The organism is Streptomyces sp. NPDC024555 (assembly GCF_055559335.1).
This window is the reverse complement of sequence record NZ_JBVHKV010000020.1, coordinates 111736-154993: the sequence shown is the minus strand read 5'-3', so window position 1 is coordinate 154993 and position 43258 is coordinate 111736. Positions and strand designations below refer to the sequence as shown.

The following is a 43258-nucleotide window of genomic DNA, read 5'->3' as shown; positions in this document are numbered from 1 at the left end:
CCCGCGGAGCGGGATATGCAGCGGCAAGCCGCTGCATAGAGACAGAATTGCGCAAGCGCAATTCAACATTCCCCCGCAAGCGGGGGAATGGAATTCCGCAAGCGGAATTCTAGGGGTGTGACAATTCGCGCAAGCGCGAATTGTGGGTGTCCGCGCAAGCGCGGACACCTCGGCGGGCTGTTGGGAGGGTGCGTCAGGTGCGGGTCTGTGTGGTGTCTGGGGTTTTCTGCCACTGTCTATGAGGGGTGTGATGGGTTGTCCGTGTCTGTTGTGGGCCGGCCCACAGGTAGTGAGGGGTTCCGCTGCGCTCCACCCGAACCCCTCCCCTGCCGCTGGACTCTCCCGGTGTCACGTCGGCTGATGCCTCGTCAACCGGGGTGTGTGTGATGTCGGGATGAAGGGTCGGTTGCGTGCCGGTCTCCAAGGGTGCATCGCGGATATTTGGCTGTGTAGAATCTGGGTATCGATGCCATACTCATGACCCGGCACATACCGCTTCGGATTCTCCTCATCGGTTGCGTACAGCATTTTGCTAAAGGGAGATCACGGGATGTCCGTGAAACTGCGTGAACATCAGATCGAGGCTGTCGCCGCTGTCGTGCGTGGTCTCGATGTCCCGCCGGGAGGGATTCCGGTCAGTGGTCTGCGTGGACAGGTGCACGCCGCGTGCGGGACGGGAAAGACCGTCATCGCGGCGGCATCGGCCAGACGGATCGTTCCCAAGGGACGGGTCCTCGTCCTGGTACCGACACTGGACCTCCTGACCCAGACAGTGCAGGCATGGCGAGAAGTAGGACACTCCGGGCCGGCGGTTGCGGTGTGCTCGCTCCGGGACGATCCGGAGCTGTGGAGCCTGAAGGTGCGGTCGACCACGAACCCCGTGCAGCTGGCGCTGTGGCACGGGACGGGGCAGGTGACCATGTTCGGTACGTACGCCTCGCTGGGGGTCCTGGCCGAGGCCTTCGAGGGCGCCTACGGACAGCAGCTCGATCCCCTGGACTTGATGGTGGTCGACGAGGCGCACCGGACGTCCGGGTCGATGGGCAAGGCCTGGGCGGATGTTCACGACCAGGGGGTCATTCCGTCGTCCCGGCGGTTGTACCTGACGGCGACGCCGCGGATCTGGGAGGAGCGGCCGAGCCGCGAGGTGGCCGAAGGGGTTCGTGATCCGTTGCCGCGGGAGATGGCGGCGAGCATGGATGACGAGACGGTGTTCGGTCCTGTGCTCTACAGACTCAGTCTGGCGTCGGCGGTGTCGCGGAAGCTGCTGGCGCGGTATCAGATCATCGTTCTGGAGCTTCAGGACCCGGTCGTGACCCCGGAGCGGCTCATGGGTGAGGAGCGGCACTCGGAGGAGGTCCGTGGGCAGAGGCTCGGGGGGCTGCAGGCTGCGCTCCTGCACGCCATGGCGCAGCACGGGTTGTCGTCGTGCATTACGTTCCATCGCCGGACGATGGAGGCGCAGGCCTTCGCGGAGGGTCTGCAGCGTGTCGGGGAGAGGCTTCATGCGGACCGGCCCGATACCTATCCTGCTCGGATCTGGGCCGGCTGGCTGTGTGGCGAGCATGCTCCCGGGCACCGGCGGGAGGTGCTGGGCGGCTTCGGGTCTGCGAGCCGGCGGGCAGTGCTTTCGAATTGTCGTGTTCTTGGTGAGGGTGTCGATATCCGGGCGGTGGACTCGGTGGCCCTGCTCGATCCGAAGGGGGCGCCGCACGACATCGTCCAGGCTGTCGGGCGGGCGCTGCGGCAGAAGCCCGGGGAGGGGAAGCTTGCCTCGTTGATCGTGCCGGTGTTCCTTCAGCCCGGAGAACAGCCTGAGGATATGTTCACGTCGGGTTCGTATCGGCCTTTGGTGAAGGTATTGGAAGGGCTGCGGGCTCATGATGAGGAGGCGGTGGAATTGCTTGCGATTCCTCAGGAGCCGCAGAAGAACGTTGCTCAGCCGTCTCTTTTCATCGGTTCCGTTCCGGAGGAAGGCGAAGAGGAATCCCGGTTGTTGCTGCGGTTTGCTGTTCCGCGGGATCCGGTGATGGTCGCGGAGTGGGTGTCGTTCAACGTGATCGACACCGAGCGGCAGGACTGGGCGCGGGGCTGGGCGAAGCTGAAGGAGTACAGGGAGCGGGTCGGGGACGCTCGGGTGCCCTACGAGTACCGGGAGGGTGCGTTCCCGCTGGGGCAGTGGGTCGCGGAGCAGCGGCGGGCGTACGGGGCCGGGCAGATGAGTGGGCGTCGTGCGGTGCGGTTGGAGAGGCTGGGGATGGTCTGGTCGGCTGCGGATGAGCGGTTCCAGGAGAACCTCGCCGCGGCTCGGGTGTACTACCGGGAACACTGGACGCTGTGTGCGCCGCGGTCCGCGGCCGCGCTCGGAAAGCCGGTCGGGCAGTGGCTGTCGAACCTGCGCCGGCCGGGCGTACTGGACGGGCACCCGGAATGGGAGGCGGCCCTCCGGGCGGTGGATGCGGACTGGAACCCGTCCTGGGCGCCGGTCTGGCAGCGGCACTACGCCGTCGTGCGCGAGATGCTCGCCGAGGAGACCATCCTCGGCTATATCGAACCCGGGGTCACCGTCCACGGGATGGACATCGGGAAATGGCTGGCCCGGCAGCGCCGGCCCGAGGTCTGGACGGCCCTGTCCGACGAGCAGCGCGAGCGCCTGGAAGCCGTGGGAGTCGTACCCGTGGAAATGGAGCTGGAGACCTTCACAGAAGCGCCGAAACGGGCCCCGAGCGGCTTCGAAAAGGGCATTGCGGCCCTGGGACAGTACAAGAACCGCACCGGATCGGTGACCGTACCCAGGGCCCACGTAGAGGTACTGCCCGACGGGGCGGAGGTCAAGCTCGGGGTATTCCTGTCCAACAGCAAAAGCCGCCGGAACAAGCTCACCCCGGACAAACTCACCACACTCGCCAACCACGGACTCGAATGGGCAACCACGGAAGCGGAAGGGGTGGCGTGATGGGTGCGAACGTCCCAGAAGCCAGGAAAAGAACAACAGGCACAGAACATACTGCCCAGCAGACACAGCCAGTCGGACACCGGCCTGGGTCCCGGTGACCGCTCCGGCCATGGCGGCAGCGGCCAGGTCATCACATCGGTCACGCCCGACCAGGGCACCCCCACAAGATCCTGTTACAAGCTCTTCGGACCCGTGCTGCAAAAGCCGTTCACACAGGGCCCGCAGAGCGGGCCACAGTTCTGGCGCGGCGGTTGATGGGGGTGGGCGGTGGGAGGGTTAGTCGGGGAGGACGCCGCCGATGAAGGTGCGTTCCTGGGGGGAGGCGAGGAGTTCTACTACGGTGCTGGGGCGGAGGTCGTGGCCGAGCACGCTGGTTACCGCGTCGGTGAGTGCGGTGCCAAGGCGTGTGGTGATGTGGGTGGCGTCGGGGCGGTCGAAGAGGCCGGCGCGGACGTTCAGGGTTACTGAGGCGGTGGTGGTGACGGGTTTTCCGGCGTGTGCGAAGCGGCCTGTGGGGACTCCGGAGAGGCGGATGGTGACGAGTGCTCGGGCCCAGTCGCCGTAGACGTCGGTGATGGCGTCCGTCAGGGCGGTGATCAAGGGGGCTTCGTTGCCGGCGAGCCTGCTCTCGGGGATGTGCGCGGTCAGGTGGGGCATAGTTGATCCCGTTCTCTTTGAAACCAAAGCCTTTGTTCTCAAAGGTATATGGGAGAGGTTCTGATGTCCACGGAATCGGGTGGCCCGTCCGTCGGTGAGGCCGTTCGCACCCTGTTGCTGCTCATGCCGCGGCTCGTCGGCCGGGCCAAGCGCCTGCCCGTCCCGCTCGCGCTCCAGGGCCTGGACCTGGCGCCGCGTCATCTCTCGCTGCTGGCCCATCTGGAATACGACGGCCCCATCACCGTCAACGACCTGGCCGCGCGGCTGGAGGTGGCGCCGACCACCGTCAGCCTCATGGTCAGCGAGCTGACCCGGCTGGGCGTTCTGCAGCGCACGGCTGATCCCGGTGACCGCCGCCGCCGTATCGTCGCCATCGCCCCCGCCTACGCCGAACCCATCGGCCAATGGCTTTCCGGGAGCGCCTCCGCGTGGGAAAGCGTCATGCGCGGTCTCACCCCCGCCGACCGCGCCACGGTCGTCGACGCACTGCACGCCTACGAGACCGCCCTGGAGCACACCGGCGAACAGCGCCGTGGCTCACCGCGCTGAGGCTGTGTACTGCCTGGCGGGCGCGTACTGACGTTCCTGTCCGTGGTTGCCCCGTCAGCCCGAGGGAGCGGGCGTGAGGGCTGGGTCAGTGCTGGAAGGTCACCTCCGGGTTGGCGGCTGTGGGGGTGGCGAGGAGGGGCTGGGGCAGGTTTTTGAGGTGGAGGTCGAAGAAGGCGGCGAGGTAGTCGCGGGTGATGCGGCTCGAGCGGTCGGCGGAGAGGGGTGCGGAGGGGTCGGGGAGGCCCAGTTCTTCGCCGAGGAGGGGCATGTCGGTGAAGGTGAAGTGGCCCGCTCCGGTGACGGTGAGCCATCGTTTCCAGCCGTCGAGGTGCGGCCAGGTACGGGCCCAGGTGGTGTCCGTGGTGCTGTGGGGGGTGTGCTGGACTTCGGTGCCGAGCATCATGAAGGGGCGGCCGTGGAGTCCGGTGGTGGGCACCGGGGCGTAGAAGGCGCCGTCCATGTTCGCACCCGCGCGCACGCGCCGGTCGACGGCCATGGTGGATGCGGCGGCGTTGCCGCCGATGGAGTGTCCGGCCATGCCGATGTGCCGCCGGTCGATCATCGGGGCGTGGCGCCAGGCCGGGTGACTGCCGGTCAGTCGGTCCAGCAGGAACGAGATGTCCTCGGCCCGGCCCCGGGCGACCTCTGCCATGCCCGCGTCGCCGGTGCGCTCCACGTAGTCGCAGGCCGCGCAGGGCAGCACGCGTCCGCCAGGGAACACCGTGGTGACCGACTCGTGGGCGTGGTCCACCGACGCGACCACGTAGCCCCGGGAGGCCAGGTCCGTCGCGAGGGACGTCAGGGTGTGGCGGGCCTGTCCGAACCCCGGTGACAGTACGACCAGCGGGAACCGTCCGGCCGCGGGCACCGCGCCGCCGCGGGCGTGGGTCCGGGTGGCCGCGACCGCTGCGGGCTCGACGAGGCCGCCCAGGCCCCGGGACTCCAGGAGCAGTTCCGCTTCCTGGGCGCTCATGTACGGGGCGGGTGTGCCGGTCCCGGCACGTGCCGGGTAGAACACGGAGGCCAGCAGCTCGCGTGCGCCGGCCCCGGGCACGTACGGATCGGCGCGGTCGGTGTCGCGCAGGTGCAGGGTGCTCTCGCCGACCGCGTACGGGCCGCTCGGCGCGGGGAGCCGCAGCCGCGGGGCGGTGGCGGTGAGCGCAGGCTCTGCACTGCCGGGCCGGAGGGATGGAGCGGCGGCGGCCGGAGCCCCCAGAGCGAGGACGAGGAGTACGGCAGCGGCCGTGGCGCGGTGAGGAAGTCTCATGATCCGTACGCTAGGCGCGCGACGGGGTACGCGGCGTCCGCCCACGGACCCCGGTTCGCTACCTCCCACGTCCCATGCCCGGAGCGGGCGTCGTACCCCGGGCCTACCCGCAGCCGCCCCGGGATGGCCGGCGGTGCAGCGCGGAGGGCGACCCCCTTCGGTGTTCGAGTCGTGCGCCCGGGGACGGGTGCGGGGCAGTGGTCCTGCACATGGGCGTCAGACGGAGCCGGTGGTACGGAGTTGCTCGGCGGCGGCCTGGTAGGCGTCGGTGGCGCGGGTGAAGTAGTCGAAGAGCACGGCGAGTTGCTCGGGGGTGTAGGTGGCGAGGAGTTCGCCGATGCGTTGGCGGGCGGGGGCCATCGCCTCGTCCAGGCCTGCGGGTTTGCCGACGGGTTCGACGATCACCTTGCGCCGGTCGTCGGGGGACGGGGCGCGGCGGACGTAGCCGGCTGCTTCGAGCCGGTCGATCAGGCGGGTGGTGGGGCCGGTGGTCAGGCCGGTGCGGGTGCCGAGTTCGCCGGGGGTCATCGGGCCGGTGAGTTCGAGGATGTTGAGGGCGTAGAGGTCGGTGGCGCCGAGGTCGCATGCTTTGGCGCCGGCGTGGCCGTGGAGCATGACGGCGCTCAGGTAGCGGCGGTAGGTCTCTCCGGCTCCGGACGGCATGGCTGGCGTTGACATGGGCTCCTCCACTCCATAATCTCTTCCTTAACGAAGAGACATCTTCCAGGAAGAAGATGCTCTACGGCATCTTCTATGTCTGTGAAGTTACCATGGAGGGGAACCATGCACACGAACACCACCACCGAGCCCACCGTGGCCGCCGAGCCCGCCGCATCGGCTGCACCGGCCACCGGGCCCTCGTCCCGCCGCAGCACCGTGAAGCGGGTTCTCCTCGCCGGTGGCCTCGCCACCGTCCTGGCCGCCGCCGGCACCTACTTCTGGCTCGACGCCACCTCCGACCCCAAGGTCCTCGGCCAGGCGGAATGCACCGCCGTCACCCCCTCCCTCATCACCACCGCGTCCGGCACCGCGAACGCCGGCGACCGGAGCGCCGTCTGCGCCACCCTGCGGGCCCTCACCGACGCCTGGGACCGCGCGGACGCGAACGGATACGGCGAACAGTTCACCGCGGACGCCACGTACACCACCTACGTCGGAACCCACTACCAGGGCCGCCGGGACATCACCGACGCCCACCGCGCCCTGTTCGGCGGGTTCGTCAAGGGAACCGGCCTCGCCGACTCCTTCCTCGGCATCCGCTTCTACGGCCCCGACACCGCCGTGGTCACCAGCCGCGGCGACACCTACAAGGGGGACCGGCCCGGTGCCGCGGACCTGACCAAGACCCAGACCTACACGCTCGTGCGCGAAGGCGACGGCCACTGGCGCATCGCCGCGTTCCACAACACCCAGCGCAAGAACGTCATGGAACGCCTCTCCTTCCTCTGGGACCCGGCCACCGCCCCCGACGCCGAGAAGTGACCACCCCGCCCCATCCTTCCCGCCACTCCGGCCATTCCAGAAAGGACACCGCCATGACCACCGAGGACACCGCCGCCGTCCACGCCCTGCTGCACCGCAGCGCCGCCGCCTGGGCCGCCGGCGACGGAACCGCGTACGGGGACTGCTTCACCGAGGACGCCACCGACGTCACGTACGTGGGCACCGTCTACCGCGGCGGCACCGAGATCGGCCGTGCCCACCAGGCCCTGTTCGACAGCTTCCTCAAGAACACCCGCCTCGACATCGACGTCCGCACCCTGACCTTCCACGGCCCGGACACCGCCGTCGCCCTCACCCACGGAGCCGTACGCAAGCACGGCGCGAAAGCCGGACGGCCCGACAAGACCGCCACGTACACACTCGTACGCCGCGCCGACGGCTCCTGGCGCATCGCAGCCGTACAGAAGACCGCGCACCGCCGCCTGATGGAAGCGTTCTCCTTCCGCATGCAGCCCGCGACCCGCCCCGAGACGGGCCGGCCATGACACCGCGCACCGACGACCGCCCCACCGCACTGGTCACCGGAGCCGGCGCCGGCATCGGGCGCGCCTTCGCACAACGCCTGGCGGCGGACGGCTACCGCGTGACCGCCGTCGCCCGCGACCCCGGCCGCCTCCAAGCCCTCACCGCACAACTCGGCCCCGGCCACGACTGGCTCTCCGCCGACCTCGCCACCGACGACGGCCTGCACCGCACCTGCGAGCTGATCACCCGCAACCCCGTCCACCTGCTGATCAACAACGCCGGAACCGCCACCACCGGACCGTTCGCAAACACCCCGCTGGACCGCGCCCTGGACATGCTCGACCTGAACTGCCGGGCCCTCACCGCCCTCGCGCACACCTTCCTGTCCCGTGCCCGCCCCGGCGACGCACTCCTCAACGTCTCCTCGACCCTCGGCCGGACCCCGAAGGCGGGCCTCGCCGTCTACAGCGCCACCAAGGCCTACACCACCGCCCTCACCGAAGCACTCTGGACCGAACACCGCGGGACCGACATCCGCATCCTGGCCCTCTGCCCCGGAATGACAGCCACCGAATCCCAGCAGCACGAGGACGCACCCGCCGCCCTCGTCCAAACCCCCGCACAAGTCGTCACCACCGCCCTCCACGCCCTGCGCAAAAACAACGGCCCCACCACCGTCCCCGGCACAGCCAACCGACTCCTCGGCCTCACCACCCGCCTCCTCCCCCGCCGCACAGCCCTCGCCCTGCTCGCCGACAGCAACCCACCCGGCTGAGCCCCCACATGGCAGAACGCCGGTCCGTGACCAATCCGGCGGAACCTGGCGGCATCCGCGAAGGACTGCGGGTGCCTGCTTCCAGCCCGCTCAAGAACAGCGGGCGCCCAGAACCTGCTCGACTTCCGATTCGGTACTGCTCGACCACCGCTGGCGTCGACGGGTAGGCGACTGCGGCCCGATAGATTCCGCCCATGGTCGACGACTGGCAAACAGACCGGATCGGACATGCCCTGCGAGGCACCAACCCCACGGTTCTGCGGCGCCTGAACGCAGGCTTCGCAGTGATCGGAGACGTACAATTCCTGCCGGGCTACTCGGTGCTCCTGGTCGACGATCCCGCAGTGGAACGGCTGTCGGACCTGCCCCGGCACAAACGGCTGGCCTTCCTCTCCGACATGGACCGGCTCGGAGAGGCCGTCGAGCGGGTGTCCCGGCGCACGGATCCGGCATTCCGGCGGGTCAACCTGGAGATCCTGGGCAACACCGACGGATTTCTGCACGCGCATGTATGGCCCCGGTTCGCATGGGAACCGTCCGAATCGGTACGAAGGCCCGTGTGGCTCTACCCCCGGGACTGGTGGACCGACAGCCAGTACGCACTCGGGCCGCACCACGACCCGCTGCGTGAGGCGATCGGCGAGGAACTGGACCGTCTTCACCCGGCGGACGGGCAGTGAGCCGACTCTGAAGCGGCGGACCTGAGAGGCCGGGGACCCCGTGCGGGGCGCCGCCCCGCACGGGATCCGTATCACTCCCGTGGGTGATATCGGTGCTGGTCGGCGGCTGGTTGGGTCGGGATCATGACCAAGCAGCTCAGGCTTTTCAGGGGCCTTGCCGTGGCCGTTTCCGCCGTTGCCGTGATGGGGGCGGGACCGCTCGCCGGTACCTCGGCCGCCGCACCGGTTCCTCGACTCGCAGGCGCCGGGGCGACCATCCGTGCCGAGAGCGCCGCAGCGGCCCAGGTGGACGCGTTCTTCGGTGCGTACCGTCGTGCGTCGCTCGGGGGCGGTGAGGAGACACCCGAGGAGGTACGCCGTCTGTACCTGGACCCGGCGCTCGACGCCCAGTTGACGGACTGGGCCGCCGAGCACGACGCCGACCCCGTGTTCCGCGCCCAGAACATTCCGGACTCCTGGACGGTGGCGACACGCACGACGGACGAGGAGACAGAGACGGTGGCCCTCACCGAGCGCTGGGAGGACGGCACGGCCACCACCCTCTGGTACACCGTCAGGCTCACCGACCTCCTCATCGTGGGAATCACCGACCCACCCCGGTGAGGTGCGTCGCCGCCGTTCCGCGGCGGTGAGATGGTCAGGATCAAGACCGCCGACATCCGGGTGCGCATCACCCGGTGCGTGGATGCGTCCGGGCCGCCTGTACGCATGTGCCTTCGCGCGCGGGTGGACGGATCAGGAGGCCTACTGCTTGAGGAGGTGCGCGCCTTCTCCGACGAGGTAGGCCTCCTCGATCCAGCCGGCGACGGTCTCGTCGAGCTGGTCGAGGGTGCTGAGGCTGACGTGGTGGACGTAGAGGCGTTTGGTGTAGGGGACGGCGCGGGTGATGCGGGGGTCCTCGACGGCGCGCTGGAGGTCGAGGTAGGCACGCAGACCGGTGGGGACGGGGTGGCAGCCGGCGAAGCCGCGGCGCACGCCCTTGAAGGTGACGGTGCTCTTGGAGACGGAGTAGACGAAGGGGCCGCACCGTTCCACGAGTTCGACGAACCGCCAGAACATGGCGACGGAGGAGTCCGGCTTACCGGCGAGGTGGTCCTCGACCGTCCATTCCGTGGGTGTCATCCGGCGACCATATAAGCGGGGCGGGCGGGGCAGCGAGGCCTTGGCCGCTTGCTGCCACGACGACGGCCGCATCGTGCCGCGGCGCGTCCGCGGGCGGGCGTCGCGTGGCGCGGCCACCGCCGATGACGACGGTTCACCGGCGAACCCGCTGGGCGGCTCGCCGAAGCCCACCGGAGGACTAAGGGAACTCCCAGATCCGCACGCAATTCTGTTACGGATCTTTCGCGACAACTAACTTCGGATATAAGGCAGTTGAGGAACACACCCTGCCACTGGGGCGGCTCGCCGGAAATCCCGGGCGTACCACCCGGCACTCATCCTCCGAACGACTGGGACCGCGAAGAAGCAGTCAGTGGGAGAACGCATGTTGCGGCGGCTCGGACTCGACCAGACCACGGAGGCCGTCTACCGGCTGATGCTGCGGAACCCGCGGCTGGGGGTGGTGGATCTGGCCGGTGAGCTGGGGGTCGGTGAGGATGTCGTACGGGCCGGCCTGGACCGTCTGGCGGATCTGTCCCTGCTGCGGCCGACCGATGCTCCGGCGGGGGTCACACCGGTCAGTCCGCATGTCGGGCTGGAGACGCTGATCGCGGGCAAGCAGGCCGAGCTGGCCCGGATGCAGCAGGTGGTGGAGGAGAGCCGGGAGGCGGTGACCCGGTTCGTCGCGGAGTTCAGCTCGGCCATGGGCACCCGGGAGCTGAGCACGCTGGAGCGGCTGATCGGGGTGGACTCGGTGCGGCTGTGTCTGGAGGAGCTGTCGGCGGAGGCCACCTCGCAGACGTGTTCCCTGGCGCCCGGCGGACCGCAGACCAGGTCCAACCGGGATGCGAGCCATCCGATCACGTCGGGGCTGCTGGCCCGGGGGGTGCGGGTGCGGACGGTCTATCTGGACAGTGTGCGCAACGATCAGGCGAGCCTCCAGCACGCGTTGTGGCTGCACGAGATGGGCGGCGAGGTCCGCACGGCGCCGACGCTTCCGCTGCGGCTCCAGATCATCGACGCGAAGGCGGCCCTGCTGCCGCTGGACCCGCTGAACACGGCCGCGGGCGCGGTCCTCGTACGGGAGCCGGGGGTCGTCCACATGGTGGCGGCGCTGTTCGAGCAGATCTGGGACCTCGCCAAACCGACGGAGAGCCCGCCGGAATCCGTACCCGTGCTCAGCGCACGCGAGCAGGAGGTACTGAAGATGCTGTCCCGGGGGATGACGGACCAGGCGATCGCCCGGCACCTCGCGGTGTCGCTGCGCACCGAGCGGCGGATCATCTCCGATCTGATGGAGCGGCTGGACGCCCAGACCCGTTTCCAGCTGGGCCAGCAGGCCGTGCGGCACGGCCATCTCTGATCGAGCGGGAGCATGACGGTTCTCCGGACCAAGGTCCTTCGGCGCCGAGAGCGATCACGGTCGGCCGGCGCACCGTCCGGAGGTTCCGCCGGGGTTCACCGCCTCCGCTCCGGTGGCCGGCACTCTTCGGGCTCAGGTCGCGGGCGGGAGGCCGTGGCGCAGGCCGTCGAGGAGGAGGTCGGTGATCTGGCGGGCTTCGTCGAGCCAGCCGTCGCCCACGCGCATGGCGCAGATACCGCCCAGGGCCCGCAGCAGGGTGGGGCCGCTGACGTCGCCGCGGACGGTGCCGGCCGCGGCGCCGGCGTCGAGGAGTCGGGTGAGGGCGTCGCCCATGCGGGTGCGGGCGTCGTCGAAGACCGGTGAGTTGCTCGCCATGATGCTTTCCAGCGCGACGGACATCCCCTTGCCCACAGCTGCGTGGTCGACCAGCAGGTGCAGGAAACGGCGCAGGGCCTCCTGAGGGGCGTGGTGGTCGAGCAGCTGCTCGGGGGCGGCGCACAGGTCGTCGACTTCCTTGCGGTAGACCTCCTCGATCAGTGCCTCGCGGGTCTCGAAGTGCCGGTAGAGGGTTCCGACGGCGACTCCGGCACTGCGGGCGATCTCTTCCACATGAGCGTCGGTGTCACCGGCGAGGAATGCTTCGCGGGCCGCGGACAGCAGGGCTTCACGGTTGCGGCGCGCGTCGGCGCGCAGCGGGCGTGGTGACGACAAGAGGCCTCCGTAAGGTGAGTCCGGTTCCGTTTATGTGTATCGTTTCCGGAGTCAGGTTCATCTTACGGAAGGACTCTCCGATGCCGACCATCGATGAGGGGCTGGAGGGCCTGCGGGTCCTGGTCACCGGCGGTAGCCGGGGCCTGGGGGCGGCGACCGTGCGCCGGTTCGTCGCCGCGGGCGCGACCGTGTTGACGGCCTCCCGCAGCCGGCCCGCCGAGAACAGCGGCGCCACCTTCGTACCGGCGGACCTCTCCACGCCCGAGGGGGTCGCCGCCCTCGGGCGCCGCGTCATCGACCAGGTGGGCGGCGTGGACGTCCTCGTGAACAACGCCGGGGCTGCGAGCCCCCCGGCACCGACCCTGAGCCGGTCGGACGAGTCCTGGCAGGCGGACCTGGGCATGAACCTGCTCAGTGCCGTGCGCCTGGACCGGGCCCTGGTGCCGGGCATGGTCGAGCGGGGCTCCGGCGTCGTCGTGCACGTCTCCTCGATCGCCAGCCGGCTGCCCCAGCGCACGGAAGCCTCCTACGCCGCGGCCAAGGCCGCGCTGAACACCTACAGCCGTGAACTGGCCACCGAGGTCGGCGAACGCGGGGTACGCGTGGTCTGCGTTCTTCCCGGCTTCGTCGTCACCGACGGCGCCACCGCCCACCTGCGGCACATGGCCGAGCAGCAGGGTGTGACCACGGACGAGATCACCCGCCGGATCGTGGACCACCTGAACGTCCCCATGGGCCGCCCCGGAGACCCCGAGGACGTCGCCGAGATGATCGCCTTCCTCGCCTCCGGCCGCGCGAAGTGGCTCACCGGAGCGCAGTTCCGCGTCGACGGCGGCATCCTCCCCACCGTCTGAACACCGACCGGCACCAAGAACGGGAACAGGACCACCACCATGCCCCTCACCCTGACCTCCGTGATCATCGACGCCGCCGACATCGAGACGGAGGGCGCCTTCTGGCACCGCCTGCTCGGCGGTTCGACCACCACCACCCCCACCCACCACTTCATCCAGGCACCCGGCCTGCCCGTGATCGTCGTCCAGTCCGCCCCCGGCCACACCGCCCCGGGCTGGCCGGACGGCGCCCCCCAGCAGATGCACCTCGACTTCGCCGTCGACGACCTCGCGACCGCCGACCGCGCCGCCACCGACGCCGGCGCCACCCGCCTGCGCCCCACACAGGAGCCCGGCACCGGCACCGGCAGCCGCGTGTACGCCAGCCCCGCCGGGCATCCTTTTTGCCTCCGCGCGGCCTGAGACTGCACCGGCCCGCCGTCGGCCGGAGGTCACCGGGTGCGCAGCGCGTCCGCGATCGCGACGGAGGGCGGAGCGAGTCGGGTCGCACCGTCGTCGATGTCCCAGAGCGAGTTCTGCAGCAGCCGTCCCAGGGTCCAGCCGGTCGCGCGTGCGCGGTCCAGGCCGAGGGCATCGGTGAGCAGGTCGAAGCGGCGCCGCACGATGCGCGGGGTGTCGCCCTTCGCCACGACGTCGTCCCATCTGCTGTCCAGGGCGGGCCACAGATCGAATCCCGGGTCCCCGGCGAGTGGCTCCGGATCGATGGCGATCCACGGCTCGCGCCGCGCGGCGAGCACGTTGTCGTAGTGCAGATCCCAGTGCAGCATCCGGTCCCCGGGTTCACCGGACAGTTCGGCCACGGCCGATGCCCAACCGCGCAGGAGCCGGCGGTCGGCCGGGTCGGCCAGCCTCGTGACCGCCTGGGGGATCTGGTCCAGCATCTCGGAGGCGATGTCGCCGAGACCGCGCAGTCCCGGCGGCGCGGGGACCGCGACCAGCCGTGCGTGAAGTTCGGCGAGGGTGCGCATCGCCACGTCGTCATCGGTGATCGAGGCCAGCGTGCGGGCGCTGTTCAGGCGCTCCAGGAGCATGCTGCTGCTCAGGGGGTCGTGGTCGAGCAGGCGCACCATTCCGTTGCCGTTCCAGGTGCGCAGGCCGATCAGTGCGGCGGTGGTCTCCTGCCGGGGCATCTGGAGTCTCAGGACCGCCGGCGTACGGTCGGGGCGCAGCACCGGCAGTACCAGTGAGGCTTCTCCGGCTCCTGCGGTGCCGTCCCGTTCCAGACCCCAGCGTTCCAGCATGTCCGTCGCGAGAGCCGGCAGTCCGGCGATCCAGGCTCTCCCCTCCTCGCCGAAGGCCGTGGCGTACGACGCCGCCAGGTGATGCGGGACCTCGGCCGCTTCCAGCGTATTCACATCGCATCTCCTTCGCCGGACACCGGGTTCGCGCCGCAACCTACCGGAGGCCGACGGCCGGCCCTGTCATCGCGGCGCACGCGCCCTCACACCACGACCGCGGTGAAGATCAGGCCGTTCCGTACGCACCAGCGGCCGTTCATCGCCGTGAGGGGTGTCCCACCGACCGGCGGTCCGGTGCGCTGCAGGGCCACGGTGAACGTGCCGTCCGGTGCGAGCCGGACGGTGGCGTCCTCGTGGTCCAGCCAGCGGCGGGCCAGCGGGAACCATGCCTTGTAGACGGACTCCTTGGCGCTGAAGAGGAGCCGGTCCCAGCAGATGTCGGGACGGTCCGCGGCCCAGGCGGCGAGGGCCAGGCGTTCCTCGGGGCGGGCCACTCTGGTGAGGATGCGGTCCGGGACGGGCTCGTGCGGTTCGGCGTCGATGCCCAGTGAGGCGACCGTGCCCTCCCTGGTCAGTGCGGCGACCCGGTAGCCGTCGCAGTGGGTCATGCTGCCGAGGATGCCGGGGGGCCACAGCGGCTCGCGGTGGCGGCCGTTGGGGATGGCGACGGGGGGATGGCCCAGCCGGGCCAGGGCCTCGCGGGCGCAGTGGCGGACGGTGGCGTACTCCAGACGGCGCTGTTCGACGGCCCCGGCGAGAGCGGCCGCCTCCTGCGGGAACAGGGTCGCCTCCGGAACGTCCCCGAAGGCCTCGACCACCGCGGTGCCCGGCGGGAGCAGCCGCTCCATCGCGGGTCCCCGAAGCCGATCGCCCTGCGGCATCCGTGCCCTCGCCTTCTGGCCACCGCGCTCGGCGGATGTGATCGGCGGACGTGAACGGCGTTCCGTGGCACCGGTGTTGACGTGGGTGCCGGGCGGCGCCGGGGACACTACATCGCGGTGGCCGCCGGGTGTGCAAGGAGGCCTCCGCGCCCCGTGATGCCGTGCGACGCGACCCGTGTCCCCCGCCCGTATCCCCCCGGCCCCGTACCCCGTACCCCGTATCCGTACGGAACAGAGTGAGATTTGACGGAGTGCGGGGTTTGAGAATCGCTGGAGTGCGACTCGGGTTCCGCTCGAACCGGCACAGAGGTGCCATGCGTACTTCGTGTCACCGCTCAGCCCTTTCACGCGGTTCCCCGTTCCGGCGAGCATCTGACTCGGCGCCCCGGGGCTCTCCCCAGGTCACAGGCTCTGGGGTGCCCGGGTATGCCGCCCACCCGGCCGCGAGGCCGGGCCCCCCGACACGGGAGCTGTTCCTGATGAGGAGTCTGACCAGCGTGTTTCCGATGGCGTCGTCCACGTCCCCGAAGCACACCGGCGCCCGCTGCGCGCCGGGCCGCACCGCCCCGGCCCTCGCCGGCGGCGGCCGCCGTTCCGACGACGACATGGGCTGGCAGTAGCCGCGGCGCACCTGCTCCCTCGTCCGGTCCGAAGCTGTCCGCCGGGCGCATTCCACGTCCCGCGAACGCGCCACAGAGAACGGGGAAAATGCGGTGAACACCACCTCGGCCACCATGCGACGCCCTGAATTCCAGCGCGTCGAGGCCCTCTTCGCCCAGCAGGTCCTTCGCACACCGGACCGCGTCGCCCTCGTCGACGGGGACCGGAACCTCACCTATGCCCAGGTGGACGAGAGGTCCCGCCGCATCGCCGGGCTCCTCGCCGGGAACGGCGTGGTCACCGGCGATCCGGTGGGCGTCGACGTGGACCGGACCGCCGATCTGCCGATCGCCCTGCTGGGCGTGTTGCGGGCGGGCGGCGGTTACGTACCGCTGGACCGTTCGTATCCGGCGGAACGGCTCGGCCGGACGGCCCGTGCGGCCCGTCTGCGGCTGGTCCTGTCCGACGGCGGCGAGCCGCCGGAGTGGGTCCCCGAGGGGGTCCGCGTCCTGCCGCTGCGTCCGGACGACGATCTGGAACGGTTCGACGGACGGGCCCGGCCCGTCGACCCGGGGACCGACTCCATCGCGTACGTCCTGTTCACCTCTGGCTCGACCGGCCGGCCGAAGGGGGTGGCCATGCCGCACCGGGGGCTGGCGAACCTGCTTCCCGGGCAGGGCGGGCCGAGCGGGCTGGACGGGCCCGCGCGCACCCTTCAGTTCGCGCCGGCCGGGTTCGACGTGGCGTCCCAGGAGATCTTCCCGACCTGGCTGTCCGGGGGGACGCTGGTGATGCTGCCGGCCTCCACGCGGCTCGGTCCGTTCGCCCTGCTCGACCATCTGGTGCGCCACCGGGTGGAGCGCATGATCCTGCCGGTGGTCGCGCTGGACATGCTCTGCCGGGCCATCTGCCGCCGGAAGCCCGATCTGTCCGCGCTGAAGGACGTCGCCGTCGCCGGGGAGCAGTTGCGGATCACGGCGGCGATGCGGGCCGCGTTCGGTACGCATCTGCGGGCGCGGCTGCACAACCAGTACGGCCCCACCGAGACCCATATGGCGACCGCCCACACCCTGTCCGGGGATCCGGCCGCGTGGCCGCTGCTGCCGCCGATCGGCCCGGCCGTGCCGGGGATGTCCGTGCTGGTGGCGGGCCCCGACCGCACGCCGCTGCCGCCGGGCGAGGCGGGTGAACTCCTGATCGGCGGGAAGCAGGTGGCGCTGGGCTATCTGCACCAGCCCGAGCTGACCGCGGAGCGGTTCGTCGTCGTGGAGGGGCACGGGCGGATGTACCGCAGCGGGGATCTGGTGCGTCAGGAGGAGGACGGCACCGTGCACTTCCTGGGCCGGCTCGACGACCAGGTGAAGATCCGCGGGTTCCGGGTGGAGCTCGGGGAGGTGGAGGCGGTGGCCGAGGAGGTGCCGGGGGTGGGCGCGGCCTCGGCGGTGGCCCGCGTGGACAGTACGGGTCGTTCGTCGCTGGTCCTGTTCGTCACCGGGGACCTTCCCGACGAGGACACCGCGGAGCGTGTCGTACGGGCCCGTCTCGCGGCCGCCCTGCCCGACTACATGCTGCCCGCCCGGATCCGGCTGGTGGACCGGCTGCCGCTGACCGGCAACGGCAAGGTCGACCGCAAGGGGCTGCTGGCCTCCCTGACGGCGGCGGCCGTATGAGGACGCTGAAGATCGGGCTGGTCCCGGACGGGTCGCGGGAGGCCGCGGTCCCGTCGCCGGACGGCCTGGCCGCCGGTCTGTCGAAGGTGCTCACCGGCCTCGGTGTCGAGCATGTGCACGTGGTGCGCGGTGCGGGCCGGCTGGACGCCATCCTCTACTTCCTGGCGGAGGACCCGCTCGGCGCGGAACGGGAGATATGCGCCGCGCTCCGGCGGTCGGTGGGGAGCGGTGAGCTGCGCGGCCTGAGGGTCGACGTGTGCGAACTCGACTTCTACCTGTCCGTGGGACTGACGTCGCCGGAGGACTGACCTCGCCGGAGGACTGACCGGCCGTACCCGGCCTTGAGCACCGACGCACCACCTCCCTGTCCGTGGAAGCCGTCGCAAGGTGAGGATCACTGTGCCCGAATCGACCGAGCAGCGTCTGTTGCGTCTCGGTCCCGGTGAGCGCCGGGAGCTGCTGAGACGTCTGCGTGAACGGGCCGCCCCCGCGGCCCCGGAGCCCTCCCTGTCCGAGGGGCGGCTGCTGCCCGCCTCCCCGATGCAGGCGTCGCAGTGGTTCCTGTGGAACGTCGACCGGGGCGGCAACAGCTACCACATCCTTCATCTGCACGAACTGTCCGGCGCGCTCGACGAGGCGGCGCTGCACCGGGCGCTGCGGGGTGTCCTCGCCCTGCACGACGGGGTGCGGGTCCACTTCCTCCAGCGGGAGGGGCGGGTGTGGCAGAGCGTCCTGCCGGTCCCCGACGAGGTCCTGGAGACCACGACGGCCCCGGACCGTGCCACGGCGCGGGAGGAGCTGGTGCGCGGGCACTCCCGGGCGTTCGACCTGCGCACGGGCCCGCTGTACCGGTTCTCGCTCTGCCGGTTCGGGACGGGCCGGTTTCTGCTGATGCTGTCGTTCCACCACAGCGTGATCGACGACCAGTCGGCCGTGGTGTTCCACCGGGACCTGTCGGCCCTGTACGCCCGCGAGTCGGGTGGGCGGGGGCCCGTACCGGTGCGGGGCCCGCAGTACCAGGACGTGGTGCGGGCCTGGAGCGAACGGGACGGCGGGCTGGACCACTGGGTGCGGACGCTGGCCGGTTCGCGGCCCACGACCGCTCCGGCCGACCGTGTGCCGGCGCCGGGGCAGCAGCCGCGGCTGCGCCTGGAGGTGCCGCTGCCCGACGGGGACGACGCCGCGCTGCGCCGTCTCGCCGCCTCCTGCGGGACGACGGTGTACGTGGTGGCGCTGGCCCTGTGCTGGCTGTTCCTGGCCAGGGTCTCGGGCGACCGTGATGTCACCGTCGGCTCACCGGTCTCGCTGCGGGAGGGCTCGCGCGATCAGGACGTGGTGGGGTTCTTCCTCAACTCGCTCGCCCTGCGCGGGCGGATCCGGCCGGAGCGGTCGCTGCGCGAGCTCGTCGGCCAGGCCCACCGGGTGTTCGGCGAGGCGATGGCCCACCGCCGGGACGCGCTCGACGACGTCACGGCGGCCGTGGCACGGGCGACCGGCCGTCACGGACAGCCCCTGTTCCGGCCGCTGTTCGCCTATATCCGGGGGACGAAGGGCGAGGACGGGCTGCTCCGGCTGCCCGGTCTGGTGGTGACCCACGACCCGGTCAACACCGACGGTTCGTCGTTCGAGCTGGGGGTGACGGTCCTCGATGAGGGCGACCGGCTGTACGTCCTGCTGGACCGCAGCGCGGAGGTGTACTCACAGGCGTCCGCCGAGCGGTGGCGGGCGGTGTGGCTGCGGCTCGCGGAGGCGGCCCGTGAACCGGACCTGCCGGTGGGCCGGCTGCTGTACGACGACCGGCCCGCGCCCTCCGGCGGGGCGGCGGCGGACCATCGGGGGCCGGTGAGCGATCCGGTCGGCGCGAACGAGCCCGCCGTCCTCGGCGAGGGCCTGTCGGTGACGCGCGGGGAACTGGAGCGGGCCGTCGGAGTGCTGGCGGGCCGGCTGGCCCGCCGGGGCGTGGGGCGCGGCGACGCGGTGGCGGTGGAGCTGCCGGCCGGCCCGGCCGCGGTCGCCGCCGTGTTCGCGGTGTGGCGCCTGGGCGCGACGGTGACGGCGCCGGGCCCGGGGGTGGTGAGGGTCCTCGCAGAGGGCGTGGACGAGGTGGAGAGCGCGGACGGGGTGGTGGTGTCGCCCGAGTTGGCCGCGTGGCGGGGCGAACCGGCCGCCCCGGTCGGCCGTGTGCCCGACGCCGCCTGTGCCTGGGACGCCTGCGGGGATCCCGGACAGCGGGTCTCGTACGGCGAACTGCGGCGGTACCGGGCGCTGCTGAACGAGCTGCGCGGGGAGTGGGCGGAGCGGCTGGGGCGGGTTCCCCGGGCCGGGGTGGGCGCGCCGGTGTCCTCGCCGTTGTTCGTGGCGCAGGTGCTCGGCAGGGCGGCGGGCTGGATCGCGGTGTGCGGTCGCGCTGACGGCGGGGCGGCGGGCGTCGATCTGGTGCACTGCGCGACCGACCGGCTGGAGGCGTGGGCCGCCGTACCGGATGACGTCCCGCTGCCCGCCCTGCTGCTGGCCGCCGGGCGGCCGCCGTCCGCGCGTGCCGTGGAGCGGCTGCGTGAGCGGGGCACCGAGGCGCGGTCGCTGGGGCCCGTCGCCGGGGTACGCGGTGATCCGCTGGGACGGCGGAGCGGCTGGCTGCCGGTGGGTCCCGAGGGGCGGGCGGCTCCGGCGGGGACGCCGGGTGAGCTGGTGGTGCCCGCGGGGGCCTGCGCGGCGGCGGGCACGGCGGGGAGGACGGGTGAGCTGGTGCTGCCCGCACGCCCCTGCGCAACAGCCGACACCGCAGCGAGGACAGGCGAGCAAGCGCTGCCCTCACGGCCCCGCACAGCAGCGGGCGTGGCGGGTGAGCAGGTGGCACCCGCAGGGCCCTGCGCGGCACCCGACACGGCGGGGACACCGGGTGAGCAGGCACCGCCCGCACGCCCCTGCGCAACAGCCGACACGGTGGGGCCCCCGGATGAGCAGGCGCTGCCCGCACGCCCCCGCGCAGCAGCAGGCACCGCAGCGAGGACGGCGGCGCTTCTGGTGCCCGATGTCTTGGCGGAGGTGCCGGGTGGACGGGTGCTGCGGACCGGTCTGCGTGGCCGGACCGGGCCGGCGGACGTCCCGGACCCGCTGCACTGGACGGATCCGCGTGTTCCGGAGGAGGTCCGGCGCGTCGAGGCGGCGCTGCGGGCCGGTCCCGGAGTGGCGCAGGCCGTGGCGGTGCCTCCGGTGGACGGCACGGGCGGGCCGCTCACCGTCTTTCTCGTCCGCGAGCGGGGGGCGCGGGTGACGGAGGGCGAGTTGCGCGGTGCCCTTCCCGCGCGGCAGTCCTCCCGGGCCTCGGTCCGGCTGGTGGCGCTGCCCCGGATGCCCCTGACCGCCGCCGGGGACGTGGACCGCGAGGCCCTCGCCCGGCTCGCCGGAGCCGCCCGGCAGAACAGCACCGCACGGCAGTCCGCGTCACCGAACCAGAAGGAGGCAGCCCCCCGTGTCTGATCAGCATGTCATCGGCGCCACCCCGCAGGCCCCGGCCGGCGATCGGCTGGCAGAGCTGGCCGCCGCCGTCCAGTGGGAGGGTGCGGGCACCCCGTCCCCCGCCGCGCCCCCGGGCGAGGAGCCCGCGGGGCTGCTGGGCCCGGTGCGGGTGGTACCCGCGACGCCGGCCCAGGTCCAGCTGTGGCTGGCGCACACCCTGGCCCCCTCGGGGCTGCTCAACGACCGGATCATTCTGAGGATCGAGGGGGAGCTGCGGACGGCCGCGCTGCGCCGGGCCGCGGCCGGCGTGGTGGCGGCGCACTCCGCGTTGCGGACCGTGTTCCGTTTCGAGGACGACGAGGTGCGTCAGCACGTGTACGCCGGGGCCGAGGACCCGCTCGTCGTACGGGATCTGCCGGCCGAGCACGGTGGCCCGGTCGACGAGGACACCGCGCTGCGCGTGGCCCAGGAGGAGGGTTCCGGGGAGTTCGCGCTGGAGCACCGGCCGCCCGTACGCCTGACCCTGGTGCGGGTGCGTGAGGGGCTGCAGTTGCTGGTGGTGGCGCTGCATCACATCAGCAGCGACCAGGACTCGCCCCGGCTGCTACTGACCGAACTCTCCGCCCGCTACCGGGCCGAGACGGGCGGCGCGGCGTACGCGCTGCCGCCGGCACTCGGGTACGACGTACTGGCGGACCGTCTTCTGTCGGAGCTGGGCGAGGCGGGGACGGACGCGCTGGCGCGTCACTGGTCGGGCCGGCTCCAGGGGGTGGGCCGGGCGCGGCCGCTGCCGCTGGGGACCGCGACGGCCGTGGACTCCCAAGGGGGCGGCGGGAGCGTGGAGACGGCGGCGGACCCGGCGTTCGGCGAGGCGCTGCGCAGGACGGCCGCCGGGCTGAGGGTGTCCGTCTTCGCGTTCACGCTGGCCGCGCTGCGCGTCGCCCTGTGGCAGCTCACCGGCGAGCGCGACCTGCTGGTGGCGTCGCCGTTCGGCCAGCGTCACGGGGCCGACGCGGACCGGGAGATCGGCCCGCTGATCAGCACGCTGGCGCTGCGCAACCCGGTGGACCCGGAGGTGTCGTTCGCCCGTCTCGTCCAGGCCGAACGGGGTGAGGTGCTCACCGCGATGGCGTACAGCCGGCTGCCCCACGGGACGCTGGCCGAGCGGGCGGCGCTCCTGGGGCTGCCGGCCCTGCCCCCGCTGCCGGACCTGCTGTTCTCGTACGAGGAGAGTGATCCGGGTCCGGTGGAGTTCGCGGGGCTGCCCTGCGAGGCGCTGCCCATCGGGCCGATCGGGACCGCGTTCGCGCTGTCCGTGAAGGCGGTGACCGGGGCCGACGGTGCGCCGGCGATCCGCTGGATCCACGGGGCGTACGGGCGGGAACCGGTGCGGGCGCTGGCGGAGGGGTATCTGGAACTGCTGCGGCGGCTGGTCGACGATCCGGGGCGGCCCGTGGGTTCGCTGGACAGTCCGTTCGACGCCGCGTCGTTCCCGCTGCCGGCCGAGGTGCCCGGCCGGGGGCCCGTCCGGGAGGGTGCCCGCCCGCCCCACTCCCCCACCGAGCACGCGGTCGCCGCGGTCTGGGCGGAGCTGCTGGGGATCCCGGCCGTGACGGACGCCGGGCAGAACCTGTTCGAACTGGGCGCGCATTCGCTGTCCGTGGCCCGTGCCGCCGCCCGGCTGACCGACGAGTTCGGCGTCGAGGTGCTCACCACCGATCTGTTCGTCCGGGGCACGGTCGCCGAGCAGGCCGAACTGCTCGACGAGCTCCAGCTGAGCGGTTTCGACGCTGCGGACGAGGAGGAACTCGCCGCCGCGCTGGACCTGATGGAACGCGGCGGGGCGTCGGCCGAGGGGGGTTCCCGGTGAACGGGCGCGTACGGTCGGCCTTCGATCTGTTCTCCGACACGGCGGACACCGGTCCCGGTTCGCCGGCGGTGGAGGCCGGGGACGGGACCGCGTCCTACGCCGAACTCCGCGCGATGGCCGAGCGTCTGGCGGGCCGGCTCGCCGGTGCCGGCGCGGTCGGTGTCGCGGCGGGCGGGGGTCTCGCCCTGAGCGTCTGCCTGCTGGCGGTGGTGCGGGCGGGGACGACCGCGGTGGTGCTCGCCCCGGACGGCCCGCGGGGCCGGGAGTCCACCGGGGGCGTCCGGCTCGACGTCGTCCTCACCGACGCCGGTGACCGGGGCGAGTGGCCGGGGGTCCCCCGCTGGGAGGCCCTGGCCGCCGCCTCCGAGGACGCCCCGGAGCGGTACGCGCTGCCGGCCGCGCCCGCCGGTTCGGGGGCGGACCCGGTGCTGGTCGTCCCGGACGGCGGCGGTGTCCGCACGCTGCGCGCGGACGGTCTGGCGAAGGCGGTGGCCGAGCAGGCCGGACGCCTCGCCGTCCCGGCCGGGGCGGTGGTCGACCCGTGGCGCGAGCACTCCGTCCCCGGCGCGCTCACCGCCATGCTCGCGGCCTGGTCCCTGGGCGCCGTCGTCCGGACCGGGCTGCCCCCGGCCGCGGCCGTGGCGGTGGACCGCGACGTCCTGGAGGAACGGCTCACGGTCTTCTTCCGGGAGACCCTGGGCGACCCGGGCGTCGGCCTCGACGACGACTTCTTCGAGCGGGGCGGCCACTCCCTGCTCGCCCTCGACCTGGTGTTCCGGATCTACGACGAGTTCGGTCTGGAGCTGTCCGCCCAGGACGTGTTCGAGGCGACCACGGCCCGGCGGCTCGCCGCCCTGGCCGATTCCCGCGCCCACGGCGACGACGGGGACTACGACTCCCTCGTCGACGAGATCGCGAGCCTCTCCGACGACGAGGTGGAGAGGATGCTCCGTGAGCTCTGAGGTGCTGTCCCCCGAGCGCATGGCGCTGCTGAAGGCCCGTCTGGCCCGCCGCGCTTCCGCCCCCGCTGACCCCGTCCCCCGTCTCACCGGGCTGCCGCGCACCCCGGCGACCGTGCTGCCGCTCTCCCACCAGCAGGAGGAGCTCTGGTTCCTGCAGCGCCTCGCCCCGGAGAGCACCGCGTACAACACCCCGGTGCTGTGGCGGATCGCCGGGTTCGTGGACCAGATCGCCGTCTCGGCCGCGCTGAGCCGGCTGACCGCCCGTCACGAGGTGCTGCGGACCTCGTTCCCGGAACGGGACGGCGAACCGGTGCAGCAGCCGCACCCGCCGGCCGTGCGACGGCTCAAGGTCCGCCGCACCCCGGACCGGGAGGCCACGGACCGCCTGGTCCGGCGGGCGGGCGAGCGCCCCTTCGACCTCACCGCCCCCGGTCTGCTGCGCCCCCTGCTGGCGCTGGACCCGGACGGGGCGACCCTCCTGCTCGATCTGCACCACATCGCGTCCGACGAATGGTCCGAGCGGGTGCTGTGGCGGGACTTCCGCCACTTCTACCTCGCCGAACGCGGACCGGCCGACGGCCGGCTGCCCGATCTGCCCGTGCAGTTCGCCGACTACGCCGCCTGGCAGCGCGACCGCCTCCGGGGCGAGCGGCTGGACCGGCTGACCGCCCACTGGCGTTCCCGGCTGGGCGGTCTCGCCCCGCTGCGGCTGCCGCTCGACCGGCCCCGGCCCCGGACGCAGACCTTCGGCGGGGCGGTCCACACCTTCGACCTGCCCTCCGGCCCCGCCGCCGGACTGGCCGCCCTCGCCCGCGCCCACGGGGCCACACCTTTCATGGCGTACCTGGCCGTCCTCGTCCTCCTGCTGTCGCGGGTGAGCGGCCAGGACGACGTGACGGTCGGCACGATCACCTCGGGCCGCGACCATCCGCACCTCCGCGATCTGGTCGGCTTCTTCGTCGGCACGCTCGCCCTGCGCACCGGGCTGCACGGCGCCGCCGACTTCCCCGAGGTGCTGCGCCGGGTCCGCGCCACCGTCCTGGACGCCCAGGCCCACGAGGCGTTGCCCTTCCGGAAGGTGGTCGAGGCGGTCCGCCCGCCCCGGACGCCCGGGGTGCCGCCGCTGGTGCAGGTCCTCTACTCGTACACCGCGGCCGGCCGGGAGGGCACCCGCGAGCTGGCGGGCGCCGAGGTGACCACCGGCGGGGTGGAGATGCCCGTCGCCCGCTTCGACCTCGTCCTCAACGTGTGGGAGACGCCCACCGGGGCGCTCGCCGCCTTCGAGTACAACACCGCCCTGTTCCGGGAGCGCACCGTGCGCCGCCTCGCCGGCCTGTACGGCGATCTGCTGCGCCGGATCTGCGCGGATCCCGGCACCCCCCTGAACGACATCCGTGAGGAGTCCTGATGGAAGAGACCGAACACCGGCTGCTGCGCCGCACCTGGTTCCCCCTCGCCCGGATCGAGGACATCGGCGAGTCCACGGTGACGGCGGCGAACATCCTGGGCACCGAGCTGGTCGTCCACCGGGCCGGCGGCCGGATCACCGTCGCGGACGGGCACTGCCCGCACCGGGGCATGGCCCTGCGGCTCGGCACCGTACGCGACGACTGTCTGGAATGTCCGTACCACGGCTGGCTGTTCGAGCCCGGGACGGGCCGCTGTGTGGAGATCCCGTCGCTGCCCGCCGGGACCCGGCCCTCGGGGATCTCCCTGCGGACGTATCCGGTGAAGGAGGCGTACGGGCATGTGTGGAGCTGTCTGGAGGAAGACCCCTATCTGCCCTTCCCGGAACTCCTCGGATACGGGGAGGAGGGATGGAGCTACGCCTACGGCAACCCCACCGAACTGGCCTGCGGGATGCGGCAGATCACCGAGAACCTCCGCGACATGGCGCACTTCCCGTTCGTCCACACCGGCACGATGGGCCCCCATGTGCGCCGGGAGGTGAGCCCGTACGAGATCAAGCGCGACGGCTGGGACATGGAGTGGGCGCTGGAGACCGAGCTGGGCGGTACGGCGCTGGGCGGTCACGAGGCCCTGGCCAACCGTCAGACCCTGACGTACCGGCTCACCCTGCCGATGGCCGCCTATGTGCGCACCTCGTTCCCCGACGGGGCCGGCCGCTTCATCGCCCAGTTCGCCACCCCGGTCAACGCGGAGGGCACCCGGATCCGCCACTTCTGGATCGTCGGCATCGACCGGAAGGTGTCCACCGGTCCGCACGCCGTGTCCCTGGAGGAGATGTGGGAGTACGAACGCCAGATCTTCGAGGAGGACTTCCCGATCGTGGAGAACCAGGTGCCCGCGGAGTCGCCCCTGGACGTCCACTCGCAGGTGCACACGCGGGCCGACAAGTACGCCATCGTCTTCCGCCGTCTCTACCGCGAGCTCCTCGACGAGTTCGCCGCCGCGGGGGAACCCCCCTCCTCCTGAACCGCACGGCCGGCGTCCGTCAGCGGGCGTCCGCGCGAAGCTCTCGTAGGAGAACTCATGCGTTTGCGATTCCAGATACTCGGACCGCTTGAGGTCCACGGCAGCACCGGCCGGATCCCGCTGACCGGGACGAAGATCCACACGGTGCTCGCGGCCCTGCTGCTCGCCGAGGGCGAGGTGGTGTCCGACGGCAGGATCAGCAGCCTGCTGTGGGGCGGGGATCCGCCCGCGACGGCGGACGCCCAGATCTATACGAACATCTCGCGGCTGAGGAAGGTGCTGGGGCCCGGGGTGGCCATCGAGCGGCGCTGGCCCGGTTACCGCATCGACGCGCAGACCGTGGACCTGGACTACCGCCGGTTCGCCTCCCTGAGCGCCGCCGGTCACCGTCAGCTCCAGGCCCGCCGCTTCGAGGCCGCCTCGGCCTCCTTCCACGAGGCCCTCGCCCTGTGGAAGGGCAGCGCCCTGTGCTCGGTCACCGATTTCATGACGAACTGCGAGGCGCCCCGGCTGCACGAGACCCGGCTGTCCGTCGTCGACGGGCGCATCACCGCGGACCTGGAGCTGGGGCGCCACGCCGAACTGGTCTCCGAACTGCGCCTGCTGGTCGACCAGCACCCGTTGCGGGAGCTGCTGCGGTCCCAGCTGATGCGGGCCCTGCACCGCTGCGGCCGGCGGGGCGAGGCGGTGGAGACGTTCCATCAGGGGCGCAGGATCCTCGACGACGAGCTGGGGGTGGGCGCGGGGGCGCTGCTGAACGAGGCGTACGCCGAGATCATCCGGGAGCGTCCGGCGCAGGCGCCACCCGCCGGCGCGCATCCGCTGCCCCCGCTGTTCCAGGGGGCCCTGCGGTCGATGGCCGGCCGGGCGCTGCTGCCCGAGGAGGTGCTGCGGTCCCTGGTGGCGGCCAAGTTCATCCGGCCGACCCGGCACGGGGTGGACGGGCGGGTGCGTTACGTGGTGCGGACGCAGGCCGACCCGGCCGACGCGGCCCCGTCCGTCGGTTCACCGGCCAGGCCGCGGGCGAGGGCGGACATGCTGGCCCAGACCACCTCGCGCACCTCCGCCACGTTGACGTCGACGGCCACGGAGGCGGTGGGCCGGTCCGAGGGCAGGCATTCGGTCATGCCGCGCAGCGGGCCGGGGCCGGTCTCGCAGGACGCGGCGTAGTCGCGCCAGACGAACAGCTCGGGCCGCAGGAAGGCGACGGCGGCGACCACGTCGGGCAGGGTCACGGGCCCGTGGCGCAGCAGGGCCCGGCAGGCGCCGGCGGCCAGTGTGCCGGGGCCGCCGAGCGCGGCGAAGGCGTCGAGGTCGGCCGCGTCCCAGGTCACCAGGTCGGTGACGTCGAGGGGCACGACGGCCGTGGGCCGGGGGGCGCGCAGCACCTCGTCGGCGGCCTCCGGGTCGAGCCAGGCGTTGAATTCGGCGACGGCGGTGGCGTTGCCGTCGCATTCCCGGGCGCCGCCCATCCAGGTGATGTCCAGGGGGTCGCCTCGGCGCAGGGCCGGTACGACGTGGCTGAGCGGTGAGGTGACGAGGAAGCGTCCGGTGGGCGGCTCCGGGTCGCCGGCGGCCGGTGGCCACGGCCAGGGGTGCGGGCCGGGTTCGGGGGCCCGGCCGCCGAGGCCGTCGTCGCCGTGGATGCCGAGGCCCTGGCCCGGATAGGGGCCGTTGACGGCCCGGTCGCAGCCGACGGCGAGGGTGAGGGTGTCGGTGACGGGGCGGAGCCGTTGGAGGAGGCCCGCGGTGTTGCGGACGGCCGCGGCGAGGTCCACGTTGCCGGCGGTGGCGATGACATGGGCCGGTGGGGCGCCCGCGCCGCAGAGCACCATGAGGGCGACCATGTCGTCGATGCCCGGATCGCACAGCAGGGTGTAGGGCCGGTTCATGGCAGGTACTCCAGTACGTCGGCCCAGCCGCCCCGGGACGCGGGGGCGACCGTGGCGGTGGCGTGGGCCAGGGCGGCGGGGTCGCCGTCGGCGGGGACCAGGGCTACGGCGGCTTCGGACAGCAGGTCGAGGTCGTTGGCGCCGTCGCCGAGGGCGAGGACTCCGGCGGGGTCGAGGCCGCTGCGGGCGCAGTAGGCGCGTACGGCCTGCCATTTGCCGGTGCCGGGGCGGCGCAGGGACAGAGCGGCGCCGCCGTAGACGGTGTCGCGGGTGAGGGAGGTCCGGGCGAGGGCGGTGGTCCGGGCGGCGAGGGCGGTGAGCGGCCGGGGGTCGCCTCCGCAGACGACGAGGGAGAGGACGGGCAGTGCGGGGGCCTCGGCGGCGAGGTCGCAGCGCCGGATGCGGGCGGCGTTGGCGGCGAGGTGGCGGGGGTGGGTGGAGGGCTGTTCGCCGATCAGCAGATCGTGGTCCGGGCCGTCGACGACCACGCAGGGTTCGACGCCGTGGCGGTGGCACAGGGCGAGGAGTGCGGTGACGGTGCCGGGGTCGAGGGTGCTGCGGTGGAAGACGTTCCCGTCGGTTCCCTCGCGGCCGAGGGCGCCGTCGAGGTAGACGGACGCGGCGGGGGTGAGGCCGTTGGCCCTGAGGAGGGGCGCGGCGGTGGCGGGGCGCCGTCCGGTGACCGTGAGGACCGGTACGCCCCGCGCGCGCAGGCGGGCGAGGGCGTCAGCGGTGCGGGGGTGGATACGGCCGTCGCGGTCCCAGAGGGTGCCGTCGAGGTCGGTGGCGACCAGGGCGACCGGCGGGGCGGTCACCGGTGGTCGTCCGTTCCGGTGCGGAGCCGGGCGAGCATGGCGTCGAGGAGCTGGTCGACCGCGGGGGTGGAGAGGGCGTCGGTGCGGTGGTCGATGTCCCAGCGCAGTCCTCCTTCGCGGGTGCGGACGACGGTGAGTTCGAGGTCCTTGCGGAGGGCGGCGGGGGCGTCGAGGAACCGGGTGCGCAGGGGGTGGCCGGGCAGGTGCGGGGCGAGGGCCTGTTCGTCGCGGGCGTCGACGACGATCCGCAGCCAGGAGTCGCGGGGGTGGCCGGGGCCGGTCAGCGAGAGGATCTCGGTGGTGGGGACGGTCTGCCCCTCGTAGGCGTCGAGTACGGCGTCGCGGGTCCGGGCGAGGAGTTCGCCGAGGTCGGGGGCGCCCCGCAGGTCGATGGCCAGGGGGACGGTGTTGACGAGGCAGGTGACGACGGAGTCGGTGCCGGGGGGCCGGTTGTCGGTGAGGGTGGCGAGGACCGGCCGTTCGGTGCCGCAGAGGTCGCCGAGGGCGTCGGCGAGCAGGGCGGCGCCGATCATGAAGGCGCTGGTGCGGTGCGTGGTCATGAGGTGGCGGACGCGGTCCGCGTCGGCGGGTGGGAGGTCGAGGCCGCGGGTGAGGGCGCGGGCGGTGTCCGGGCCGTCCTCGGCGCGGTCGGCGGGCAGCAGCAGGGGCTCGTGGTCCCGGAGCAGGCGGGCCCAGGCCTCGCGCGCGGGGGCGGGGCCGGGGGCACGGTCGGTGTCGACGGCGCGCGCGAGGGCGGCGCGGTTCTCGTCGAGGCGCGTCCCGGTCCGTCCGCGGTAGCGGTCGGCGGTCTCCTGGAGGACGACGCCGACGGCGCGCATGTCCGCGGCGATGTGGTGCAGGACGAGGACGAGGGTGGCGCCGTCCGCCTTCCGGTCGAACACCATGGCCCGGACGGGCGGCTGCCGCTCCAGGTCGAAGGGGCGGGCCGCCGCGTCCCGTTCGGCGTCGCGCTGTTCGCCGGGGCCGGCGGGGGTGAGGACGGGGACGGGGACCGGTCCGGCGGCGGTCTGTTCGCGCTGGACGGGGCCCTGGGGGCCGAGGGGGAACACCGAGCGGAGCGCGGGGTGGGCGGCGAGGGCGGCGGAGGCGGCGTCGGCGAGCCGGGCGGCGTCGACGGGGCCGGTGAGGTCCACGGCGAGCGGGATGGTGAAGCGGGTGCTCCCGGGGTGGAACCGGTCGTACATCCAGATGTCCTGCTGGGCGTGGGTGAGCGGCAGTCCGTCGGGCCGGTCCGGGACGGGTGCGGGGGCGGGCGGGGCGGCCGCGGTCCCGGCGGGCGGGGTGTCGGCGAGCAGCCGGGCGGCCAGTGCCCGGGGGGTGGTGCAGTCGAACAGTCTGCGCAGCGGCACGGTCAGGGAGAGTTCGGCCTCCAGGCGGCGGCGGACGCCGACGGCGGTGAGGGAGGTGCCGCCGATGGCGAAGAAGTCGTCGTCGGGGCCTGCGGGGCGGGCGAGTTCGAGGTGGCTGGTCCAGACTCCGGCGATGGTCCGGGCCAGTGCGTGTGTCCGGGGGCCGTCGGGGGTGTCCTCGCCGGAAGTGTCCTCGCCGGGGGTGCGGGACGGGTCGCCGCCGGCGGGCGGGGTGTCGGGCCGGGGCGCGGTGCGGGGGTGGATGCCGGCGTCCCGGGCGAGCAGGGCGAGCGGGGTGCGGGGGGCGTCGGCGGCGGCTTCGAGGAGGCGTGCGCAGTCCTCGGTCAGCCCCAGGACGTCGGAGCGGGTCAGCAGACCGGTGTCGTATTCGACGAGCAGGGTCTCCCTGCCGGGGGCTAGGTCGGCCTGGACCATGAGGTCGAAGCGGTTGCGGCCGCGGGGGACGGCGAGGCGGCGGGCGGGCAGTCCGGCGAAGCGGTCGGGTCCGGTGAGGGTCGCCTCGGCCACCACGGTCCGCACCAGGGGGCGCGGCCGGCCGCGTTCGGCGGGTGCCGCGGCGCCGACGACGGCCTCGAAGGGGACCTGGCGGTGTTCCACGGTGTCCAGGAGCCGGTCGCCGGTCTCCTCGGCCAGGCGGGCGAAGCCGGTGTCCGGGGCGAGGCCGAGCCGGACGGGCAGCAGGTTGGCGAAGTGGCCCCAGGTGTCGCGGAACCGGCGGGTGCGGGTGTCGGCGGCGGTGCCCAGGAGCAGGTCGGTGCGGCCGGTCCATACGGACAGGACGGCGGCGGACGCGGCGAACAGCGCGGTGAACGGGCGGACATGGGCGTCGGCCGCCAGCCGGTGCAGGGCGTGTGCGGCCGGCCGGGGCAGTGGGAGGTGCAGGGTCTCGCCCGGGTGCGCGGGGTTCTCCGGGCGCCGGGTGCCGTCGTGCGCGGGGTGGCCGGGGGTGGTGGGCGTGGCGCCGGTGAGGGCGTGGGTCCAGTGCTGGAGGGATTCCCGGTAGGCGTCGGTGCGCCGGTGGTCCGCGTGCCAGGCGGCGTAGGCGTGCGCGCCCTCGTCCGGGGTGTCGCCCGGGGCGCCCGGGGTGCGGAGTTCCGTGTCGAGGGCGGCGAGCAGCAGGTCGGCGGTGCGGCCGTCGGCGACGAGGTGGTGCATGCCGAGCAGGAGCAGGGTGCGGCCTTCGGGGAGCGGGGCGAGGGCGGCGCGCAGCAGCGGGGGTGTGTCGAGCCGGTAGGGGCGTTCGGCGAAGGCGGCGGCGAGGCGGGCGAGTCCGGTGTCGGTGGTGTCCGGGGGCGGCGGCAGGGTCTCGACGTGGAGGCCGTCGGCGTTCGGGGCGACGTGTCCGGCGGCGCCGTCGCCGTCGGGCACGACGGCGGTGAGGAGGGAGGGGTGGCGGGCGGTCACGTTCCGCAGGGCGTGCTGGAGGCGGTCGGGCGCGAGTGTTCCGTCGAGGACGAGCGCGGTCAGTTCGTGGTAGTCGGGCTGGCCGGGGTCGGCCTGTTCGCCGATCCACAGCTGGGTCTGGAGGTCGGTCAGGGGAACGGTCGTGCCGGGGAGGGCCGGTGCGGTCACGACGGGGTCACCTCTTTCGGGGTCCGGCGGGCCGGGGCCGGCCCGGTCGCCGTACCGGCCCCTCTGCCGTGGATCAGGCGCAGGAGCGGGGCGGTGACGACGGTGGTGACGGTGGTCACGCCGACGAGCAGGGCGAAGGCGGCGGGGGTGATGACTCCGAGGCCCAGGCCGATGCTGAGGACGACGAGTTCGGTCAGGCCGCGGCAGTTCATGAGGGCGGCGAGGGCGAGGGAGTCCCTGGTGCCGAGGCCCGCCCAGCGGGCGGAGCCGACCGCGCCCGCGCCCTTGGTGAGCACGGCGGCGGCGAGGGCGAGCAGGAACCAGCCCGCGGTCGCCCAGTCGGCGGGCAGCAGGTCGAAGCGGGTCTGCAGTCCGGTGTGGACGAAGAACAGCGGCAGCAGTACGGCGGTGGCGAAGCCCTCGACGTGGGCCACCGGGCGTTCGGCCGCGGGGGTGCCGCGCGGGGTGACGAGTCCGAAGAGGAAGGCGCCGAAGACGGCGTGGACGCCGATGGCGTCGGTGGCGTACGCGGACAGCAGCAGTCCGGCCACGAGCACCGGGAGCGCGGAGCCCTCCGGGCGTCCGCCGCGGGCCGAGGAGTTCAGGAGGCGGGCCAGCAGGGGCCGTACCAGGAGGAACATGGCGGTGGCGAAGGCGGCGGTGAGCAGGACGGTGGTCAGTCCGGCCCCGGCCGCCCGGAGGGGGTCCGCGGCGGAGCTGCCGGCGATGGCGACGACCACGGCCAGCAGGCACCAGGCGAGGACGTCGCCGAAGGCGGCGCAGGCCAGGGCGAGGGAGCCGACGGGTGTGCGTTCCAGGGCGCGGTCGCGCAGGATCCTGGCCAGGACGGGGAAGGCGGTGATGCTCAGGGCCACGCCGAGGAAGAGCGCGAAGGCGGTGAAGCCGACGCCGTCGCCCGCGAACGGCCGGTACATGGGCAGGGAGAGCAGCACGCCGCCGCAGAACGGCACCACCAGGCAGGCGGTGGCCACGACCAGGACGGTGGCCCTGCTGCCGCGCAGGGCCCGCAGGTCGAGTTCGTAGCCGATCAGGAACATGAAGCAGATCAGCCCGAGCTGTCCGAGGGCGTCGAGGACGGGGAGCACCTGGGAGGGGAACAGCCAGGCGGACGCCTCGGGCCATGCGGTGCCGAGCAGGGACGGGCCGAGCGACAGGCCGACGACGATCTCGCCCATGACGGGGGGCTGTCCGACGCGCGCGGCGAGGCGTCCGGCGAGGTGGCAGGCGGCGAGGACCAGCGGCAGGGCGACGAGCATGCGCAGGACGGGGTCGGTGCCGTGGCCGTCCGGGCCGGCCGTACCCGAACGGGATCCGGTGTCCGCGCCGAGCCATTCCTCGCCCGCCCAGAGGAGCAGGACCAGGACCGCGGCGGCGGCCAGCAGCAGCGCGCCGCCGACGGTCTTGGCGCCGGGGCGGCGGCGGGGCGCGGTGGCGGGTGCCGGGGCCGTCCGGTGCCGGGTGGTGCGGCGCGGGTCCCGGTGTTCGGTGGTGGTGCTCATCGGCCGCTCCTGGTCGGGGTGGCGGGGGCGCGTTCGCGCAGGTCCGCGACGACCGCGGTGATCCGTTCGGCGTAGGCGTCGACGAGCGTGCTGTCCTCCTCGTACAGGTGGGTCGCGGGCAGGGCGATCCAGCTGTCCCACAGGGCGTCGGCCGCGGGGTGGGGGCCGGTGGGGTGCGGGGGGCGGCCCGGCCGGACGCCGGGGTGCAGGGCCCAGCCGCCGGGCGGCCCGGAGGCGAACAGCGGGTCGCGGTGGAGCGGTGCGGTGGTGGGCGGGCGCACTTTCAGTCCGGTGGCGCGCAGGGCGGCCACCACCTCGTCGCGGCGTCCTTCGAGCGCGCCGGTGACCGCGAGGTGCAGTCCGTAGCGGGCTCCGGGGTCGCAGCCGGGGTCGGTGGTCAGCGGGACGAGGTCGGGGCAGTCGGCGAGCAGGCTCTCCAGGCGGCGGAAGTTGCCGGCCTTGGCCCGCAGCAGCCGGTCCAGGTCGTCGAGATGGGACTGGGCGAGCACGCAGGCCAGGGGGCTCATGCGGAGGTTCGCCCCGAGTCCGGTGCCGATGTACGGGGTGAGCGCCGGGTCCTCGACGGTGGCGCGGGAGCGCTGGCGGAAGGCGGTGAGCAGGGAGGCCATGTCGTGGACCCTGCGGTGGGGGGTGACCAGGACGCCGCCCATGCCGCCCGAGACGGTCTTGACGCCGCCGAGGCTGAAGACGGCGGCGTCGCCGAATCCACCGACGGGGCGGCCCCGGTAGGTGGAGCCGTGGGCGTGCGAGCAGTCCTCGATCAGGAGCAGCCCGTTGGCGCGGGCGAGTTCGGCGACGGGGTCCATGTCGACGGGGTGGCCCCACAGATGGGTGACGCTGATGGCGCGGGTGCGCGGGGTGAGGTGGGGTCGCAGGGTCTCGGCGGTGACGTTGCCGTGGGCGTCGCCGGCGTCGCACAGGACGGGGACGGCGCCGAGGAGCAGCAGCGGGGTCACCGTGGTGGGGAAGGTCAGGGTGGGTACCAGGACCTCGTCGCCGGGGCCGATGCCGAGGGCGAAGTAGGCGCTGTACAGGGCGCTGGTGCCGGAGTTGACGGCGAGGCAGTGGGGGCGGCCGGTGAGCCGGGCCATGGTCTGTTCGAGCCGGGAGATCTCCGGCCCGTGCCCGTAGTCGAAGGTGCGGCCCCGGCCGACGAGCCGGGCCGTCTCCTGCTGGGCCCGTTCCGTGTAGACGGGCCATTCGGGAGGGTGGACGAGCCGGTGGCGGAAGCGGGTGGTCATGACGCGGTCCTCTCCTCGGCCGGGCGGTGCGCCGGTTCGCGGGCGTCGCAGGCGTCGCGGACCGCGAGGGTCCAGCCGGCCAGGGAGGACGCCAGGTGGCGGCGGCCGTGGCGCAGCAGGCCGGAGGTGACGGGGAAGACGGTGCGGTCCAGGTGGTCCCCGGCGGCCGCCACCACGTTCGCCGGGGTGCGTCCGGGCCGGCCGAGTCCGGGCAGGGAGACGAGTCCCGTGCCGGTGCGGGCCACGAGGTCGCGGGCCTCGTCGGGGCGGGCGCCGACGACCGCGCCGAGGTGGTCGGTGCGGTGGGCCCGGTTCCATGCCGCCGCTTCGTCGGCCAGGGCCTGTCCGACGGTGCGTCCGGCGGTGTCCCGGGCGTGCTGGACGGTGTCGGACGCGTGGTTGGACGTACGGGTCATCAGCAGGATTCCGCAGTTCCGGCGGCCCGCCTCGGTGAGGGCGGGTTCCAGGGGGGCGAGTCCCATCCAGGGGACCAGGGTGACCGCGTCGCCGCCCAGGACGCTGTCCGGGCCGAGGTAGAGACCGGCCAGGGTGTCGGCGGCGTCGGGGGCGTCGCAGCGTTTGGCGTCCAGGACGACGAGCGCCCCGCCCTCGTGGACGCGGTCCACGACCTCGCGGAGCAGGCCGAGTCCGGGTCCGCCGAACCGTTCGAAGAACGGGGTCTGGATCTTGACGAGGGAGACCCGGTCGGCGACGGCGTCGGCGACGGTCAGCGCGTGGTCGCGGGCGGCGGCCAGGGTGTCGGGCAGCCCCCACCAGTCCAGGCGTTCGGCGGACGGGCCCATGCCGACGGCGAGCCGGGAGGTGGCCTCGGCCCTGGCCCGCCAGCGGGCGAGGAACCCCGCGGGCGGGGCCGTGGTCACCGCGGCCTCCTGGCGACGATCCGGGTCATGGAGTGGATGTGCGGGCCTTCGCCGGGGTGTTCGTCGTGCAGGTCGGTGTCGGTGGCCCGGACGATCTCCCAGCCGGCGTAGAGGTCCAGGTGCTCCTGGTGGCCGAGCAGGGTGGGCTGCTGGGTGCCGGTGTGCGGGTAGGGGACCCGGGCGTTGAAGGCGCAGTACAGGTGGAGTCCGCCGGGGGCGGTGGCCGCGCGCAGCCGGCCGGTGAGTGCCGCGACGGCCGCGGGCCCGTCGAGCCAGTGGGTCAGGCTGTAGGCGACGACCAGGTCGTACCAGTCGTCGGCCAGGGGGCGGGTGGTGATGTCGGCCCGCTCCCAGGTGACGTGGGGGACGTGGCCGCACAGGGAGGCGGCGCGGGCGAGGGCGGCCTCGGAGACGTCCATGGCGTGGACGCGGGCGCCGTGGCGGGCGAGGTGGCGGGCGTTGCGTCCCTCGCCGCAGCCCGCGTCGAGCGCCTTGAGGCCGTCGACGGGCCGTTCGGCGCACAGTTCGCGGACGAGGGAGGTGGGTCCGGTGCCCCAGAAGCTGGGGCTGGGCGAGGTGTAGATCTCCTCGCACCGGGTGGTGCCCGCGGGGGTGGGGGCGGACGCGGTCGTGGTCATCGGTGCCGTTCCCTTCGTGGGGTCGGGCGGCCGGGCCGGGCGGACAGCTCGTCCGCCACGACGCCGCCGAGTTCGCGGATGAAGAAGTGCGGTCCGCCGAAGCGCAGCGAGCGGAACGCGCCGGTGGTGTGCCGCTGCCAGGCGGCGATCCCGTCCGGGGTGGTGAGCGGGTCGTCGGAGCTCCACAGCGCGGTGACCGGGCTGGTGAGCGGCGGGCGGGGCTCCCAGCGGTAGCGCTCGCAGAGGGTGAAGTCGGCGCGGGCGGTGGGCAGGAGCGCGGCGACCAGGTCGTACAGGGGGCCCGAGTGCGGCACGCCCATGATCGTGGCGAGTTCCTGGAGGAGTTCCAGGTCGGTGACCTTCTCCAGGGGTTTGCCGGGCAGCGGGGTGTCGGGCGAGCAGAGTCCCGAGACCACGAGGCGGGCCGGTTCGGGAAGGCCCCGGGCGCGCAGTCCGCAGGCGATCTCGTAGCCGAGGAGTGCCCCCATGCTGTGCCCGAACACCGCGTAGGGGCCGGTCCGGACGGCGTCGGCGCAGGCGTCGAGGAGGTCCGGGAGGAGGGCGTCGAGGTGGTCGCGGGCCGGTTCGCGCATCCGCTGGTCCCGGCCGGGCAGGGTGACGTAAGCGAGCCGGGCCCACGGCCGGAACAGCGGTTCCCACTCCCGGAAGAAGGAGCGTCCGCCGCCCGCGAAGGGCGGGACGAGGATCAGCGGGCCGTCCGGGGGGCCGTCGCAGACGCTGAGCCAGGCGGTCCCCCGGCCGGTGGCGGTGGTGGCGGTCATGCCCGCTCTCCGGCGCTCTCCTGCGCCGTTCCGGCCGCGCCGGACTGTTCGGCCAGGGCGTCCTCGGGGGTGGCGAGCCGGGTGACGGGCGAGCGCACCAGCGCGAGCAGGGACAGCGGCACGATGAGCGCGCCGACGGTCATGGCCCAGCGCACCCCGAGCGTCTCGCCGAGCAGACCGGCGGTGAGGGCGGCCAGCGGCAGCACTCCTCCGGTGACGAAGAGTTCGGCGGAGGCGGCGCGGCCCATCATCTCGTTGGGGGTGAGGCACTGGCGCAGGACGGCGGTGCAGATGCTGGCCACGACCACGCCGAACAGGGTGGTGAAGAAGCTCAGCACGATCATCGGCATGACCAGCAGGTCCGGTTCGGTGAACAGGACGGTCGCGATGGGGCCCATCCCCGCGATGACCGCGGCGCGGACCAGGGTGCGGCCCAGCCCCAGCCGCTGGACGATCTTCGGCATCAGCATGGCGCCGGCGAGTCCGCCGACGGAGCCGATCGTCATGGCGAGGCCCAGCTGGGCGGTGGACAGGCCCGCGGTGCGGGTCCCGTAGAGCAGGAAGAGGGTGAGGAAGATCTGGATGCCGAAGTTGAAGACGGCGGCCTCGATGGTCAGGGCGCGCAGCGACCGGTTGCCGAAGACGAGCCGCAGTCCGGACATCAGCTCGGTGCGCAGGGCGGGGCGTTTGCCTTCGCGGGGCGCGGGCGCCTCGTCGGGGGTCTTCATCAGGCCGAGCGTCACGGCGGAGACCAGGTAGCTGGCCATGTCGATGAGGAGGGCGCCCTGTGCCCTGACGATTCCGACGAGGCCGCCGGCGAGGCCGGGTCCGGCGATCCGGGCGACGTTGAGGCTGGTCTCCAGGCGGCTGTTGGCGGCGGTGAGGCCTTCGCTGGGGACGACCTTGGGGAGCATCGCCTGGTTGGCGATGTCGAAGACGATGGCGAAGGAGCCGAGCAGGAAGCCGAGCGCGCACAGCGCGGCGACGGACAGTCCGTTGGTCCAGGCGAGCAGGACGACGGCGCCGATGGTGGCGCTGCGCAGCAGGTTCGCCATCAGCATGGCGCGCCTGCGGCGCATCCGGTCGACGGCGACGCCCGCGAGCAGGGTGACGGCGATGGCCGGGAGGGTGCGGGCGGCGCTGATCAGGCCGAGGTCCCCGGCGGAGGCGTTGAGGGTGAGGATGGCCAGCAGCGGGAAGGCGACCTCGGTGATCTCGGAGCCGACCAGGGAGACGGTCTGCCCGGACCACAGCAGGGTGAAGTCGCGGTTGCCGGACAGCGGTGAGCGGCCCGGCTTCTCGTCGGGTGCGGCCGGTTCGGCGCTGGTGTCGAGAGAGGCGGTCATCACGGCTCCTGTCGTACGGATGGGGTCGTGGCCCGGGGACGGGCCAGGTGGGCGGTGAGGAAGGAGACGGCCGCGGCGTAGCCGGTCTGGGCGGCCGCGGGGCGGTACCGGTCGGCGCGGAGGAAGTTCATGAAGGCGTGTCCGGCGCCCTCGGCGACGGTGACGCGCACCGGGTGGCGGGCGTGCTCGGTGTGCCGGGCGAGCCGGCGCAGATCGTCGGGGGACGGGCTGGTGTCCTCGCGGCCGCCGACGACGAGGACGGGGCACCGGGTGCGGTCGGCGCGGGTGCCGGGGCCGTCGCCGGGGCCCCAGGCCTGGAAGAGCCGGCCGCCGTAGAAGGAGACGGCGGCTTCGCAGAACGGGGTGTCGACGGCGGCGAGGAGCGCGATGCGTCCGCCCATGCAGTGGCCGACGACTCCGGTGGGCAGTCCGGCCCCGCCGCCGTCCGCGTCCCCTTCCAGCAGGGCGTGGCAGCGGTTCAGATCGTGGACGATCCGGGCGTCGCGGAGTGTTTCCTTCTTCTCCGCGGGCGACAGTCCGGGGTCGGTGACCCGGCTGAACAGGTCCGGGGCCGCGGCGAGGAAGCCGGCGTCGGCCAGGGTGCGGCAGACGGATTCGGTGAAGCCGTCGATGCCGTCCCGGTGGTGGGCGACGACGATCCGGGCGACGGGTTCCCGGTCCAGGGGGCGGGCGACGAGGACCCGCATCGGCGGCTCGGCGCCGTCGGCAGGTGCGGTACGCCACCGGAGGTCCGCGGCCGGGGTCTCGTCGTGGTCCGGGAGGAGCCGGGTCAGCCCGTGGTCGAGGGCGGGTGCGCTGGTCATGTGCGGTTCCTTCCGGCCGGCACGGTCTGGGGGGAGGGTGCGGCCAGGGCCGTGAGGTGCGCGGCGAGCCGGCGGGGGGTGGGGCGGGTGAACACGTCGCGCAGCCGCACCCGCAGGCCCAGGTCCTCGGCGAGGGCCTCGGTGAGGACGGCGGCGGTCAGGGAGTCCCCGCCCAGGTCGAAGAAGTCGTCGTCGGCGGAGCAGGCGGGGTTGCGCAGCGCCTCCCGCCAGGCGGCCAGGACGGGTTCCAGGAGCCGTTCGGCCTGTTCCCCGGGGCCGGGTGCGGCGGGCGGGGGCGCGGTGGGCCCGGCCGGCAGGGGGCGGGCGCCGGGCGCGGTGGCGAGCAGGTCGCGGGCGACCTTGCCGTTGGCGGTGCGCGGCAGTTCGGCCCAGGCGGTCCAGACGGCGGGGACCGCGTGGGCGGGCAGCGTGGCGGCGACGGCGGTGCGCAGCGGTCCGGCGGTGACGTCGGGGGCGGCGACCAGATGGGCGGTCAGCCGGGCGGTGCCGTCCGGGCCGGGTTCGGCGGTGACCACGGCGTCGGTGACGCCGGGGCGGTCCAGGAGGACGGCCTCGACCTCGGCGGGGTCGACGCGGTGGCCGCGGATCTTGATCTGCCGGTCGGTGCGGCCGTGGTGGCGCAGCAGTCCGTCCTCCGGCAGGGTGCACAGATCGCCGGTGCGGTAGAGGCGGGCGCCGGGGGCCGTGCCGAACGGGTCGGGGACGAACCGTACGGCGGTGCGGGCCGGGTCGCCGAGGTAGCCGAGGGCGATCTCGGGTCCGGTGACGGTGAGTTCGCCGCGGTGTCCGGGGGCGGCCTCGCGCAGCCCGGGGGTGGTGACGCGGACCGTGACGTCGGGCCAGGGCCGGCCGACCGGGGGGCGGGCGGCGCGCAGCGCCGGGCTCGCGGTGTGCGAGGTGATCCGTTCGGGCCAGGGGGTCAGGGAGCTGCTGATGCCGTTGGCCTCGGCGGAGCCGAAGCTGACGGCGACCTCGAAGGGGAGGTGCGGGCGGGCCCAGCGGCGTACGACGTCGCTGCCCACGGTCATCAGCCGCAGCGGGGTGTCCTCGGGCCAGTCCAGGGAGTGGAGGCGTTCGGCGAGCGGCATGCTCACGTACGCGGTGGTGACGCCCTGTTCGAGGATCCAGCGGCGGGTCGCCGCGGGGGAGGCGGTGGTGTCCTCGGGCGGGACGACGACGCTCGCTCCGGCGGCGAGGTAGGGCCAGATCTCGCCCACGGCGGACGAGGCGCCGGGCGGGGCCATCCAGGCGGAGCGGTCGCCGGGCACGACCCGGTGCGCGGCGCCGTGGGTGGCGGTGCTGTGGGCGACGGAGCGGTGGGTGACGGCCACGGCCTTCGGTTCGCCGGTCGAGCCGGAGGTGAGGACGGCGTAGGCGAGGGCGTCGGGGTGGGGGTGGGGCGCGGCGCCGTCGTGGGCGGGGTCGTCGGCGGGGTCGTCGGCGTGGTCCAGGTCGCCGGGACCCACGCCGAGGACGCGGGCGCCGGCGCACGGGGTGCCGGGCGGTGCGATCACGACGGCGGGGGCGCCCGCCGCCCGCAGCGCCGCCTCGGTCCGTGCCGGGGGCCAGGCGGGGTCGAGGAGGACGGTGTACGCGCCGCGCCGCCAGACCGCCAGATAGGCGGCGAGCAGTTCGCAGCTCTTGGGGAGCGCGACGCCCACCGGATCGCCTCGGCGCACCCCCGTGGCGGCGAGGCGTCCGGCGAGCAGGCCGGCCGCGCGGTGCAGCCGTCGGTGGGTCCAGGACGTCCTCGGGTCGGTGACGGCCACGGCGTGGGGCGTTGCCCCGGCGGCGGCGGCCAGCGGCCCGGTGACCGGTCCCCGGTGGGGAAAGACCGGGGTGTCAGCCGGCATCGCGCATCAGCTCCCCGACTTCCTCCGCGATCAGGTCCCTGAGCTCCTCGGTGCAGGCGATGAAGTCGTCGTGGACCCCGGGCAGGGTGCGGACCCGTACGTCGCCGTCGAGTTCCTCCCAGCCGGACCGGGCGAGGGGCCCGGGGACGACCGTGTCGTGGGTCCAGCCGACGGCGGTCACCGGCAGGGGCAGGCCCCGCGAGGCGTCGAAGCGATAGCCGCGCATGGCCCGGAGGTCGTCCATGAGCACGTCGCCGTAGATCTCGGCGAGTTCCGGGTCCACGGTGGCGCCGCGGGCCCGCATCATGGCGATCACCTCGGCGGCGGGGTCGATCGTGTCCAGGGGGCGCTGGTTGAGCGGGCCGTAGATGTCCCGGTGCGGTGCGCCCCAGGAGGAGGACAGCAGCCGCATGGCGGAGGCCGGTACGCCTTCGTCGCGCAGCAGCCGGGCCGTCTCCAGGGCGTACGGCACCGAGCCGCAGTGGCCGATGAACAGCAGGGGGCGGCTGCCCAGCCGCAGGAGGGCGGGGGCCAGTCCCCGGGCGAACTCCTCGACGGACCGGGGCGCCCGCTCGCGGCCCCGGCTCTCGCGTCCCGGCGGCTGCACCGGCAGGACCCGGGCGCCGCCGATGCCCACGGGCCAGCCGGCGAAGGCGGAGGCGCCGATGCCGGCGTAGGGGATGCAGACCGCGACGGGCTCGTTGCGGACCGGGACGCGGGTGAGCCAGAGGGAACGCGGGTCGGCCGCGGTGGTGGTGGTCATGCCCGGACCTCCAGGGGCAGCGAGGTGATGCCGTTGATGAAGTTGGAGCGCAGATGGCGGACCTCACCGGCGAGTTCCAGGCCGGTGACGCGTTCCCTGATGCGGTCCAGGGCGAGCCGGATGACGGTGCGGGCGCTGAGGGCGCCCACGCAGATGTGCGCGCCGACGCCGAAGGCGATGTGCGGATTGGGGCGGCGGCCGGGGTCGAAGGTGTACGGGTCGTCGAAGACGGCGGCGTCGCGGTTGGCGGAGGCCACCCACGCGCAGACCAGTTCGCCGGGTTCCAGGTCGACTCCGTGGAGGGTCACGGGTTCGGTGACCCGGCGCATCAGGTGGTTGGTGGGGGTGGCCCAGCGCAGCGCCTCCTCGACCACGGTGGCGGGGCGGTCCTCCCCGAGCAGGACCCGTTTGCCGAGGTCCTGGCGGGCCGCCAGCAGGTGGAGCAGCTGGGTGGCGACGTGCGGGGTGGTGGTGTTGGCCCCCATCAGGAAGCTGTAGCAGTTGAGGAGGATGTCGTCGTCGCTGAGCTTGCGGCCCTCGACCTCCACCGTCAGCAGCAGGGAGATGAGGTCGTCGCCGGGCTTCCGGCGGCGTTCGGCGACCGTCTCGCGCAGATAGCCGAAGAGTTCGACGTGGGCGAAGTGGAGCGTCTCGCCGACGTCGCCGTCGGTGTACGCGGTGTCGGAGGGCGCGACGCCCGCCATCGCGGCGCGGGCGATCAGCGGCCACATGTCCTCGGGGATGCGGATGACGGGTCCCATGGCGGCCATGGCGAGGGCGAGGAAGTGCTCGGCGGCGTCGTGGACGCCCGGTTCGAGGAGCGGGGCGATCATCCGGTCGACGTTGGCCCGGACGGTCGGCCCGAGGCGGCGCAGGGCCTGGGTGGTCATGGCCTTGCTGGTGGGGACGCGCAGGGCGCGGTGGCGGGGCGGGTCCGTGAGGTTGATGGTGTGTCCGCCGGCCGGGTCCCCGTGCCGGACGTCGAGGATGGTGCCGTACTCCGAGCCGAAGCGGCGGGTGTCGCGCAGGACGCGCACCACGTCGGGGAAGGCGGTCACCGACCAGATCCGCACCCCGTCCGGGGTGTGTCCCTCGTACGGCGCCGGAAGCGCGCGCATCAGCCGCCAGGCGGCGTGCGGGGAGCCGTGCTCCCAGGGGGTGTCGTAGGCGTCCGCGTCGAGGATGCGGTGCTCCGACAGGTCGAGGTCGTCGCGCAGGTCAGTTCTGAGGAGATCCATCGCCGTCGACCTCCATGGTCATCGTCATGTGGGAAATGCCGTTGATGAACGTCGACGCCAGGTGGCGCACCGGGCCGGTGACCGTGAACCGGCTCACGGAGACGGCGAGTTCCTCCACCAGGACGCGCAGGGCGACCCGGGCGTAGTGCATGCCGACGCAGATATGGGGTCCGGCGCCGTAGCCGAGGTGGGCGCCGGTGCGTTCGGCGTCGAACCGGTCGGGCTGCCGGTGGCGGCCGGGGTCGCGGTTGGCGGCGGCGGTCCACAGGCAGACCCAGTCGCCCGCCTTCATGGCGCGCCCGGCGACGCTGGTGTCCCGGTTGACGCGGCGCACCAGGTGGTTGGTGGGGCAGATCCAGCGGACGGCCTCGTCGACGAGGAGGCGGGGCTGGACCTCCCCGGCGCGGACCCGGTCCCACAGCGCGGGCCGGCGGGCGCACAGCAGCAGCAGGTGCGCGGCGAC

The 43258-nt window shown here is 73.4% G+C and carries 38 protein-coding genes and 1 pseudogene (1 of these 39 cut by a window edge); 18 read left to right on the top strand and 21 right to left on the bottom strand.

Features of this window, described 5'->3' with window-relative positions; translation table 11 throughout:
* Nucleotides 1-550 precede the first annotated feature (550 nt).
* Nucleotides 551-2956, top strand: coding sequence for a helicase associated domain-containing protein (locus ACZ4FH_RS30010; RefSeq protein ID WP_467308824.1), 2406 nt, complete (start codon nt 551-553; stop codon nt 2954-2956).
* A gap of 276 nt (nt 2957-3232) precedes the next feature.
* Here ACZ4FH_RS30010 and ACZ4FH_RS30005 read toward each other — a convergent pair whose 3' ends face one another.
* Nucleotides 3233-3613: a tautomerase family protein gene (locus ACZ4FH_RS30005; RefSeq protein ID WP_467308823.1), complete on the bottom strand. Its 381-nt coding sequence runs from the start codon at nt 3611-3613 to the stop codon at nt 3233-3235.
* Between the two features lie 63 nt (nt 3614-3676).
* Between ACZ4FH_RS30005 and ACZ4FH_RS30000 the strand changes: the two genes are divergently transcribed.
* Entirely contained in the window at nt 3677-4162 is a 486-nt protein-coding gene (locus ACZ4FH_RS30000) for a MarR family winged helix-turn-helix transcriptional regulator (protein ID WP_467308820.1), read from the top strand.
* 85 nt (nt 4163-4247) lie between these two features.
* Here the strand turns inward: ACZ4FH_RS30000 and ACZ4FH_RS29995 are convergent, their stop codons facing one another.
* The gene (locus ACZ4FH_RS29995; RefSeq protein ID WP_467308819.1) at nt 4248-5429 is read right to left on the bottom strand and encodes an alpha/beta hydrolase family protein; all 1182 of its coding nucleotides are present in this window, start codon (nt 5427-5429) and stop codon (nt 4248-4250) included.
* A 216-nt stretch (nt 5430-5645) separates the two neighbouring features.
* The gene (locus ACZ4FH_RS29990; protein WP_467308817.1) at nt 5646-6107 is read right to left on the bottom strand and encodes a MarR family winged helix-turn-helix transcriptional regulator; all 462 of its coding nucleotides are present in this window, start codon (nt 6105-6107) and stop codon (nt 5646-5648) included.
* Nucleotides 6108-6212: 105 nt separating this feature from the next.
* On the opposite strand from ACZ4FH_RS29990, the gene ACZ4FH_RS29985 reads away from it, so the two are divergent.
* The 5 genes from ACZ4FH_RS29985 (at nt 6213) to ACZ4FH_RS29965 (ending at nt 9455) form a co-directional block, all read left to right on the top strand.
* On the top strand, nt 6213-6911 hold the full coding sequence (locus tag ACZ4FH_RS29985; protein WP_467308816.1) for an SgcJ/EcaC family oxidoreductase: 699 nt from the start codon (nt 6213-6215) through the stop codon (nt 6909-6911).
* Nucleotides 6912-6964: 53 nt separating this feature from the next.
* Nucleotides 6965-7417 (top strand): SgcJ/EcaC family oxidoreductase, encoded by a 453-nt coding sequence (locus ACZ4FH_RS29980; RefSeq protein ID WP_467308814.1) that lies wholly within the window; start codon nt 6965-6967, stop codon nt 7415-7417.
* Nucleotides 7414-8172 (top strand): SDR family NAD(P)-dependent oxidoreductase, encoded by a 759-nt coding sequence (locus tag ACZ4FH_RS29975; RefSeq protein ID WP_467308812.1) that lies wholly within the window; start codon nt 7414-7416, stop codon nt 8170-8172. The genes ACZ4FH_RS29980 and ACZ4FH_RS29975 overlap by 4 nt, the downstream gene beginning before the upstream one ends.
* Nucleotides 8173-8366: 194 nt before the next feature.
* Nucleotides 8367-8852 carry a diadenosine tetraphosphate hydrolase gene (locus tag ACZ4FH_RS29970; protein WP_467308810.1) on the top strand — a complete coding sequence of 162 codons (486 nt, stop codon included), beginning with the start codon at nt 8367-8369 and terminating at the stop codon, nt 8850-8852.
* A 123-nt stretch (nt 8853-8975) separates the two neighbouring features.
* Complete coding sequence (locus tag ACZ4FH_RS29965) at nt 8976-9455, top strand: hypothetical protein (protein WP_467308809.1); 480 nt, start codon at nt 8976-8978, stop codon at nt 9453-9455.
* Nucleotides 9456-9596: 141 nt separating this feature from the next.
* Here ACZ4FH_RS29965 and ACZ4FH_RS29960 read toward each other — a convergent pair whose 3' ends face one another.
* The gene (locus ACZ4FH_RS29960; RefSeq protein ID WP_467308807.1) at nt 9597-9974 is read right to left on the bottom strand and encodes a DUF5655 domain-containing protein; all 378 of its coding nucleotides are present in this window, start codon (nt 9972-9974) and stop codon (nt 9597-9599) included.
* 352 nt (nt 9975-10326) lie between these two features.
* Between ACZ4FH_RS29960 and ACZ4FH_RS29955 the strand changes: the two genes are divergently transcribed.
* Nucleotides 10327-11316 carry a LuxR C-terminal-related transcriptional regulator gene (locus tag ACZ4FH_RS29955; protein WP_383641110.1) on the top strand — a complete coding sequence of 330 codons (990 nt, stop codon included), beginning with the start codon at nt 10327-10329 and terminating at the stop codon, nt 11314-11316.
* Between the two features lie 132 nt (nt 11317-11448).
* Here the strand turns inward: ACZ4FH_RS29955 and ACZ4FH_RS29950 are convergent, their stop codons facing one another.
* Nucleotides 11449-12027 (bottom strand): TetR/AcrR family transcriptional regulator, encoded by a 579-nt coding sequence (locus ACZ4FH_RS29950; RefSeq protein WP_467308806.1) that lies wholly within the window; start codon nt 12025-12027, stop codon nt 11449-11451.
* Nucleotides 12028-12107: 80 nt separating this feature from the next.
* On the opposite strand from ACZ4FH_RS29950, the gene ACZ4FH_RS29945 reads away from it, so the two are divergent.
* Nucleotides 12108-12881: an SDR family oxidoreductase gene (locus ACZ4FH_RS29945; protein ID WP_467308804.1), complete on the top strand. Its 774-nt coding sequence runs from the start codon at nt 12108-12110 to the stop codon at nt 12879-12881.
* A gap of 39 nt (nt 12882-12920) precedes the next feature.
* On the top strand, nt 12921-13283 hold the full coding sequence (locus ACZ4FH_RS29940) for a VOC family protein (protein WP_467308803.1): 363 nt from the start codon (nt 12921-12923) through the stop codon (nt 13281-13283).
* A gap of 29 nt (nt 13284-13312) precedes the next feature.
* Here ACZ4FH_RS29940 and ACZ4FH_RS29935 read toward each other — a convergent pair whose 3' ends face one another.
* Nucleotides 13313-14236, bottom strand: a complete 924-nt coding sequence (locus ACZ4FH_RS29935; RefSeq protein ID WP_467308802.1) for an aminoglycoside phosphotransferase family protein — start codon at nt 14234-14236, stop codon at nt 13313-13315.
* Between the two features lie 86 nt (nt 14237-14322).
* Nucleotides 14323-14967 (bottom strand): 4'-phosphopantetheinyl transferase family protein, encoded by a 645-nt coding sequence (locus tag ACZ4FH_RS29930; protein ID WP_467308801.1) that lies wholly within the window; start codon nt 14965-14967, stop codon nt 14323-14325.
* Between the two features lie 767 nt (nt 14968-15734).
* Between ACZ4FH_RS29930 and ACZ4FH_RS29925 the strand changes: the two genes are divergently transcribed.
* The 8 genes and pseudogenes from ACZ4FH_RS29925 to ACZ4FH_RS29890 all read left to right on the top strand — a co-directional run.
* A complete protein-coding gene (locus ACZ4FH_RS29925; protein WP_467308799.1) occupies nt 15735-17270 on the top strand; it encodes an amino acid adenylation domain-containing protein in 1536 nt (511 codons plus the stop codon).
* On the top strand, nt 17267-17578 hold the full coding sequence (locus ACZ4FH_RS29920) for a hypothetical protein (RefSeq protein WP_467308798.1): 312 nt from the start codon (nt 17267-17269) through the stop codon (nt 17576-17578). The genes ACZ4FH_RS29925 and ACZ4FH_RS29920 overlap by 4 nt, the downstream gene beginning before the upstream one ends.
* Nucleotides 17579-17669: 91 nt before the next feature.
* Nucleotides 17670-20750 carry a condensation domain-containing protein gene (locus ACZ4FH_RS29915; RefSeq protein ID WP_467308797.1) on the top strand — a complete coding sequence of 1027 codons (3081 nt, stop codon included), beginning with the start codon at nt 17670-17672 and terminating at the stop codon, nt 20748-20750.
* Nucleotides 20743-22599, top strand: a complete 1857-nt coding sequence (locus ACZ4FH_RS29910) for a condensation domain-containing protein (protein WP_467308796.1) — start codon at nt 20743-20745, stop codon at nt 22597-22599. Before ACZ4FH_RS29915 ends, ACZ4FH_RS29910 begins: the two co-directional genes overlap by 8 nt.
* Nucleotides 22596-23561, top strand: a complete 966-nt coding sequence (locus ACZ4FH_RS29905; RefSeq protein ID WP_467308795.1) for a phosphopantetheine-binding protein — start codon at nt 22596-22598, stop codon at nt 23559-23561. Before ACZ4FH_RS29910 ends, ACZ4FH_RS29905 begins: the two co-directional genes overlap by 4 nt.
* Nucleotides 23551-24969: a condensation domain-containing protein gene (locus ACZ4FH_RS29900; protein WP_467308794.1), complete on the top strand. Its 1419-nt coding sequence runs from the start codon at nt 23551-23553 to the stop codon at nt 24967-24969. Before ACZ4FH_RS29905 ends, ACZ4FH_RS29900 begins: the two co-directional genes overlap by 11 nt.
* On the top strand, nt 24969-25997 hold the full coding sequence (locus ACZ4FH_RS29895; RefSeq protein ID WP_467308792.1) for a Rieske 2Fe-2S domain-containing protein: 1029 nt from the start codon (nt 24969-24971) through the stop codon (nt 25995-25997). Before ACZ4FH_RS29900 ends, ACZ4FH_RS29895 begins: the two co-directional genes overlap by 1 nt.
* A gap of 57 nt (nt 25998-26054) precedes the next feature.
* Nucleotides 26055-26762 (top strand): annotated as a pseudogene (locus tag ACZ4FH_RS29890) (AfsR/SARP family transcriptional regulator); the annotation flags it as partial.
* Nucleotides 26763-26950: 188 nt separating this feature from the next.
* Here the strand turns inward: ACZ4FH_RS29890 and ACZ4FH_RS29885 are convergent.
* The 14 genes in view from ACZ4FH_RS29885 to ACZ4FH_RS29820 are tightly spaced (each overlapping or abutting the next) and all read right to left on the bottom strand, a layout consistent with a single transcriptional unit that may run on beyond the window.
* Nucleotides 26951-27889 carry a nucleoside hydrolase gene (locus tag ACZ4FH_RS29885; protein ID WP_467308789.1) on the bottom strand — a complete coding sequence of 313 codons (939 nt, stop codon included), beginning with the start codon at nt 27887-27889 and terminating at the stop codon, nt 26951-26953.
* A complete protein-coding gene (locus ACZ4FH_RS29880; protein ID WP_467308787.1) occupies nt 27886-28704 on the bottom strand; it encodes an HAD family hydrolase in 819 nt (272 codons plus the stop codon). Before ACZ4FH_RS29880 ends, ACZ4FH_RS29885 begins: the two co-directional genes overlap by 4 nt.
* Complete coding sequence (locus tag ACZ4FH_RS29875) at nt 28701-31667, bottom strand: condensation domain-containing protein (protein ID WP_467308785.1); 2967 nt, start codon at nt 31665-31667, stop codon at nt 28701-28703. Before ACZ4FH_RS29875 ends, ACZ4FH_RS29880 begins: the two co-directional genes overlap by 4 nt.
* Complete coding sequence (locus tag ACZ4FH_RS29870; protein ID WP_467308784.1) at nt 31664-33187, bottom strand: cation:proton antiporter; 1524 nt, start codon at nt 33185-33187, stop codon at nt 31664-31666. Before ACZ4FH_RS29870 ends, ACZ4FH_RS29875 begins: the two co-directional genes overlap by 4 nt.
* On the bottom strand, nt 33184-34449 hold the full coding sequence (locus ACZ4FH_RS29865) for a DegT/DnrJ/EryC1/StrS family aminotransferase (RefSeq protein WP_467308783.1): 1266 nt from the start codon (nt 34447-34449) through the stop codon (nt 33184-33186). Before ACZ4FH_RS29865 ends, ACZ4FH_RS29870 begins: the two co-directional genes overlap by 4 nt.
* Entirely contained in the window at nt 34446-35330 is an 885-nt protein-coding gene (gene pyrF, locus ACZ4FH_RS29860; protein ID WP_467308782.1) for an orotidine-5'-phosphate decarboxylase, read from the bottom strand. The genes ACZ4FH_RS29865 and pyrF overlap by 4 nt, the downstream gene beginning before the upstream one ends.
* Nucleotides 35327-35968: a class I SAM-dependent methyltransferase gene (locus tag ACZ4FH_RS29855; protein WP_467308781.1), complete on the bottom strand. Its 642-nt coding sequence runs from the start codon at nt 35966-35968 to the stop codon at nt 35327-35329. The genes pyrF and ACZ4FH_RS29855 overlap by 4 nt, the downstream gene beginning before the upstream one ends.
* Nucleotides 35965-36750 carry a thioesterase II family protein gene (locus ACZ4FH_RS29850; RefSeq protein WP_467308780.1) on the bottom strand — a complete coding sequence of 262 codons (786 nt, stop codon included), beginning with the start codon at nt 36748-36750 and terminating at the stop codon, nt 35965-35967. Before ACZ4FH_RS29850 ends, ACZ4FH_RS29855 begins: the two co-directional genes overlap by 4 nt.
* Nucleotides 36747-38096, bottom strand: a complete 1350-nt coding sequence (locus ACZ4FH_RS29845) for an MFS transporter (protein ID WP_467308779.1) — start codon at nt 38094-38096, stop codon at nt 36747-36749. Before ACZ4FH_RS29845 ends, ACZ4FH_RS29850 begins: the two co-directional genes overlap by 4 nt.
* Nucleotides 38096-38920 carry a dienelactone hydrolase family protein gene (locus ACZ4FH_RS29840; protein ID WP_467308778.1) on the bottom strand — a complete coding sequence of 275 codons (825 nt, stop codon included), beginning with the start codon at nt 38918-38920 and terminating at the stop codon, nt 38096-38098. Before ACZ4FH_RS29840 ends, ACZ4FH_RS29845 begins: the two co-directional genes overlap by 1 nt.
* The gene (locus ACZ4FH_RS29835; RefSeq protein WP_467308776.1) at nt 38917-40794 is read right to left on the bottom strand and encodes an amino acid adenylation domain-containing protein; all 1878 of its coding nucleotides are present in this window, start codon (nt 40792-40794) and stop codon (nt 38917-38919) included. Before ACZ4FH_RS29835 ends, ACZ4FH_RS29840 begins: the two co-directional genes overlap by 4 nt.
* Complete coding sequence (locus ACZ4FH_RS29830) at nt 40784-41557, bottom strand: thioesterase II family protein (protein ID WP_467308774.1); 774 nt, start codon at nt 41555-41557, stop codon at nt 40784-40786. Before ACZ4FH_RS29830 ends, ACZ4FH_RS29835 begins: the two co-directional genes overlap by 11 nt.
* Nucleotides 41554-42795 carry a cytochrome P450 gene (locus ACZ4FH_RS29825; RefSeq protein WP_383641177.1) on the bottom strand — a complete coding sequence of 414 codons (1242 nt, stop codon included), beginning with the start codon at nt 42793-42795 and terminating at the stop codon, nt 41554-41556. The genes ACZ4FH_RS29830 and ACZ4FH_RS29825 overlap by 4 nt, the downstream gene beginning before the upstream one ends.
* On the bottom strand, nt 42776-43258 hold the 3' end of the coding sequence (locus ACZ4FH_RS29820) for a cytochrome P450 (protein ID WP_467308772.1). Its footprint extends 816 nt past the window's final position; only the last 483 of its 1299 coding nucleotides appear in the window; its start codon lies beyond the right edge, outside the window; the stop codon is at nt 42776-42778. The genes ACZ4FH_RS29825 and ACZ4FH_RS29820 overlap by 20 nt, the downstream gene beginning before the upstream one ends.

Coding starts and splice junctions, on each gene's coding strand:
- ACZ4FH_RS29970 (WP_467308810.1), top strand. CDS start 8,367: ATGGTCGACGACTGGCAAACAGACCGGATCGGACATGCCCTGCGAGGC.
- ACZ4FH_RS29925 (WP_467308799.1), top strand. CDS start 15,735: ATGCGACGCCCTGAATTCCAGCGCGTCGAGGCCCTCTTCGCCCAGCAG.
- ACZ4FH_RS29985 (WP_467308816.1), top strand. CDS start 6,213: ATGCACACGAACACCACCACCGAGCCCACCGTGGCCGCCGAGCCCGCC.
- ACZ4FH_RS29825 (WP_383641177.1), bottom strand. CDS start 42,795: ATGGATCTCCTCAGAACTGACCTGCGCGACGACCTCGACCTGTCGGAG.
- ACZ4FH_RS29965 (WP_467308809.1), top strand. CDS start 8,976: ATGACCAAGCAGCTCAGGCTTTTCAGGGGCCTTGCCGTGGCCGTTTCC.
- ACZ4FH_RS29920 (WP_467308798.1), top strand. CDS start 17,267: ATGAGGACGCTGAAGATCGGGCTGGTCCCGGACGGGTCGCGGGAGGCC.
- ACZ4FH_RS29930 (WP_467308801.1), bottom strand. CDS start 14,967: ATGGAGCGGCTGCTCCCGCCGGGCACCGCGGTGGTCGAGGCCTTCGGG.
- ACZ4FH_RS29885 (WP_467308789.1), bottom strand. CDS start 27,889: ATGAACCGGCCCTACACCCTGCTGTGCGATCCGGGCATCGACGACATG.
- ACZ4FH_RS29940 (WP_467308803.1), top strand. CDS start 12,921: ATGCCCCTCACCCTGACCTCCGTGATCATCGACGCCGCCGACATCGAG.
- ACZ4FH_RS30010 (WP_467308824.1), top strand. CDS start 551: ATGTCCGTGAAACTGCGTGAACATCAGATCGAGGCTGTCGCCGCTGTC.
- ACZ4FH_RS29980 (WP_467308814.1), top strand. CDS start 6,965: ATGACCACCGAGGACACCGCCGCCGTCCACGCCCTGCTGCACCGCAGC.
- ACZ4FH_RS29870 (WP_467308784.1), bottom strand. CDS start 33,187: ATGAGCACCACCACCGAACACCGGGACCCGCGCCGCACCACCCGGCAC.
- ACZ4FH_RS29835 (WP_467308776.1), bottom strand. CDS start 40,794: ATGCCGGCTGACACCCCGGTCTTTCCCCACCGGGGACCGGTCACCGGG.
- ACZ4FH_RS30005 (WP_467308823.1), bottom strand. CDS start 3,613: ATGCCCCACCTGACCGCGCACATCCCCGAGAGCAGGCTCGCCGGCAAC.
- ACZ4FH_RS29865 (WP_467308783.1), bottom strand. CDS start 34,449: ATGACCACCCGCTTCCGCCACCGGCTCGTCCACCCTCCCGAATGGCCC.
- ACZ4FH_RS29830 (WP_467308774.1), bottom strand. CDS start 41,557: ATGACCACCACCACCGCGGCCGACCCGCGTTCCCTCTGGCTCACCCGC.
- ACZ4FH_RS29995 (WP_467308819.1), bottom strand. CDS start 5,429: ATGAGACTTCCTCACCGCGCCACGGCCGCTGCCGTACTCCTCGTCCTC.
- ACZ4FH_RS29960 (WP_467308807.1), bottom strand. CDS start 9,974: ATGACACCCACGGAATGGACGGTCGAGGACCACCTCGCCGGTAAGCCG.
- ACZ4FH_RS29845 (WP_467308779.1), bottom strand. CDS start 38,096: ATGACCGCCTCTCTCGACACCAGCGCCGAACCGGCCGCACCCGACGAG.
- ACZ4FH_RS29855 (WP_467308781.1), bottom strand. CDS start 35,968: ATGACCACGACCGCGTCCGCCCCCACCCCCGCGGGCACCACCCGGTGC.
- ACZ4FH_RS29975 (WP_467308812.1), top strand. CDS start 7,414: ATGACACCGCGCACCGACGACCGCCCCACCGCACTGGTCACCGGAGCC.
- ACZ4FH_RS29945 (WP_467308804.1), top strand. CDS start 12,108: ATGCCGACCATCGATGAGGGGCTGGAGGGCCTGCGGGTCCTGGTCACC.
- ACZ4FH_RS30000 (WP_467308820.1), top strand. CDS start 3,677: ATGTCCACGGAATCGGGTGGCCCGTCCGTCGGTGAGGCCGTTCGCACC.
- ACZ4FH_RS29990 (WP_467308817.1), bottom strand. CDS start 6,107: ATGTCAACGCCAGCCATGCCGTCCGGAGCCGGAGAGACCTACCGCCGC.
- ACZ4FH_RS29840 (WP_467308778.1), bottom strand. CDS start 38,920: ATGACCAGCGCACCCGCCCTCGACCACGGGCTGACCCGGCTCCTCCCG.
- ACZ4FH_RS29895 (WP_467308792.1), top strand. CDS start 24,969: ATGGAAGAGACCGAACACCGGCTGCTGCGCCGCACCTGGTTCCCCCTC.
- ACZ4FH_RS29850 (WP_467308780.1), bottom strand. CDS start 36,750: ATGACCGCCACCACCGCCACCGGCCGGGGGACCGCCTGGCTCAGCGTC.